Source organism: Halomonas sp. ISL-56 (assembly GCF_018612805.1).
Classification (GTDB): domain Bacteria; phylum Pseudomonadota; class Gammaproteobacteria; order Pseudomonadales; family Halomonadaceae; genus Vreelandella.
Genome location: NZ_JAGGRO010000010.1, coordinates 1 through 57,671 on the forward strand (window position 1 = coordinate 1; position 57,671 = coordinate 57,671).

At 55.6% G+C, this 57,671-nt stretch carries 47 protein-coding genes; 21 read left to right on the forward strand and 26 right to left on the reverse strand.

Translation table 11 applies throughout. The annotated features are described in order from the left end of the window. From J7J49_RS22655 to J7J49_RS07560, 9 genes are all read left to right on the forward strand, one after another. Positions 1 to 867: RHS repeat-associated core domain-containing protein (locus J7J49_RS22655; RefSeq protein WP_285222414.1), on the forward strand; the 867-nt coding region annotated here is incomplete at its 5' end. A gap of 417 nt (positions 868 to 1,284) precedes the next feature. Next, on the forward strand, positions 1,285 to 4,182 hold the full coding sequence (locus tag J7J49_RS07525) for an RHS repeat-associated core domain-containing protein (protein ID WP_215091487.1): 2,898 nt from the start codon (positions 1,285 to 1,287) through the stop codon (positions 4,180 to 4,182). Continuing rightward, positions 4,179 to 4,583 carry an SEL1-like repeat protein gene (locus J7J49_RS07530; protein WP_215091490.1) on the forward strand — a complete coding sequence of 135 codons (405 nt, stop codon included), beginning with the start codon at positions 4,179 to 4,181 and terminating at the stop codon, positions 4,581 to 4,583. Before J7J49_RS07525 ends, J7J49_RS07530 begins: the two co-directional genes overlap by 4 nt. Before the next feature lie 106 nt (positions 4,584 to 4,689). After that, positions 4,690 to 5,670: an RHS repeat-associated core domain-containing protein gene (locus tag J7J49_RS07535; protein ID WP_215091492.1), complete on the forward strand. Its 981-nt coding sequence runs from the start codon at positions 4,690 to 4,692 to the stop codon at positions 5,668 to 5,670. Continuing rightward, a complete protein-coding gene (locus tag J7J49_RS07540) occupies positions 5,667 to 6,332 on the forward strand; it encodes a hypothetical protein (RefSeq protein WP_215091494.1) in 666 nt (221 codons plus the stop codon). The genes J7J49_RS07535 and J7J49_RS07540 overlap by 4 nt, the downstream gene beginning before the upstream one ends. 201 nt (positions 6,333 to 6,533) lie before the next feature. Next, positions 6,534 to 8,939: an RHS repeat-associated core domain-containing protein gene (locus J7J49_RS07545; protein WP_215091496.1), complete on the forward strand. Its 2,406-nt coding sequence runs from the start codon at positions 6,534 to 6,536 to the stop codon at positions 8,937 to 8,939. After that, a complete protein-coding gene (locus J7J49_RS07550; RefSeq protein ID WP_215091498.1) occupies positions 8,932 to 9,159 on the forward strand; it encodes a hypothetical protein in 228 nt (75 codons plus the stop codon). The genes J7J49_RS07545 and J7J49_RS07550 overlap by 8 nt, the downstream gene beginning before the upstream one ends. Before the next feature lie 4 nt (positions 9,160 to 9,163). Next, the gene (locus J7J49_RS07555) at positions 9,164 to 9,349 is read left to right on the forward strand and encodes a hypothetical protein (RefSeq protein ID WP_215091500.1); all 186 of its coding nucleotides are present in this window, start codon (positions 9,164 to 9,166) and stop codon (positions 9,347 to 9,349) included. 394 nt (positions 9,350 to 9,743) lie between these two features. Then, the gene (locus J7J49_RS07560) at positions 9,744 to 10,505 is read left to right on the forward strand and encodes a hypothetical protein (RefSeq protein WP_215091501.1); all 762 of its coding nucleotides are present in this window, start codon (positions 9,744 to 9,746) and stop codon (positions 10,503 to 10,505) included. A gap of 93 nt (positions 10,506 to 10,598) precedes the next feature. Here the strand turns inward: J7J49_RS07560 and J7J49_RS07565 are convergent, their stop codons facing one another. The 9 genes from J7J49_RS07565 to J7J49_RS07605 all read right to left on the reverse strand — a co-directional run bounded on the left by J7J49_RS07565 (position 10,599) and on the right by J7J49_RS07605 (position 21,729). Beyond that, on the reverse strand, positions 10,599 to 11,492 hold the full coding sequence (locus J7J49_RS07565; RefSeq protein WP_064235453.1) for an EamA family transporter: 894 nt from the start codon (positions 11,490 to 11,492) through the stop codon (positions 10,599 to 10,601). Next, positions 11,489 to 12,307, reverse strand: a complete 819-nt coding sequence (gene phnX, locus J7J49_RS07570; RefSeq protein ID WP_064235454.1) for a phosphonoacetaldehyde hydrolase — start codon at positions 12,305 to 12,307, stop codon at positions 11,489 to 11,491. Before phnX ends, J7J49_RS07565 begins: the two co-directional genes overlap by 4 nt. Beyond that, positions 12,307 to 13,455 carry a 2-aminoethylphosphonate--pyruvate transaminase gene (locus tag J7J49_RS07575; RefSeq protein WP_215091503.1) on the reverse strand — a complete coding sequence of 383 codons (1,149 nt, stop codon included), beginning with the start codon at positions 13,453 to 13,455 and terminating at the stop codon, positions 12,307 to 12,309. The genes phnX and J7J49_RS07575 overlap by 1 nt, the downstream gene beginning before the upstream one ends. 51 nt (positions 13,456 to 13,506) lie before the next feature. Continuing rightward, on the reverse strand, positions 13,507 to 15,201 hold the full coding sequence (locus J7J49_RS07580; protein WP_215091504.1) for a putative 2-aminoethylphosphonate ABC transporter permease subunit: 1,695 nt from the start codon (positions 15,199 to 15,201) through the stop codon (positions 13,507 to 13,509). Then, on the reverse strand, positions 15,198 to 16,322 hold the full coding sequence (locus J7J49_RS07585) for a putative 2-aminoethylphosphonate ABC transporter ATP-binding protein (RefSeq protein WP_215091505.1): 1,125 nt from the start codon (positions 16,320 to 16,322) through the stop codon (positions 15,198 to 15,200). Before J7J49_RS07585 ends, J7J49_RS07580 begins: the two co-directional genes overlap by 4 nt. A gap of 54 nt (positions 16,323 to 16,376) precedes the next feature. Next, entirely contained in the window at positions 16,377 to 17,426 is a 1,050-nt protein-coding gene (locus J7J49_RS07590) for a putative 2-aminoethylphosphonate ABC transporter substrate-binding protein (RefSeq protein WP_215091506.1), read from the reverse strand. A gap of 119 nt (positions 17,427 to 17,545) precedes the next feature. Beyond that, on the reverse strand, positions 17,546 to 18,256 hold the full coding sequence (locus tag J7J49_RS07595; RefSeq protein WP_215091507.1) for a UTRA domain-containing protein: 711 nt from the start codon (positions 18,254 to 18,256) through the stop codon (positions 17,546 to 17,548). Further along, entirely contained in the window at positions 18,249 to 18,974 is a 726-nt protein-coding gene (locus J7J49_RS07600) for an HAD family hydrolase (protein WP_215091508.1), read from the reverse strand. Before J7J49_RS07600 ends, J7J49_RS07595 begins: the two co-directional genes overlap by 8 nt. A 79-nt stretch (positions 18,975 to 19,053) precedes the next feature. Next, on the reverse strand, positions 19,054 to 21,729 hold the full coding sequence (locus J7J49_RS07605; protein ID WP_215091509.1) for a bifunctional diguanylate cyclase/phosphodiesterase: 2,676 nt from the start codon (positions 21,727 to 21,729) through the stop codon (positions 19,054 to 19,056). Positions 21,730 to 21,926: 197 nt separating this feature from the next. Here J7J49_RS07605 and J7J49_RS07610 point away from each other — a divergent pair, with 197 nt between their 5' ends. Next, the gene (locus J7J49_RS07610) at positions 21,927 to 23,021 is read left to right on the forward strand and encodes an HDOD domain-containing protein (RefSeq protein WP_353048354.1); all 1,095 of its coding nucleotides are present in this window, start codon (positions 21,927 to 21,929) and stop codon (positions 23,019 to 23,021) included. Between the two features lie 89 nt (positions 23,022 to 23,110). Here J7J49_RS07610 and J7J49_RS07615 read toward each other — a convergent pair whose 3' ends face one another. The 4 genes from J7J49_RS07615 to J7J49_RS07630 all read right to left on the reverse strand — a co-directional run bounded on the left by J7J49_RS07615 (position 23,111) and on the right by J7J49_RS07630 (position 27,285). Next, entirely contained in the window at positions 23,111 to 24,415 is a 1,305-nt protein-coding gene (locus J7J49_RS07615) for a TRAP transporter large permease (protein ID WP_064235462.1), read from the reverse strand. A gap of 74 nt (positions 24,416 to 24,489) precedes the next feature. Next, positions 24,490 to 25,053 carry a TRAP transporter small permease gene (locus J7J49_RS07620; RefSeq protein WP_064235463.1) on the reverse strand — a complete coding sequence of 188 codons (564 nt, stop codon included), beginning with the start codon at positions 25,051 to 25,053 and terminating at the stop codon, positions 24,490 to 24,492. Between the two features lie 183 nt (positions 25,054 to 25,236). After that, a complete protein-coding gene (locus tag J7J49_RS07625) occupies positions 25,237 to 26,220 on the reverse strand; it encodes a TRAP transporter substrate-binding protein (RefSeq protein WP_064235464.1) in 984 nt (327 codons plus the stop codon). A gap of 84 nt (positions 26,221 to 26,304) precedes the next feature. Next, positions 26,305 to 27,285 (reverse strand): LysR family transcriptional regulator, encoded by a 981-nt coding sequence (locus J7J49_RS07630; protein ID WP_215091511.1) that lies wholly within the window; start codon positions 27,283 to 27,285, stop codon positions 26,305 to 26,307. A gap of 346 nt (positions 27,286 to 27,631) precedes the next feature. Between J7J49_RS07630 and J7J49_RS07635 the strand changes: the two genes are divergently transcribed. Genes J7J49_RS07635 through J7J49_RS07645 form a run of 3 tightly spaced genes read left to right on the forward strand, consistent with a single transcriptional unit; the run spans position 27,632 to position 30,032 of the window. Beyond that, positions 27,632 to 28,384, forward strand: coding sequence for a 5-oxoprolinase subunit PxpA (locus J7J49_RS07635; RefSeq protein ID WP_215091512.1), 753 nt, complete (start codon positions 27,632 to 27,634; stop codon positions 28,382 to 28,384). Further along, a complete protein-coding gene (gene pxpB, locus J7J49_RS07640) occupies positions 28,381 to 29,085 on the forward strand; it encodes a 5-oxoprolinase subunit PxpB (RefSeq protein WP_215091513.1) in 705 nt (234 codons plus the stop codon). Before J7J49_RS07635 ends, pxpB begins: the two co-directional genes overlap by 4 nt. Next, positions 29,082 to 30,032 (forward strand): 5-oxoprolinase subunit C family protein, encoded by a 951-nt coding sequence (locus J7J49_RS07645; RefSeq protein WP_215091514.1) that lies wholly within the window; start codon positions 29,082 to 29,084, stop codon positions 30,030 to 30,032. The genes pxpB and J7J49_RS07645 overlap by 4 nt, the downstream gene beginning before the upstream one ends. A 46-nt stretch (positions 30,033 to 30,078) precedes the next feature. Here the strand turns inward: J7J49_RS07645 and J7J49_RS07650 are convergent, their stop codons facing one another. The 5 genes from J7J49_RS07650 to J7J49_RS07670 form a co-directional block, all read right to left on the reverse strand. Continuing rightward, positions 30,079 to 31,110: a 2,5-dihydroxypyridine 5,6-dioxygenase NicX family protein gene (locus J7J49_RS07650; RefSeq protein WP_215091515.1), complete on the reverse strand. Its 1,032-nt coding sequence runs from the start codon at positions 31,108 to 31,110 to the stop codon at positions 30,079 to 30,081. Between the two features lie 120 nt (positions 31,111 to 31,230). Beyond that, positions 31,231 to 32,739 carry a sodium:solute symporter family protein gene (locus J7J49_RS07655; RefSeq protein ID WP_215091516.1) on the reverse strand — a complete coding sequence of 503 codons (1,509 nt, stop codon included), beginning with the start codon at positions 32,737 to 32,739 and terminating at the stop codon, positions 31,231 to 31,233. Continuing rightward, positions 32,732 to 32,920, reverse strand: a complete 189-nt coding sequence (locus J7J49_RS07660) for a hypothetical protein (protein WP_064235471.1) — start codon at positions 32,918 to 32,920, stop codon at positions 32,732 to 32,734. The genes J7J49_RS07655 and J7J49_RS07660 overlap by 8 nt, the downstream gene beginning before the upstream one ends. Before the next feature lie 21 nt (positions 32,921 to 32,941). Then, entirely contained in the window at positions 32,942 to 35,935 is a 2,994-nt protein-coding gene (locus tag J7J49_RS07665) for a c-type cytochrome (protein ID WP_251048199.1), read from the reverse strand. Then, complete coding sequence (locus J7J49_RS07670) at positions 35,928 to 36,416, reverse strand: (2Fe-2S)-binding protein (protein WP_215091518.1); 489 nt, start codon at positions 36,414 to 36,416, stop codon at positions 35,928 to 35,930. Before J7J49_RS07670 ends, J7J49_RS07665 begins: the two co-directional genes overlap by 8 nt. Positions 36,417 to 36,925: 509 nt before the next feature. On the opposite strand from J7J49_RS07670, the gene J7J49_RS07675 reads away from it, so the two are divergent. Genes J7J49_RS07675 through J7J49_RS07690 form a run of 4 tightly spaced genes read left to right on the forward strand, consistent with a single transcriptional unit; the run spans position 36,926 to position 40,365 of the window. Continuing rightward, positions 36,926 to 38,086, forward strand: a complete 1,161-nt coding sequence (locus J7J49_RS07675; protein WP_215091520.1) for an FAD-dependent monooxygenase — start codon at positions 36,926 to 36,928, stop codon at positions 38,084 to 38,086. Then, positions 38,083 to 38,901 carry an alpha/beta fold hydrolase gene (locus J7J49_RS07680; RefSeq protein ID WP_215091522.1) on the forward strand — a complete coding sequence of 273 codons (819 nt, stop codon included), beginning with the start codon at positions 38,083 to 38,085 and terminating at the stop codon, positions 38,899 to 38,901. The genes J7J49_RS07675 and J7J49_RS07680 overlap by 4 nt, the downstream gene beginning before the upstream one ends. 30 nt (positions 38,902 to 38,931) lie before the next feature. Next, entirely contained in the window at positions 38,932 to 39,684 is a 753-nt protein-coding gene (locus tag J7J49_RS07685; protein ID WP_502793507.1) for a maleate cis-trans isomerase family protein, read from the forward strand. 30 nt (positions 39,685 to 39,714) lie between these two features. Continuing rightward, positions 39,715 to 40,365, forward strand: coding sequence for an N-carbamoylsarcosine amidohydrolase (locus J7J49_RS07690; protein WP_215091524.1), 651 nt, complete (start codon positions 39,715 to 39,717; stop codon positions 40,363 to 40,365). A 42-nt stretch (positions 40,366 to 40,407) separates the two neighbouring features. On the opposite strand, the gene J7J49_RS07695 is transcribed toward J7J49_RS07690, so the two are convergent. Next, positions 40,408 to 40,890 carry a MarR family winged helix-turn-helix transcriptional regulator gene (locus tag J7J49_RS07695; protein ID WP_215091526.1) on the reverse strand — a complete coding sequence of 161 codons (483 nt, stop codon included), beginning with the start codon at positions 40,888 to 40,890 and terminating at the stop codon, positions 40,408 to 40,410. 208 nt (positions 40,891 to 41,098) lie between these two features. Between J7J49_RS07695 and J7J49_RS07700 the strand changes: the two genes are divergently transcribed. The 4 genes from J7J49_RS07700 to J7J49_RS07715 all read left to right on the forward strand — a co-directional run bounded on the left by J7J49_RS07700 (position 41,099) and on the right by J7J49_RS07715 (position 47,200). Then, the gene (locus J7J49_RS07700) at positions 41,099 to 43,387 is read left to right on the forward strand and encodes a xanthine dehydrogenase family protein molybdopterin-binding subunit (protein WP_215091528.1); all 2,289 of its coding nucleotides are present in this window, start codon (positions 41,099 to 41,101) and stop codon (positions 43,385 to 43,387) included. After that, positions 43,387 to 44,355: an XdhC family protein gene (locus J7J49_RS07705; RefSeq protein WP_215091530.1), complete on the forward strand. Its 969-nt coding sequence runs from the start codon at positions 43,387 to 43,389 to the stop codon at positions 44,353 to 44,355. Before J7J49_RS07700 ends, J7J49_RS07705 begins: the two co-directional genes overlap by 1 nt. After that, positions 44,345 to 44,971, forward strand: coding sequence for a nucleotidyltransferase family protein (locus tag J7J49_RS07710; RefSeq protein WP_215091532.1), 627 nt, complete (start codon positions 44,345 to 44,347; stop codon positions 44,969 to 44,971). Before J7J49_RS07705 ends, J7J49_RS07710 begins: the two co-directional genes overlap by 11 nt. 246 nt (positions 44,972 to 45,217) lie before the next feature. Continuing rightward, positions 45,218 to 47,200 (forward strand): methyl-accepting chemotaxis protein, encoded by a 1,983-nt coding sequence (locus tag J7J49_RS07715; RefSeq protein WP_064235480.1) that lies wholly within the window; start codon positions 45,218 to 45,220, stop codon positions 47,198 to 47,200. Between the two features lie 72 nt (positions 47,201 to 47,272). Here J7J49_RS07715 and J7J49_RS07720 read toward each other — a convergent pair whose 3' ends face one another. From J7J49_RS07720 to J7J49_RS07750, 7 genes are all read right to left on the reverse strand, one after another. Beyond that, on the reverse strand, positions 47,273 to 48,394 hold the full coding sequence (locus J7J49_RS07720; protein WP_215091534.1) for a DUF3137 domain-containing protein: 1,122 nt from the start codon (positions 48,392 to 48,394) through the stop codon (positions 47,273 to 47,275). 8 nt (positions 48,395 to 48,402) lie between these two features. Beyond that, positions 48,403 to 48,981, reverse strand: a complete 579-nt coding sequence (locus J7J49_RS07725) for a LemA family protein (RefSeq protein WP_215091536.1) — start codon at positions 48,979 to 48,981, stop codon at positions 48,403 to 48,405. Positions 48,982 to 49,170: 189 nt separating this feature from the next. Further along, a complete protein-coding gene (katG, locus tag J7J49_RS07730) occupies positions 49,171 to 51,324 on the reverse strand; it encodes a catalase/peroxidase HPI (RefSeq protein ID WP_215091538.1) in 2,154 nt (717 codons plus the stop codon). 244 nt (positions 51,325 to 51,568) lie between these two features. Next, positions 51,569 to 52,567, reverse strand: a complete 999-nt coding sequence (locus J7J49_RS07735; protein ID WP_215091540.1) for an aldo/keto reductase — start codon at positions 52,565 to 52,567, stop codon at positions 51,569 to 51,571. Positions 52,568 to 52,595: 28 nt separating this feature from the next. After that, positions 52,596 to 54,362, reverse strand: coding sequence for an ABC transporter transmembrane domain-containing protein (locus tag J7J49_RS07740; RefSeq protein WP_215091542.1), 1,767 nt, complete (start codon positions 54,360 to 54,362; stop codon positions 52,596 to 52,598). A gap of 177 nt (positions 54,363 to 54,539) precedes the next feature. Continuing rightward, complete coding sequence (locus tag J7J49_RS07745) at positions 54,540 to 55,982, reverse strand: NAD(P)(+) transhydrogenase (Re/Si-specific) subunit beta (RefSeq protein WP_215091544.1); 1,443 nt, start codon at positions 55,980 to 55,982, stop codon at positions 54,540 to 54,542. A gap of 16 nt (positions 55,983 to 55,998) precedes the next feature. Next, positions 55,999 to 57,570: a Re/Si-specific NAD(P)(+) transhydrogenase subunit alpha gene (locus J7J49_RS07750; protein ID WP_215091546.1), complete on the reverse strand. Its 1,572-nt coding sequence runs from the start codon at positions 57,568 to 57,570 to the stop codon at positions 55,999 to 56,001. Positions 57,571 to 57,671: the final 101 nt, after the last annotated feature.

A 57,671-nucleotide genomic window follows, 5' to 3' on the forward strand; every position in this document is an offset into this window, starting at 1 on the left:
ATCGATGATACCCAGCAAGGCCAAGTGCTCAGCGCCTATATCACCGACGCCCTGGGCACGCCCATGCAGCTGGTCACCCCCAACGGCCAACCCCGCTGGCTCGCCGAACCCGACGACTGGGCAGCGGTTAAAAATCAACGCGCCGTGCGCAACGTCGCCCAACCGATCCGGTTCCAGGGCCAATGGCACGATGAAGAGAGCGGGCTTTACTACAACCGCCACCGCTATTATGACCCGCAGCAAGGGCGGTATATTAGTCAGGATCCGATTGGGTTGCGGGGTGGGACGAATTTGTATGGCTATGTGGCCAATCCGACGGGGATGGTAGACCCGTTGGGATTGAGTGGATATTTAGGCACTGATTTAAGCAGCTTTACTTCTGGCAGTGTTTGTGAAGAAGGGAGAGTGGGGAACGGCATCACTGGTTATGATGAACATGGTGTTCCTACTTTTGATGAGTCCCATCCGAGCTTTCATCATTACTATGGATCGAACTCTTGTACCAAAGGAGTGGCAGGCTGTTCGTATGAGAATGCAATGTCTGGCCTTTTAAGGTATCCAGCACCCGGTGGAACCGGCGAAGAACCTATAACAAATGGACAAACCAGCTTTGCTATGCCCGTTGGCAGTGTGCGCCATGCGGTTATTGATGGTGATTCTCAGGTAGTGAATATTACCCTTCCGTGCAGACATTCTCTCCATCCGGGAATAGTTCGAAGATGGGTAACGCAAGACGCAAACAGCGTTACAATTCACACTTACGGGGAAGGAACCGGCCCTTTTGCTCGAACAAACGAAGTGCTCTCCGATTCATTGTGGCGTGGTGTTGATGAAAATATTTTTGATTATATGAGCCAACAGCAATGATTAAGCTAATCCTAATAGCATTAACGGACATTATATTTTTCGCGGTCTTAATTTTAACAGCGGTCTTCTTGTTAAGCGATATGGCAGGATGGATTCATTTAAGCCGAGAAATAGGACAATTAGTTGTGCGCTTATTCATTGCAGGTGCTCCTTTATCTTTAGTTTTTTCCTTGATTGCATTTTTTAACTTTAAGAAAGCTCGACATAAACGATATTGCTTGATATCAGTAATTGAGGTTTTAATCCTAGTCATGGTGTACTGGATTATCTATGCGAGCCAAATTTAGTTATTATTTTTCCTGAATTCAACTAAATGGTTGTGCAAAAATAAACCAGCACCGATGACTTATAACCCATTGAATTTTAATGGATTAAATGCACGGAAACTTATATGGAGCCACTTAATAAGTGCAGCACATGGAGGTTCTAGCACGCAAGTTTGAGTGGCAAGCGCATATGCTCACCGCCCACCGGGTACCCGGGGGCATGGAAGCCCATTATACCTGGGATCGTCACGCCCCGGATGGCCGCGTGGTCGGCCAGCAGGAAGCCGGTGGGTTGGCGCGCTCTTACAGTTACCAGGTGGATCACACCCTGGTCACCGACAGCCTGGGCCGGGAGGAGCGCTACCACTTTGTGGGCAGCGGCCCCGGCCGCCGCTGGACGGCCCACACCCGCGCCGACGGCTCGCGCATTGAGTTCCGCTATGACCGTGCGGGTCATAAGATCGCCACCGTGGATCCGCTGGGTCACGAGACGCTGATCGAGCGCGATGACCACGGCCAAGTGATCGCCCAGACCGGCCCAGACGGCACGCGCTGGGCGATGGAGCGCGATGCCCTGGGGCAACCGGTGAGTATTGAAGGCCCCGAGAATCAGCGCTGGCAGATCACACGTAACGACCTCGGCCATCCACTGGACGTCACCGGGCCGGAAGGCACCACCGCCTTCGCTTATGAGAATGAACAGTTACCCGACCGCCCTACCACTGTCACCGATGCGGTGGGTGCTACCTACCAGCGGGAGTGGAACGCCCTGGGTCAAGCCACCGCCCAGATCGACTGCTCCCAGCAGCGCACCGAGTACGCTTACGACCGCCACGGCTACCTGGCCAGCGTCACCAACGCCTTAGGGGAAACCACCCGCACCCAGCACGACAAGATGGGCCGACGCGTCGCCACCCAGCTCCCCGACGGGCTCTACTGGCACCACCATATGGACTCTCTTGGACGCTTGGTGGAGCTGGAAGGCCCGCAAGGGTTTAGGCAACAGTTCTTCTTTGATGACCACGGCCGCCCGGTGCAGCGCATTGAGGCCGATGGCAGTCAGCAGTTTACCGCTTACGATGACATTGGCCGCTTGAACGAGCTGACCCTGGGCAACGGCGCCGTCTACCGTTTTGCCTATGACGACATGGATCGCCTCGCCAGCGAGACCGGCCCCGATGGCCGCGAGCAGCAGTACCGCTACGATGATGCCGGGCGGCTGATCGAACGCGTCGAAGCCAACCGCACAGGCCCCGACGGCCAGCCGCTGGTCACCCGGTACGACTATGACGAAGCCGGTCGCCTCACCGCTCGACACTTGCCCGCTACGGAACACGCCCGGGCCAGCACGGAGCAGTACCAGTGGGGGACGAATGGGCAACTCATTAGTGTCACCAACGATCATGGCGAAGTGACCTTCCGCTACAACGAAGCCCAGCGTTTAATCGGCGAACAGCAGCAACATGCGGGCCTAGCAGGCGAGAGTGGCTGGCAGTGGCAACACCAGCATAGACTCACCGCCACCGGCGCGCCTCAGGCCAGTCAGTTCGGCGACCTACCGGCGCTCAACTGGCACACCTACGGCAGCGGCCATCTGCACGGCATGAGCGCCCCCGGCCTGGATCTGGAAATCGCCCTGGAACCCGATGCCCTGCACCGGGAGACCCAGCGTCGTCTTAGCACCAGCGCTAATGCGCACAACCAGCCGCTGGTGCTGGAGCGGGGTTACACCAATCTCGGCCAGCTGGATCACCTCACCCTGCGCAGCCCGGACACCACCAGCCAGCAGAGCTACCAATACGACGCCCTGGGCCGGATGAGCTTCCGCAGCCTGGAAGGTGACCCCGCTTCCAAAGTCATCGCCTACAGTTACGACGCCGCCGGACGTTTGATCGGCAGCCAGCATGGCGACCATGCCCACCGCTATAGCGTGGATGCGGCGGGTAATCGATTGGAGGGTCAACAGGCCCTGTCTGATAACCGCCTTGGTCAATTAAACGGCACCCGCTACCGCTACGACGGCGCAGGCAACCTGATCGAACGCCAACAGCCCAACGGCGAACGCTTAACCCTAGGCTACGACGGCGCCAATCGCCTAGTACATCTCACTCACGCCAGTGAGCTGGGCTACACCCGCGACGCCACCTACCGCTACGATGGCCTGGGAAGACGCATCAGCAAAACCGTGCGCCACACCAACGGCACCACCGCCACCACCCACTACGGCTGGGACGGTGATCGCATCGTGCGGGAAGAAACGGATAGCCAGCGCACTACTGTGGTGTATGAGCCTGGGAGTTTTGTACCCATGCTGCGGATCGATGATACCCAGCAAGGACAAGTGCTCAGCGCCTATATCACCGACGCCCTGGGCACGCCCATGCAGCTGGTCACCCCCAACGGCCAACCCCGCTGGCTCGCCGAACCCGACGACTGGGCAGCGGTTAAAAATCAACGCGCCGTGCGCAACGTCGCCCAACCGATCCGGTTCCAGGGCCAATGGCACGATGAAGAGAGCGGGCTTTACTACAACCGCCACCGCTATTATGAACCGCAGCAAGGGCGGTATATTAGTCAGGATCCGATTGGGTTGCGGGGTGGGACGAATTTGTATGGCTATGTGGCCAATCCGACGGGGATGGTGGACCCGTTGGGATTGGCTACGCTCGACTTTTTTAAACCTGGTAGCCTCGGACAGAGGGCATTCCAGAATGCGCAAGCACCGGATGGCGAGACTTATGTAAAGGGTCACGGCGACCGCTATGGTGTCCAAAATGATCGGACAGGAGACAGAGTTCCCATGACCGTACAGGAACTTGCGGATAAGCTTCGCGAAGAAGGTTGGAAGGAGGGCGAACCTGTCACCCTGGTTTCGTGCAATACGGGAGATGGAGACTTCCCACAGCAACTTGCAAACGAGTTAGGAGTACCGGTGACGGCTCCTGATGGATATGTAAGTGCGAAGTACAGTGGTGATTTTTGGTCCCACCACCCTCGCTTTCCCCCTGTGCCTTGGGGGTCTGACTTCCATACATGGAGTCCACAGTGAAGACCATTAAAACACTCTTAACTTTACTAGTTTTTGGTGTACTCCTAAACATTTTTTGGGGCAAAGCCCTTTTGTCGATGGGCATGCCTGCAGCCGAATATTATCTTTCCTTGCCAGAGTTGATGCTCTCAACAGCGGAAGCCAAAAGAGGAGATAAGAATTCCATTTCCCGCCTCATAAATTATTATGGCATTTATCTAAATGAAAAAGACAAGGAGTTGTTTTGGATGAGGAAAGGAGCTGAAACGGGAGACCCCAAGTTTAAGTATTTACTCGGAAAAAGAATTCTTGTTTCTAATCCTGACAAGGCCGAGGCAATCAAGCTCATTGAAAGCTCTGCATCATCAGGCTTCGAACCAGCTCAGGAGTATCTGGCTAGATACCATCGGCATAATAATTAGGGGCTTTCACTGAAGGGATAGGTAGTGCGCCGAGATAAATCGGTGGAAGATTGGAGGTGAAATCTCTCTATCCAATAAGAACTTGGGCCGCCGGATCAGCAAAACCGTGCTCCACACCAATGGCACCACCGCCACCACCCACTACGGCTGGGACGGCGATCGCATCGTGCGGGAAGAAACGGATAGCCAGCGCACTACTGTGGTGTATGAGCCTGGGAGTTTTGTGCCCATGCTGAGGATTGATGATACTGAACAAGGCCAGATCCTCAGCGCCTATATCACCGATGCCCTGGGTACGCCCATGCCGTTAGTCACCCCCAACGGCCAACCCCGCTGGCTCGCCGAACCCGACGACTGGGCAGCCGTCAAAAACCAACGCGCCGTGCGTAACGTCACCCAGCCGATACGCTTCCAGGGCCAATGGCACGACGAAGAGAGCGGGCTTTACTACAACCGTCACCGCTATTATAACCCGCAGCAAGGTAGGTATATTAGCCAGGATCCGATTGGATTGAGGGGTGGTACGAATTTGTATGGGTATGTGACCAACCCGACAGGGATGGTGGATCCGATGGGGTTGAAGGGAGTGGGGCAATGCGGGCAAGGTGGGCTTTCTCTTGAAGGTTACATGCAAGAGAGGTATGGCAAACTTGCTATCACCGATGACGAGCGTCTCTTTGCAGCGGCTGGTGACAGACAAGCTTTTTGGGATTCGCGCATGGAGCGAGGTGATCCGATTGCACCAGTTGCAATTGGAATTCTTAATAATGAAACTTATGTTGGGTATAAGTTCGTTGGTGGTCGGCTCGCTAATCGGTTTACTGGCCTGAAGGGCGAGGCGCTAAACGATCTAGGGGTTGACTTAATGAGGGCCCATGCTGACGCTGTTGATTTTGACTTTAATGAACAAATTGGTATTCCTGGACTGTTAAGTCCAGAACAGGCCGCTGCCTACCACCATGAAGTATTTAGCGATCATGGTTTGGGGTCATGGCAGTTTGGTGGGACGCTGGCGAATACTTCTCCGAATTTAATGAGGTCAATATGGTGTACAGGCTGTGATCATGAGGGAGAAGCTATTCGATGAAAATATCAAGCTTACTTTTATCATGGGTACTTGCTGTGAACTTGACAGCTTGCACTGACGCTAAAAAAGCATTTTCTCTAGGGGGTTCAGCTTATCAAGTGCCAGCCGATTATTTGGTTATCTCACCTTCTTCTTTTGAAAGTACAGACTTTGACGATAATATAAGCATGGTTGCTCTAACGTTTAATAATGATAAAGATTTTTCTGACTATATGGAGCCTAATAGCTGGCTGCCAGGAAGCTCTATTACTGCCATATTGTATGCCCGTGAAGGAACGTCATTAACGGGTTTTTCACCGTCTCTTTCAAGTCTTGTGGAATTCTCGGTTGATGGGGAAAATATTATTGAGTTTGAGAATAGCTATCGAATATTCCAGGGTGATACTCGCATTAGCTGGCAGGCTCTTCCCAAATCTCAAGCTAGCTTTGATGGCGACAAAGTCACGGCAAAGTGGGTGGCTGACTGCATTCCTTTAGGCGGAATGCGGGGATCAGAACAAAGCCATGAATCTATAGACATACCTACATCGTGTAAAATCAATATTGAATACCGAAATTCAATATTAAGGCTGAGCACTTCCGAGAAAAACTTATTAGATAATGCTGAAAAAATTACAGCATTAATGCTTCAGAAATTAGATTCATGGAGAGTACATCCTTAGCGCCCTGAGTCCAACCCGTAATCACAACTTAGAGACCGTCCCCTCTCAGCACCAACATGGGAGGTAGTATCTACATTCCTTGGCGGTGCTGGTGCAGAAAATACTTAACCAAAATTTATTCGCCATATAGTTGAGTTCAGTAAATGAATGCAACATGGACGTTATTCCATTGAGCCTGAATTCAACTAATAAGTGCAGCACATGGATGGCTTAGCACGCGAGTTTGGGTGGCAAGACCATATGCTTCCATGCCACCGGGTACCCGGTGACATGGAAGCCACTACACCTGGAACCAGCAGCCGTACCGAGTATGCCTATGACCGCCACGGCTACCTGGCCAGCATCACCAACGCCCTGAACGAGACCACCCGCACCCAGCACGACAAGATGGGCCGCCGTATCGCCTCCCAGCTCCCCGACGGACTCTACTGGCACCACCATGTGGACTCTCTTGGACGACTGGTGGAGCTGGAAGGCCCGCAAGGGTTTAGGCAGCAGTTCTTCTTTGATGACCACGGCCGCCCGGTACAGCGTATCGAGGCCGACGGAAGCCAGCAGTTTACCGCCTACGATGACGTTGGCCGCTTGAGCGAGCTGACCCTGGGCAACGGCGCGGTCTACCGTTTTACTTATGACGAGATGGATCGTCTCGCCAGCGAGACCGGCCCCGATGGCCGCGAGCAGCAGTACCGCTACGATGACGTCGGACGACTGATCGAGCGCATTGAGACCAACCGCCCAGGCCCCGACGGCCAGCCGCTGGTCACCCGTTACGACTATGACGAAGCCGGTCGTCTCACCGCCCGGCACTTGCCCGCTACAGAACACGCCCCGGCCAGCACAGAGCAGTACCCGTGGGGGACGAATGGGCAACTCATTAGCGTCACCAACGATCATGGCGAAGTGACCTTCAGCTACGACGCAGCCCAACGCTTAATCGGCGAACAGCAGCAACATGCGGGCCTAGCAGGTGAGAGCGGCTGGCAGTGGCAACACCAGCACAGCCTCACCGCCACCGGCGCGCCCCAGGCCAGTCAGTTCGGCGACCTACCGGCGCTCAACTGGCACACCTACGGCAGCGGCCACCTGCACGGCATGAGTGCCCCCGGCCTGGATCTTGAAATTGCCCTGGAACCCGACGCCCTGCACCGGGAGACCCAGCGCCGTCTTAGTACCAGCGCCAATGACCATAACCAGCCATTAATGCTGGAACGGGGCTACACCAACCTCGGCCAGCTGGATCACCTCACCCTGCGCAGCCCGGATACCACCAGCCAGCAGAGCTATCAATACGACGCCCTGGGCCGGTTGAGCTTCCGCAGCCTGGAAGGTGATCAGGCCTCTAAGGTAATCGCCTACAGCTACTCGGTGGATGCGGCAGGGAATCGGTTAGAGCAACGTTCTGACAACCAGCAGGCACTGCCAGATAACCGCCTCACCCAACTCAACGGGGCGCGTTATCGCTACGACGGCGCAGGCAACCTGATCGAACGCCAACAGCCTAATGGCGAACGTTTAACCCTGGGCTACGACGGCGCGAATCGCCTAGTACACCTGATTCACGCCAGCGAGCTAGGTTACACCCGCGACGCCACCTACCGTTACGATGGCCTAGGCCGCCGGATCAGCAAAACCGTGCGCCAAACCAACGGAACCACCGCCACCACCCACTACGGCTGGGATGGCGACCGCATCGTGCGGGAAGAAACCGAGAACCAGCGCACCACGGTGGTCTACGAGCCGGGCAGTTTTGTGCCCATGCTCAGAATCGACGACACCCAACAGGGCCAGTTAGTCAGCACCTATATCACCGACGCCCTGGGCACACCGATGCAACTGGTCACCCCCAACGGCCAGCTTCGTTGGCTCGCCGAACCTGACGATTGGGCAGCGGTAAAAAATCAACGCGCCGTACGCAACGTCACCCAACCGATCCGGTTCCAGGGCCAATGGCACGATGAAGAGAGTGGACTTTACTATAACCGTCACCGGTACTATGACCCGCAGCAGGGGCGGTATATTAGTCAGGATCCGATAGGGCTCAAGGGTGGCACCAACCTGTACGGCTACGTGACCAACCCGACGGGGATGGTGGATCCACTGGGGTTGTTTGGTACAAACATGCACCAGTTAGACCCGATTTCGGTCGCTATTCAGAATGGACATACGCGCCCGCGAACGGAACCAGAGAGAGTAACAGATATTTTTAATCCGGCCGAAAGGGCTAGAGAGGGAGGAACTGCGACTGTTGAGGCAGGTGGGCAACTTATGATTGGGTTGGGAGGTAGCACATCAACAGGGGTTATTTACGATCCAATAAGAGGACGGGCATGCACTGTGCACACAGCATGCGCTATGGCAGAACCTAGAATTGGAGCAGGAACGACGGCGGGTGTTTCTGCGGCAACAGGTACTTTTGAGCCTGGAGATGTTAGTTATAGTATTGGTGTTGAGGGTACTTTAGTTTTCACAAAAGCTGATTTAAACTTTTCTAATAGTGGTTCTATTTCCACTGGTATAAGCGGCATCTTTGGTGCTGATATTGGAGGAGCAATCAAGATGTGTCGCTCAGAAGCCTCTGATGCTTGTTGGGAAATAGGTGAATAATAATGAAAAATCAAACTTTGAGAACTTTTTTGTCATTTTTCTTTTCCCGCTTGTTCCTTTTTCAGCCTGGTTGTTTGGAGTGGGTTCACTTCCCTCTAAAGTTATATGGTATGGATGGGTATTTATTTTCTTATGTATATGGTTGTTGAACTTTAGCTATATAATAAGAAAAAACATCGCCTTGGCGAAGAAAATAAAATCAAAAAAAGAGAGGGATTGACAAAATGCCTGAGCTGATAATTTTTTCACCAGCCATTTTATGGTTTCTATCATTAGGTCTATTTTTGATTATTTTCAAGAAAGAAAATCCTGAAGCTTATGATGAGCTGGGCTTGTTAGACTTTTTTAAAAGCAAGGAAAGTGATGATGCGGCTAGAGTGATAATTTTTTTTGGCACCAGAAGCACTTAAAACTAGGAGGAAAAACAGCACTCGCAGGAATGGCTCTAAACGTTGTTTTTTGCTTGTGTATTATCTATATGTTTGTGATCTTATGGCTGGGGTGGACAGGACAGATTAATTGATAACTTTAGCTTTCTCTAATTTATTAAGCAATAGCAGGAGTATCAATGCTAGCTTTTTGAAATACTGTAAGACAAAGCACTCATGCTTTCTTGGCGAAAGGTGTCCCTTATCATAGGCTGCCCAACCATAACAATACGGCTTTTTAGCCTAAATAACTCTCGCACTCTGTGAGGCAGTGATGTTCGAGTGACAGGATCACTCTTGACCATCTTTATCATTAGTGTAGTCTTAATTCTTTGGCTTATCTTATGGACATAACTTTAAACACTAAGGAAGTTGTATGTTTGAAAAATTCACTCTCGGTTCGCTGTACATTATGAACCAATATCGTAGCGCTATATTAAAAGGCATTGTTTTTCCTTTCATTCTATATGTCTTACTTCAACTAGCACGCTATGAATCCGCCTATACTGAGTTTACACATGGCAGTGCCTTCTCTCTCTTACATATAGTTTTATTTGTTATTGACATGGCTATTCTGTCAATTATCTCAATAAACACAACGCGGATCATATTGCTCAACGAACGGCCAGAAGCTTTTAAGCTTAGATTTAACAGGCGTGAAACAAAGTACCTTTTGTATTGCATTGGTTTTTTAGCGTTATGGATAGTCCCTGGCATGTTTACTGGAGCCTCTTTAACCCTTATTACGTATAGTGTTTTTATGGGCCTTATCCCTCTAACCTTTTTCTTGGCCACTTTATTTTTCACACTAAGATTATCGCTTGTATTTGTAGGCGTGGCGCTTGATAAAAAAATATCGATGAGAGAATCATTCAGCATGACTAAACGCTGCCAATGGTCACTTTTCTTTTCACTTTCCTTGCTAATCGGCTTGCTATTTATGTTTGAATATTGCTTTGAACTCGTTTCAAGCACGATTGGGGGTCAAACCTTTAGCCTGATAACATTTATTTTGATAACCCCATTAGTAGACACATTTATATACGTATTTTCGGCTATTATCTTAACCATTTTATATTCCAATGCCTATCAGCCAACTAGCAGCCCCCAAGCGGGATCGATGGAGGATGCCCAATAGTATTGAAGGGCCTGTCGCAAAGCTGGCAGATTTAACTGCCAGCTAGATTGCCTTACGCTGAGTGGTGCCAACAAGCACCGCCAGCGCCATGGCCTAAAGCGCCACCAACACCAGCCCCGCCAACATCACCAGGGTGCCAATGGCCTTTGCCCTGGAGGCTGGCTCCTTGAGCCATAGCACGCCCATCAATACCCCCACAGGAATTGACAGCTGGCGCAGCGCCACCACATAACTCACCTCGTCGGTGAGCGCCATGGCGATTAATACCAGACCGTAGGTGCAAGTCATCATCAGCCCGGTAACAACCAGCATGGTAAGCCCCTGTTGGCGAAGCGCGGGCAGGCGACGGCGCTCTGCGGGTAGCAGCGCCAGCAGGGGTATCGCCCAGGTGAGTGTCATCAGCGCTTGCAGCACCATAAACACCGCCCCGGCGGTTAACCCGCTATGCCCTGCCCTCTGCATCAGTCCCAGCGCCTGCTTATCGATCAGCGAGTAACCGACCGTACCGACAGCGGCCAGCAGCGCAAATCCCATGGCAGGCGTTAGATAGGTAGAAAACCTACGCGCCTGAGGGTGGCTAAGCGGTAGGCAAAGCGCACCTGCCACCACCAGCACCATGCCGAGGCCATCCCAGCGATCCAGCACCCGGCTGCCCAAGAGCGCAATGGATACCAGTGGCACCAGCACCACTGGCAGCGCACGGGCAATGGGGTAAAGCACGCTGACGTCACCGCGAGAATAGGCCCAGGCCAAGCCGCCCATATAGAGCATTTGGCATAATCCCGAAAGCGCCAACCAGCCCCAGAAGGCCGTTGGCAACGCACTCAGCGATGGCCCCAGCCATAGCAAGGGCATAAGCACTGCCCCACCGGCGCCGTAGGCCAGGGAAAATGCCCCCAGCGAAGGCGCATTGCGTTTACCCAGTACATTCCATCCGGCGTGCATGCATACCGACACCAGCACTAATGTAAGCGCGGCTGGACTCAAGGGTGCTCTCCCTGTTGAAGGCGGGTATTAATGGCATCGACCACGCCGGGCAGCTCGGCGATGGTCTCAATACAGTAGTGTGGTTGTGAGGCGGCAAACTGAGCGGCTACCCGCGAATGGGCAGCTTGGCGCTCTAAATCACTCAGCGCTTGATACTGATCAAACGTTAGCCCTAGCGCATTGCCTGAACAGGTAAGTGCGACTGTCCACATACCGGCGCTGCGCCCTTCAAGAATGCCCGGCGTGGTGTCGTCGACTTTTACACATGACGCCACATCGCTGACACCTAACGCAATCACATTGGCCAGCGCCTGGGCAGGGTGCGGTCGACCATTGGGTACTTCATCGGTGGCCACCACATGATCGACGTGCAGGCCATTATCCGCCGCCAGAGCGACGACTTTTTCCATCACCACCGCTGGATAGCCGGAACAAGAGCCGATCTTCAGTTCCTGAGCGCGCAACGTGGCTAAGGTATCAAGCGCACCGGGAATAACCGCCGAATGGTCGGCAATTTTGGCAATTTGCAGCGGCATAAAACGCTCATAAAGCGCCGTTACATCGGCATCCGAAGGTGCATGGCCCACCGCCTGGGCAAAACGCTCTGCGATGGCCGGTTGGTTACACAGGGTGCGAATATGATCCCACTTACCCATTCCCATGGGGCCGCGGGCTTCTTCCAAGCTAATCGCCACGCCCAGTTCAGCAAACGCTTCGACAAAGATCTGGGTGGGCGCAAAGGAGCCAAAGTCGACCAACGTACCGGCCCAATCACAGATAACCGCTTGTAAGCATTGAGGAGAGTGATACTGCATTAGGCGCTCCCTGATGGTGAAGATAGGTCAGCAAAGAGGTAGACGCCCATTTCGTTAAGCGCGTCTTGAATGGCGTTTAGCAACTGGGCAATCACCGTGATACCTAACTGACCCATGCAGCCGATGCGAAAACTCTCCACTTCGGTCAACTTGCCGGGGTAGATCAAAAACCCGCGCGCCTTTAGCGCCGCGTAGAAGCTGTGAAACTCAAACGCTGGGTCGGTCGGGCTTAAGAAAGTGGTGATGATCGGCGATAGCCATTCGTCTTCCAGCAGGGTGCTGAAGCCCAGCGCCCGCATGCCTTTTACCAACGCATCACGATTGCGGGTATAGCGCGCGCAGCGCCCCGGCACACCGCCTTCCTCCCGATGCTGGGCAAGCGCCGCCTGAAAGGCCACCACGGTGTGCGTGGGCGGGGTAAAGCGCCACTGGCCGGTGCGCTCCATATATTCCCATTGGGCGTGCAGATCCAGACTCAACGAGTGAGCGCGCCCCCTACCTGCTTCAAGCAGCGCCTGGCGAATAATCACAAAGCCAAAACCCGGCACACCTTCGATGCACTTATTGGCAGAAGAAACCAGCACGTCAATGGGTGTTTTCGCGAGGCTGATGGGGATGCCGCCAAAAGAGCTCATGGCATCCACAATGAGCGTTTTACCATGGACGTGCACCACGTCAGCAATGGCGTCTAACGGGTTCAAAATACCCGAGCTGGTTTCGCAGTGCACCAGAAACACCGAGGTAATCTCTGGGTCTTGCTCCAGCAGTGCTGCGACTTCATCGACCTGTGGCGGCAGATAGTCGCCTTTATCCAGCGTCGCATAACGGCGGCCCATCATGTGGAGCAACTGCGCCGCGCGCTTACCGTAGGCACCGTTCATCAGCACCAGCACTTTGCCGCTGGGATCCGTAGCGCAGGCCAGCGCACTCTCAACGGCAAAGGTGCCACTGCCCTGCATGGGCACACAGGCGTACTCGTCGCTTGGCGCCTCGGCCATGGCAAGTAACTGGGTGCGAATGTCGGCAGTCACCTGATTAAAGTCGTCATCCCAGGAACCCCAGTCGCACAGCATGGCGGCTTTAGTGGCACGGGACGTCGTCAGCGGCCCAGGGGTTAATAGATAGGGCTCTTCAATATGATCGTTCATTTTGGTCTATACCAGATTTTTAAACACTTTAACCGCAAGCACGGCGGCGGTCTAGCCCGCCATGCGCCAGCGCTGGGCGTTGTTTAACAACACATGGGTAAGCGCGGTATGCAGCAGCTTCACCACTAGCGAGGTCAGGAAAATCAGCACCGCCATGGCCGCCGCGCTGGCGAAGTAACCGGCTTCATCCAGATGGAGAACCGCCACCGAGGCCAGCCGCGTGTCGCTGTTGTAGAGAAACACCACCGCGGACACCGTGGTCATCGCATTGACGAACAGATACACCGATATATCCAGTACCGCGGGCAGCGACACGGGCAGCGTCACCCGACTGAACGTGATCCAGAAAGGTACCTTAAGTGAGGCCCCCACCGCTTCAAACTCGGGGTCGAGCTGTTTTAGCGCGGTGGCCGAGGTGAGATGGCACACGGTGTAGAAGTGAATCAAGGTGTTGAGCACCAGAATCATCAGCGTGCCGTATAGCCAGTTGAACGGGTTGCCCGCCTGATTGAAGAAGAAGATATAGGCAAGCCCCAGCACCATGCCGGGCACCGCCATGGGCAGCATGGCCATAAAGTGCAGCCCTTGGCGCAGCGGGCGAAAGCCTTCGCTCTTTTCGATCAGCCAAGCGTTGAAGAAGATCACTAAGGTACCCACCACGGCCACGCTGAAGGCGAGCTTGAGCGAGTTAAACCACGCTCCCCAGCCACCATCGGCCATGCCTTGGAAGGTGTAGTGCTTAAAGGTGATCGACAAGTTGTAGGGCCAAAACTGAACCAGCGAGGCATACACCGCAGTGCCGATCACCAGCACAATCGCCCCCGCCACCGCGTAGCAAAGTAGCGTAAAGACCCAATCCCGCAGCGGGCTGGGGGTAGGCTGCCATGGCACCGCCCGGGCCGAAAGCTGGGCCACCTGGCGGCGCTGTATCCAGCGGTCAACGATAAACGAGAGCACTGCGGGTAACAGCAGAATCACGCTGACCACCGCGCCCATCTGAAAGTTCTGCTGGCCGACGACCTGGCGGTAGACGTCGGTGGCCAGCACGCTGAACTGACCACCGATGATTTTTGGCACGCCAAAGTCGGTGATCGCCAGGGTAAATACCACAAACAGGCAGGAAATCAGCCCGTAGCGCACACCGGGCAATGTAATAGTCAAAAACGTACGCCATTTGGGGGTGCCCAGCGCTTCGGCCGCTTCGTAGAGCCGCGCATCGCTGTTGGTTAGCGCGGTGGTCAGCAACATCAGCGCGTGGGGAAATATCCAGAAGCTCATGCCCATTACGATGCCAATCGGCCCATAAATCGAGTGGTCTGCCAGCACGTCGCGCAGAAACCCCTGGTTGCCGAACAGGTAAACCAAGCTGATCGCGGGCAGCAGCGACGGCGCCAGGATGGGCAGAATCGCAAGCATACGAAACAGCCGCTTGCCCGGCATGCAGGTGCGGGTAATCCCGTAGGCGCATACAAACGCCAAGCCGACCACCACTACGGTGGTCATCAGCGCCACCCGCAACGAGTTAACAATCGAATTGACCAGCGCGGGGGTTTGAAAATACTCAACAAAGTTGGCCAGGCCTATAAAGTCGCCGGCGCGGTCTTGCAGGCTTTTAACCAGCATGGCCACCAGCGGAAACAGCAGGCCCACCACCAGCAGGGCGACGCCAGCGAGTAACGCTAACAAACGGATCAGCGACTCTAGCGACGGCTTGGTCGCCGACATTGTAAAGGTCTTAGCCATCATTGCTGGCTACTCCCTGCGGGGTACAGGCGGGCGGCCTCCGCGGGTAGGTGAATCGATAGCATCTGCCCCACAAACAGGTCGAGGTCACGACTATCCCGGCTGGGCACATCGGCGATAAGCGTTTGACCGGCTTTCGTTAGGCGCAGGGTAACCCGCTGAAAGGGGCCCAAAAACTCAATGCCGACCACCTCACCGTTCAGCGCTCCCGCTGCACAGCTAAGCGCTACGGCCTCCGGGCGAATGGCCAACTGGGCGGCTTGGCCCACGTCTAAGGTGTGCGGCAGGCAGGCGCAAGGCGTGGTACCCAGCCACGCCTGGTCGCTGCTCTGCACGCTGACCTCAAGGAAATTCATGCTGCCAATAAACGAGGCCACAAAGGCGCTGGCAGGCTGGTGGTAGATCTCGGCCGGGGTGCCCACCTGCTCAATCACGCCGTGGTTCATCACCACAATGCGGTCGGCCATGGTCAGCGCCTCTTCCTGGTCGTGGGTGACCATAATGGTGGTCACCCCCAGGCGTGCCTGAAGGGCTTTAATCTGGCTGCGCAGATGGCCACGCACCCGGGCATCCAGCGCCGAGAGGGGTTCATCCAGTAGTAACAAGCCTGGCTCGGTGGCCAGCGCCCGCGCCAGCGCAACACGTTGCTGCTGACCACCAGACAGCGCCGCCGGATACTTGTCTTCGCTGCCGGTTAAGTTCACCAGGGCGAGCAGCTCGGCGACCCGCTTGTCGATACGCGCTCGGTCATCTCGACGGTTGCGCAGCCCATAGGCGATATTGTTAAACACCGTCAGATTGGGAAACAGCGCGTAAGACTGGAACACAATGCCGAAATCCCGCGCTTGGGTGGGCAGCCGGGAAATATCCTTGTCACGCTGAATCAGCGTGCCCGACGTTTGCTGGGTTAGCCCTGCAATGGTACGCAGCAGGGTGGTTTTGCCGCAGCCGGAGGGGCCCAAAAAGCAGACAAACTCACCTTCGTTAATGGCCAGAGAAATGTTGTCCAGCGCGGTAAAAGTACCAAAACACTTGGTCACCGCTTCAATGCGCAAATGGGGCGCTGTGGGGGTCATCACCGCTGGCGAGTCGGCCGCCAGCAGCGACGTCATGGTGGTGTGCATAACATCTCCAAGCCCCGGCGCATGGGCCGGGGCATCTGATCGCGAATCCGCCGTTTATTGTTCGGTTTTACCGTCGTAGCGACGCTGCCACTCGGCCAGTACGCGCTCGCGGTTTACGGCCGCCCACTTGAAGTCGGCATCGATCATGCGCTCGGTGATGTCTACAGGGTAGTTGTCGATGGGCTGGGCCACGCCGGGGTAGGCCACCACCGCATAGCCTTCGTTATACAGCTCGTTGGCTTCCCGTGAGATCGACCAATCCAGCAGCGTTTGCGCTGCTTCTTGCTTGTCGGTACCGGCTACCATCGCGGAAGCTTCCATATCCCAACCCAGGCCTTCTTCAGGGAACACGACCTCAATAGGCGCTCCCTGTGACTTCAAGCGGGCACCACGGAACGCAAATGACACGCCCACCACAGTTTCACCGGTAGCCGCCAGGCTGCAGGGCGCGGAACCCGAATGGGTATAGCGGGCGATATTGTTATGCAGGCGATCCATATAGTCCCAGCCCTGCTCTTCGCCCCAAAGCTGCAGCCAACTGGCCACATCCAGGTAACCAGTGCCCGACGAGTTGGGGTTAGGCATAATCACATGGCCTTCAAATTCAGGCTTAGTCAGGTCTTCCCAGGAAGTCGGCATCGGTACGCCCTGGCGCTCGCCCTCAATGGTGTTGTAGCAGATTGCCGCGACCCAGGCGTCCATACCCACCCAAGCCGGGTCTTCACCATCACGATAGGCCGCATCGACAAATTTCGGATCAAGATTTTCAACACCTGCGGGGGCGTAGCGCTCCAGCATGCCCTCGTCTTCCAGCACCAGCAGGCTGGTGGCGGCCAGGCCCCAAATCACATCGGCCTGGGGGTTGCCTTTTTCGGCCAGCAAGCGGGCGGTAATCACCCCGGTGGAGTCGCGCACCCAGTTAATCTCGATATCCGGGTGAGCCGCGTTAAAGCGCTCGGCGTATTTTTGCAGGTCGTCCGACTCAACGGCGGTATACACGGTTAGTTCAGTGGCCTGGGCATTGGCAGCAAGCACAGTTGAGGCAAGCGCAACGGCAGCGGTGCCTGCTAATAAAGTAGAGGGGAATAAACGGCGCGTGATCATGATGGTGGTCTCCCGGCTGATTGGTATAGACCAGAAGTTTGCCGTGGTTAAATGACACCGCGATGACGCTTGTTTGACCGTTTTTTTAAGCGATGATGATCGCCTTGAAGCAATCGCTGCTAGCGCTGCCCCGAAAGCTCCACACTGATGCAAAGGGAATCGTGCAGCCAGTGCTCTTCGTCATACTCAATGGGGCGCTGCTGGTCGTCAAAAATGGCACGATTAATATTTAAACCGGCAGTGCCCGGCGCGACGGATAGCTCTTCGGCATCCAAAGGCGACAGCGCTTCCGACACCATGCGAATAGAGCGGTTAGCCAAATAGTGCCCCCAGCGCTCGCGCAACAGTCCCCACAGAGACTGCCCGGCGTAGATATCCAGCAACTCGGGCGCGCGCTCGGGCACCACCCACAGCGATTCCACCAGCACCGCGCGGTCATCCACGTAGCGGCGGCGGCGAATATGCTGAAACAGCTGGTCATCCGGCAGGCCCAGCGCACGAGCGGCAGGCGGGTGAACGCGGGCTTCCAGCTTCAAAACAGCGGTGCGAGGCTGTCGTCCCTGGGCGCGCACATAGTCGTTAAAGCCCGCGTCACGGGTGGGGTCGTAGACTAACCGGGCGGGAGAGATAAACCAGCCGCGCCGGTTGCTGCGGTGGATCAGGCCCTCCCCCTCCAACTGAGAAAGCGCTTGGCGCAGGGTGACGCGGGTGGTGGCAAAACGCTCGGCCAATACTCGCTCGGCGGGGAGCTTGCCTTCCCACAGGGCGGCATTTTGGTCGATCAAGGTGCGTAGCTGTTCGGTTAACTGCAAATAGTAGGCGTCAGACATGCACCGATTTTCCTGGCAAAGCATTAGGCGACGAAGCGCTTGAGGGCGTCCGCCAGTCTAAGCGCCGCCACCCTTCAACGCTAGCCACCTCGGCCAGTACCGGGTCTGGGTTAACTGCCACGGGGCAATCGACATATTGCAGTAACGGTAAATCATTGCGGGAGTCTGAGTAGAAGGTGGTGTGGCTGGGGGTGATCTGCTGCTCGGCCAGCCACTGTTTCAGACGCAGCACCTTGCCGCCGCGATAGGAAAAAATACCCTCGCTGCCACCGGTATAGCGCGGGTCTTCATTAATGCCATGCTCCACGCTGAGCTCCACCGCCAGCACGTGCTCAATGCCCAGAGTGATCGCAATTGGCTCGACCAGGTGACGCGACGAAGCAGAAATCAGCACCAGCGTATCGCCTGCCTGGCGATGCGCTTCCAGGCAGGCCCAGGCCTGATCAAAAATACGCGGCTGCAGATGGGTGGCGACAAAGCGCTCGACCTCTTTCTGTACATCTTTTACCCGGCGCCCACGCAGCGGCGCCAGGGTCATGGCTAAGTACTCTTCCAGCTTTAACTTACCCGCGTGATAGGCCTGGTGCATTTGCGCCGCCCGCGCCATAAAGGCGTCGGCATCGCTGATCCAACCTTGCTCTATCATCCATAAATTCCAGCGGTCGCTGCAGTCTCCATCCAGAAGGGTATCGTCAAGATCAAACAGGGCCAGGCGCATGGGACACTCCTTTCATCGCGGGTTGGCGGCGCGTAGGGTATGCCAAAGGTGATGACAGGACGATGACGATGATAAGGACTTAAGGTGCTAGCCACCGCGCCGCAAACTCATCCGCCGGTAATGGGCGGCCGAACCAGTAGCCTTGCGCTTCATTGCAGCCCATTTCGGCAAGCAAACGAGCTTGCTCCTGGGTTTCGACCCCTTCTGCCACGGTCTTCATTTCTAACGCCTGCGCCATGGCGATGATGGTCTCCACGATGGTGCGGTCATTTTTGTTTTCGAGCATTTCGCGGACAAAAGAGATATCAATTTTCAGCGCGTCGGCAGCGAAGCGCCGCAAGTAGGAGAGTGAGGAGTAGCCCGTACCAAAATCATCAATGGAGAGCGAGTATCCTGCTTTGCGCATGGTGTGGGTAATCTCGACGGCTTGGTCGGGGTCGCGCATAAAATCGCTTTCGGTGAGTTCCAGAGCGATCGCGCTCGGAAAAACACCGGCGGTGAGGTGCGCAATGTGGCAGGTGAGCTCTGGGTCAGCAAACTGTTGGGCGGAAATATTGATCGATAACCTGCCTGGCAACCCTCCCCCAGGTTGGTTACGCCAAGTGATTAACTGCTTGGCGGACTCTTCCAACACCCAGTCCCCCAGGGCACGGATCAAGCCGCGCTCTTCGGCCAAGGGAATAAACTCGCCGGGGCTTACCCACCCCCACTCGTCGTCGTACCAGCGGCATAAGACTTCTGCGCCGGTCAACCGACCATTGATAAGGTTCACCTGGGGCTGAAAGTTGAGTGCTAACTTATGCTCAGCGATAGCGGCGCTGAGCCGTTCGCTCATGCGTTGGCGTCGGTGCAACGCCTGGCGCATAAGTTGAGTGTAAGGAGAGGTACAGTTTTCACGCCGTTTGGCATGATGAAGGGCGATACTAGCGGCATTAAATAGTTCGCCAGCCTCCGCGACATCCTGTGGGTAATGGGCAAAACCGATGCTGACATCGAGATGAAAGACGCGGCGCTGTAAATGCAGCGGCTGCTTCACTGCTGAACGTAGCTGCTCGACAAGCACGCCGATATCAACGGGATCAGCGACGGCGACTAGCAAGGCAAACTCATCCCCAGATAAGCGCGCCAATGCGCCATGCATGTGGCTGATCTGCTGTAAACGCTCGGCCACCGTCACCAGCAGTTGATCCCCCACCTGATGACCATGCAGGTCATTAACCTCCTTAAAACGGCGGATATCCAATAACAGTAACGCAAGACCACGCTCGCTCCGGTGGGCCTCTTTCCACATCTGCGCTAACAACTCCATAAAACGCCCGCGGTTAGGCAAGCCAGTGGTGCTATCGGTGTAGGCCAACTGATGCATATGGCGGTGGTCACGGCGGCGCTCAAGCTCTGCCGCAGCGCCGGTGGAGAGAATTTTCAGCACTGAGGTAGCAAAGGCATTAGTGGTCAGCGGCTGGCGATAAAACACCATCATCACACCAATCGCTTCGCCGTTGGCGTTATCCAGGCGTCGGCCAATCCATGCCTTTGTTGAGAGCAAGGTGCCTGGCAACAGCAGTGGCGGGCCGTCATGCATGACGGCTTCGCGCTCTAGCACCACCTGCTCGCTGGGGGAGCCTCGCAGCGCAAAGGCGTGTTGTTCGTGTTGAGCACCTTCTACCACCATGCTGACAGTGGTCGCCTGTCCAACGACTTTTGTGTCGCTTTGAGGGGACGTATGCAGCAGCGCAATAAAACCTGCGTCGGCTTCCAACACCTTAACCAAGGTCGCAATCAACTGTTGAAAATAGCCGTCACCCACCTGTGTGGTGACCGTAGAAGCCACTTGAACCACGGCGTTTTGTACCCGCTGCGACTCTTGCTGGTCAGTCACATCAGAGATAAAGCCTTCTAAGCATACGATGTCGCCCGCTTCATCCCTCACGGCCTGGCCCTGCTCCCACATCCAGCGGTAGCCGCCGTCGCGATGGCGCAGTTGGTAGGTCACACGGTAAGGCCGATTATTGGCAATGGCCGACTGCACCTCGCGACAGATCTTGTCCTGATCATTAGGATGAATCAGGGCAGCGAAGCTGGTCAGTCGATTATCTTGCAATTCATCAGGCCAATACCCGGTTAATGCTTTGGCCCCCTGACTCACCACCTGCATTGTCCAATTACGGTCATTCAAACAGCGGTAGGCCATGCCCGGCAGGTGGTTGAGCAGCGTATCCAGGCGCCGCTCGCTTTCCCTCGCCACCGCTTCGCTTTTTCTTAATGCCTGTTCCGCCTTTTGACGATCCAGCTCTGCCCCCGCCTGGGCGGCGGCAATTTGCAGAACCTCACTGGCTAAGTCATTCAACTGCATAGGGGAATTTTTAAGCACCGCTAACAGGCCAATCAGCGCACCATCCGCCGCATAGAGCGCTCGCCCTAAGTAGCTCTCGGCGCCCAGTTCACAAAGCAGTTTATCGTCAGGAAAGCGTGACTGAACATCACGGAAGTAAAGGCAAGGCTCCTTCCCCAACGCGGTTTCGCAAGGCGTACCGGTTAGCGGGTAAGTGATATTGCAAAGCAACCGGCCATTAGACCAGACCGCCAGCGTCTCAGCCTGATGGCGTTGCGTAACATCGGCCACTAGCACATGGTCAACGCCAAGTATGGTCGCTAAGCGCTCCACCAGCGTTGTATAAAAACGGGGGCTCCCACTGTGCCCTACGCCTTCTGCCAACTGGCGGAATATATCGGCCGTGTCGTTCTTTGTGTGCATTGTTGCACTCACTTTTTTTAATTCTGGAGCAGTTGGCGCGCTTGCCACTAACCTCATAAAGTATATATAGCGACCTACATAGCATAAACCGTTCTTTTCCAACTATAACAACGTCAACACTAGCTGGGTATATGGTAAAATTAGGACATCACCTCATGATGGCTAGCAGCTACGCTACAAAGGGCGCAGGAGATAACGTGACTAGAGCATCGAAAAAAGATGAAGCGCTATACCTAATGCTAACTGAAGCGCTGCCTGGTTTTCTGATCAGCGATTTCCTAAAGTGCCAACGCTTACCTTCGCTCCCCTCGATCGCACTGCGCATCCTCAGGTTAACGCAATCTTCAAAAGCGACAATCAACGATGTTGCCGACACCATTGAGCATGACCCAGCATTAACCGCTCGGCTAATATCTCTTGCAAATAGTGTCCACCATACTCGCTCGGCCAATTCGACACAGACGTGCCTTGAGGCCGTCCAGCGTTTAGGACTCGATGCAACGTTAACGGTGGTGTTGAGCTTCAACCTTTTTCAGCACACCAGTAAGGGGCCGCAGCATACCCATATTTGGCAGCGGTCAATTATGTCTGCGTTAATAGCGCGTCAGCTTGCCGAGCAAACGTGCCCTAAACAGGCAGGTCATGCTTTTACGGCAGCACTGTTGCAGGATATTGGCATATTGGCGCTGAGCGCGACGTACCCTGAACAAGTAGACGAACTATACTTTGATAGCGCTATTCCCCATGCTCACCTTATTGAAGAAGAGCAGCGTTTCTTTGGTTGCAACCACACTCTTATTGGCGCTTGGCTAGCCGCTAAATGGGGGCTCCCGGCCACGCTGATCAACACCATTCGCTTCAGCCATGCCCCCTATAAAAGCGATATTAAAAGCGACAGCTTGATGGAAATGTGTGTTCGCATCTCCGGCCCCACTGCGGATGCCTGCCTATCCAGCGCACCAGAAGAGCAGCTTGCCGCCCTCCTATACGATTTAAGCGCAACAGCCGGCGTGCCCTCTTTCTCACTTGAAAGCGTGCTACGAGAAGTGCAGCCCAAAATGGAGTTGATCGCCAAAACACTGATGATAGATACCCCCGCGGCTATCGACCCCAAAGAGCTGCTTGAAAATGCTCAGCAACTCTTGCTAAACCACACGCTGGTACTCAATAGCCGTAGAGAAGCGCAATCCAAAGCACTCGCTAGGCTACGCAAAGGCTATAGCGCCCCGGGCGAGTTCAACAAAGACATTGCGTTCAAAAAACTCAGCACCCAATCCCGCTCTAAATCCTAAATCTCTGGCCAGAACTTGCATGTCATCAAGCGCTCCGGCCAGAGCGTTGCTTCTTGTTTATCGTTAATACGCTTTCTTTTACCAGCGCCTTAACGCGTCATTGCCTCCGGCAGGTAGAGCGCAATGCCAGGGAAGATATGCATTAAGGCAATCGCCAATAGCATCAGCAGGAAAAACGGCAGCGTGGCCTTGGTAATGGTCAGAATGTCTTTACCGGTTAGCCCCTGAATCACGAACAGGTTGAAGCCCACCGGCGGTGTGATTTGCGACATTTCGACCACCACGACCAGATAAATACCAAACCAGATCAGATCAAATCCCGCAGCACTCACTAGCGGCATAATAATCGCGGTCACCAGCAGTATCAGCGAGATACCATCCAGGAAGCACCCCATGACTAACAGCAGCAGCGTTAGTGCAATCAGCAGCATGGTGGGCGACAACCCCATCTCACCAATCGCCGTTGCCAGCTTCATGGGCACCTGGGTAAACCCCATGGCCGAGGTCAGAAACGAGGCGCCGGCAATAATGAACGCAATCATGCAGGCGGTGCGCACGGCGGCAAACAACGAGCTTTTAAAAATGTCGCGATTAAAATGACCGTTAAAGCGCGCAATCACGATCGACAATACCACGCCCACCGCTGCGGCTTCGGTGGGCGATGCCAACCCGCCATAGATCGAAAAGATAATTCCACCGATCAACAGCAGAATAGGCACCAGCGACCAAGTATTGCGCAGCTTTTCAGCAAAGCTCATGCCGGATTCATCTTCACCGGTAAGCCCTTCGCGGTTGCCTTTAAGTAGCGCCCACAGAATGAGATAGCTCATAAACATCGCCAAGATCATCAAACCTGGGCCAATACCGGCCATAAACAGCCTGGAAATCGACTGTTCGGTGACCACGCCGTAAACGATCAGCACGATAGAGGGCGGAATCAATAGCCCCAAGGTGGAAGCGCTGGCCAGAGTGCCAATCGCCATATTGCTATCGTATCCCCGCCGTTCGAGTTCCGGCAGGGTCATTTTACCCACCGTGGCACAGGTGGCGGCCGAAGAGCCGCACACTGCCGCAAACATGCCGCTGCCAATGATATTGGTGTGCAGCAAACGGCCCGGCAGGCGGTTTAACCAGGGCGACAGACCACGGAACATATTGTCGGCAAGCCCGGAGCGAAACAGAATCTCGCCCATCCAGATAAACATCGGCAGTGCAGTAAGATCCCAGCCGTAGCTGGCGCCCCAAAAGTCTGAGGCCAGGATAGACCCTGGGGAGAATGAGCTGAAGAACTCAAGCGCTATCCAGGCGGTGCCGATCAGCGCAAAGGCGATCCATACCCCGCTTCCCAGGAGTACCGCAAGGGTGAATATAGTGGCGAGACTTAGTAGCAGCACGAGGATCTCTCCAATTCAGGCAGCAGCGTGGTTAACAGAGATGTCGCTTCAACAGGCTGGGTGAAAATCGCCATTTAGTAGCCCTCGCTTTCATCTGGAGCCGTCGCTTCGCGAAAGCTCGCTGGGTCACGAATGGCAATGCGAACCGCCATAAACAGGGCTTCAGCCAGCGCCAGGCACAGCAGCCCGACACTGGTCGCGAGTACAAGCTGAGGAATCCACAGCGGAATCGACACAAACCCTGAAGACACATCATTGTATTGTATGCTCTCTCTCGCCAGGCCAATGAGGCCGTAACTGAGCATCAGACTGATCGCCAGGGCGACGATGAGGCCAAACACTTCAAACCACACACGAATTGCTGGTGGCAGCCGGGTAATTAGCAGCGTTACGCGAATATGGGCGTGATGCACAAAGGTGTAAGCCAGCCCCAGGAAGGTCGCCCCCACCAATAGGTAAGAGGCAATTTCCGAAACGCCGGTAATACTCAGGCCCAGCCGGCTGAGACCAACCAATACCAGCAGAGCATCCACCAAGCGGAAGGTCACTTGAAGCGCTATTAGCGCACAGATAGCCACCATGCACGCCGCCGCACCCCAAGCCCCCAGGCGATAGAGCTTATCGAATTTAAACGTCATGTTCGCAGCCTCACGATGCACTTAGGGAAAGCACTTAGGATAAGCGCTGGGAAAAAGCACTTAAGAAAAAGCACTTAGGAAAAAGCGCGTATGAAAAGCAAGGGCAGCGCCAAAACCACCGCCCCTACAAACAGGATCACGTCCGCACTTAGCTAGACAACACTTAGCTAAACAGCACTTAAATTAGCTGCCTTGCTGCTCGCGGTAAGTTTCCAGCGCCTGTTTGGCTTCATCGTCGGCACGAGACTGCCAATCTTCAAAAAGCGTATTACCGGCCGCCTGAAGCGCTTCAGAAATAGCGTCGTTAGGCTCAGACACTGAAATACCGTTCTCTTGCAAAACGGCAAGGCTGGCATCGTTATCTTCGCGGCTCATTTCCCAACCACGTTTTTCGGCTTCAGCGGCGGCTTCCATCAGTGCTGCCTGGGTCGCTTCATCCAGGCCATCAAAACTGCGCTGGCTGATAAAGACGATATTCTTGGGCAGCCACAAATTAGCGTCGGTGTAATCACTCACGTAGTCCCAAGCGGCCATTGAGTTACCCGTGGAACTTGAGGTGATCATGGCATCTACACGCCCGGTGCTAAACGCGGTGGGGATATCAGACTCTTCAGTTTCAGTCGGGCTGCCGCCCAGGTTATCGACAAAACGCTGGGTATTAATATTGGGTGCACGAACGCGCAGGCCTTCAAACTGCGCAGGGTCGGTGAGAGGCTCAGCGGTGTAGATACCTTGTGCTGGCCAGGCGACCGCGTAGAGCGGAATCAACCCTTCATAGGCGAACAGCTCGGTGATCATCGGCTTGGTAGCTTCCCACAGCGCATAGGCATCATCATAGCTACCCGCTACACCTGGCAGCGTATCAACTTCAAAGATCGGGTCGTCATTGGAAAGGACCGAGAGGAATACTTCACCTGCATCAATAGTGCCACGTCGCACCGACGGCTTGATTTCACCATGTGACACCAGCGAGCCGCCGCTATGCACGGTAATGGTCAGCGCGCCGTCGGTTGCTTCCGCTACATCTTCAGCGAACTGTTTGTTGTTTTGGGTATGAAAGCTGGCATCGCCGTAAGGCGTCGCCATCGTCCATTCTGCGGCGTGAGCCGACACCGTTAACCCGCAGGCGGTCGCCAGTAGTAGTGACGTTGTGATTGTCTTGCGCATCGTAAGAACCCTCTTATTTCTATTAATAGTGTGGTGCTTCTAATAGTTCGTTGCTTCTAGTGCGTCGCTTCTAGTGCATTGCTTCTAGTGCATTGCTTCGGTGGTACCAGAGGAGGCGTAGGTAGCAACCCAGCGCCCGGAGAAAAGTGTTGTTGTCATATCGGCACGCCGCGCCTGGGCGTAGCGGCAGGCACACTGCTGGGCTAAGCGGGCAACGCCTCGGCAAAAGCGCGGATGATTCGCATTGCGCCATATCGCATCATAGTGCATAGCCGGTAATGGCACCGGCAGCTCAAGGCGGTAGAGCTCCCCCCGCTGCCACTCATCCAGCACAGTGGCAACGGGCAGCGCGCCGATCCCTAGCCCTTCGGTGGTCATGCGTACAATCGTCATCAAGGTACTAACGCTATGAATACGCGGGCTGGCCACGCCCTGCTCTGCTAAGTAATTCAACAGCTCCGCATAAGGGCGCGCCTGCTTACCAAACGAAATAAACGGCAATTGTTTACCCCAGCTGTCAGCACTTTCACTCAGCAGCTTGGCGTGCCGGGGAGAGACAAACATGCCCATTTCGTAGGGGCTCAGTGACTCGGACTCGATCTGCTTCTGCGGCGAATAACCATTCATCGCCAGCACAATATCCAGCTCATTGCTCAGTAGCCGCTCATTCAGCACCGGCGAATAATCAACCGTCAATTCGATGGTGAGACGCGGGTACCGCTCGGTGAGCCTGCGCATAAAGTCGGGAAACCAGCTATGGGCAATGGTTTCAATCGTGCCGAGCCGAAGTGGTGCAGAAAAAGCCTCTTCGCTATCGAATAGCTTCATTGCCTCATCGCGTTGGTGCAGCATCCGCTCAGCGTGGACAAAGAACTCACGACCGCGCATGGTCGGCTGGATAGGCCGAGCAGACCTTTCCAGCAGCAATTCCCCTACCGTGGATTCAAGGCGTGAAATACGCTCAGATACAGAAGGCTGGGTAAGGTGCAGGCGGGTCGCCGCCTTACGGAAGGAGCCAAGCCTTACCGCCCATACAAACGCCTCAAGTTCTTTAAAATCGAGCATAGTGACTCGCCTACCCATAACCTTCTAAAGTGGAAAAACACCGTTGCGCTGTTACATCCTGACTGTCGAGGGTTACCACACACAGCGACCATCTCACTATGCAACTTTGAGACCACTCCCGACAGCAAAATGCGACCAACGTTATTATCACGCCACGCCTATACTGTGATAAGCGTATCGCCTCCCTCCGTCAACCATTTTTCAATAAATAACAATATGATAGGAGCACCCGATAGTTAGTATCGACAAAAACGATTGGCACTCAGCAAGCCGTGTTCATATATTGGTGGGGACTGACGATGCTACTTTTGCCAGGTCAACGCATTAACAACTAACAGGAGTCGCTATGGCTATCCCTCTGCTTAATTGCGATATGGGCGAAAGTTTCGGCAACTGGACGATTGGGCTGGATGCCGAAGCAATGCCGTATGTCGACTGCGCCAATATCGCCTGCGGCTTCCACGCCTCTGACCCCCACGTGATGCGCCGCACCGTCAAACTCGCGGTTCAAAATGGCGTACGTATTGGCGCGCACCCCGGTTACCCGGATTTGATGGGGTTTGGTCGCCGTTCCATGGCCTGCTCGCCAGAAGAAGCGGAAGATATGGTGCTCTACCAAGTCGGTGCGTTGGCGGGCATATGCCAAGCCGAAGGTACTCAGCTAAGCTATATCAAACCTCACGGCGCGCTGTATAACGACATGGCCGCCAACCCGGCGCTGCTCGAAGGCGTGATGCGCGCGGTGCGTGCTTACGATTCCAGCCTACCGCTGATGATTATGTCCACCGCCAACCCCGAGCCGCACCGCGAGTTAGCCGCCAAAATGGGCATTACCCTGTGGTTCGAGACCTTTGCTGATCGCGCCTACGACGCCAACGGCCACCTGGCCTCACGGCGTTTACCCAATGCCGTTCACCACAACCAGAACACCATCGTCAATCAAGCCGTTATGCTGGCCAAAGGCGAGCCGCTGACCGCACTTGACGGTACCCAGCTGCAGTTAGCCTGCGACACCCTCTGTGTTCACGGCGATAATCCTGAGTCCGTGGCTGCCGTTCGCGCTATCCGCGAGGCCTTTCAGGCGTTGGAGCAGGCGTGAAGGTGCGCATTGAAACCGCCGCCATGGATGCCCTGATGGTGCGCCTGTTCGACGCCATCGACGAAGCCAATATGGCCTGGGTCATCGCCGCCGACCAAGCGCTGCGTAACGCCTTTGGGAACGTGTTAATTGACCTAGTGCCCTCTTACACCACGCTGTTGCTGCATTACGACTGCCAGCAGTTAGCCCATAGCGAGGCTATGCAGCTTATCCACAAGGCGCTTTCAGGCCTTACCCCTGTGGATACTCAAGCCGGTGAGCTGCACGATATCCCGGTGTGGTACGACGAAAGAGTGGGCCCTGAGTTACCCCTGGTCGCCAAGCGTGCTGGCATCAGCGTGAATGAGCTGATTAAGCAGCACTGCAACCACGACTACTGTGTATTCGCACTCGGCTTCGCCCCTGGCTATGGCTTTATGGGCTTGGTAGACGAATCCCTCGCTACGCCGCGCCTGAAAACGCCGCGCCGCAAGGTGGCAGCAGGTAGCGTGGGTATTGCCGATCGTCAAACCGCCATTTACCCACTGCTCTCGCCGGGCGGCTGGAACATTTTGGGCCGCACCAACGTGCCGCTGTTCGAGCATGCCAAGCGCGGCGATCCACTTTTCCGCCCCGGCGACAAGGTGCGTTTTAGAGCCATCTCCCGGGCGGAGTTTGAAGCGGACGGTGGCGATACCACGCCCATGGAGGAGCGCCCATGAGCCAGGTCACGACGAACAATGCGCAAACAGGCATAGTGGTTAAACAAGCAGGCCCACTGGCATTGATTCAAGATGCAGGACGCTTTGGCGTCGGCCATTTAGGCGTTACCCAGGGCGGCGCCGCCGACTGGATCTCTTTTCGTTGGGCCAACTGGCTGCTGGGCAACGCATTAAACAGCGCCGCGCTGGAAATCGTTATGGGCGGCGGCCTGAGCTTTGAAACCGAACGCGAGGTGCGCCTAGCGCTGACCGGTGCGGATCTGGACGCCCAACTGGATGGCAAGCCGCTCGCTCCCAACGCCAGCTTTAAGCTACTGCCCGGCCAGCGCCTGGAGTTCCGCCAACCGCGCCACGGCCTGCGCGCCTACCTCGCCTTTCCCGGCGGGCTAAACGCGCCGGAGGTGCTGGGCAGCCGTGCCTGCACCGCCCGGGAACAGCTGGGCGGCCTGCATGAAGACGGCAAGCCCTTAAAAGTGGGCGACCGTTTAACCTGGAAAGGCACCGCTCCTGCACTACGCCGAATTCCAGAAGGCCAAGGCCCACTTATGCCCACCTCGGGCTGCCGCTTGCCTATCGTACTAGGTTCGCAAATCGCCTCGTTTAGCGGTCGCGCACTCTTCCAGGCGTTCAACCACCCCTGGACAGTGGATAACCGCGCCGACCGAATGGGCGTGCGGCTCACCGGCCCTGCGCTTCATGGCTCGCTGACGGGGATTATTTCTGAAGGCATTCCGCAGGGGGCGGTACAGGTACCGCCGGATGGTCAACCCATCGTACTGATGAACGACCGCCAAACCATTGGCGGCTACCCGCGCCTAGGCGCCCTCACCCCCATCGCCTGCGCCACGCTTTCCCAGTGCCTGCCCGGCACCGAGGTGTGGCTAACGCCGGTCAGCGCCAGCCAGGCGCAGGATGATTATCTTAAGCAGTTAAACGCATGGACTTGAAGTAAAAAAGCCCCAACCGGGGCTTTTTTAGCATACTGCTGACGCGCTAACTTCTACCCATCTGTAACTCTTTAACGACGATATCACCATCAATCACAACCGGTTCATCATCGAGAAACAGCGAGCAGTTGCGCATGGGAATATCGAGGTGGCAGGCGGTATCGTTGGGGCCACCTAGTTCACTGTTTGGCCCTGTAGAGAACATCACGTTGCCATAGAAGCTGCGCGGCTCCATGCCCATACCACCGGGGAACTCACCCGGCACCATACGGTGCCATTTGGCGTTTGGATTCATGCCCCAGCCCACATGGCTCATCCCCAGGCCGCGCGGGTCGTTAAAGCTATCCATATAGGATTTCACCAACTCGGCATCCAGCCCGCCCCGTATATCGCTAATCCAGCCCTTTTCGATGGTGTACGTAATGGGCTCTCGGACGTACATATTCTGCGGCAGCAAGATGTCGCCTGGCGCCACCACAATGGTGCCATCAACGCCATCGTCATCGCCGCCGGTAAATACAAAGCCAGAGGGCCAGTGATCCCAGCGACCAGGCTCATCGGTGCAGGCATACTCGGCGACGGTAGCGTACGTATTCAGTTGGTAGGTGACATCGGTACCGTGGAGTGAGGTGATGCGCATCACCTTGGCTTTTTCCAGTAGCGCGGCGGCCAGCTCGACCTTTTCCCTTAACTCCTTGGTGGGCAGCATTCTGGCCAGCAGCTCTGGGGGCTCAACTGCCGTTAATATCCGAGTGCCCGCGGCTTGAATTGCCATTTGCTCCGGCGAGAACAGCAGAAAAATGCAGTCGATCAGCATATCGCAATTTTTTAGCGCTTCCACTGCATCGGGCATGCTGGCAAGCCCCGTTGCTCCCACGGCCCAACCACCTGTGGGTAGTGGTGCGGGTAACCGCATATGGTACATATTGGCGCCTAAGCGCTGCCCCGCCGCCATAAAGGCGTCGGCATAATCAAGGCGTTCGCTACCCTGGGTCAGAACAACGAGTTTTTCGCCTTCATGTACGCCAGACATTTTTAGCTGGTGGAGGCAAATTTCCGTAAAGCTTGCATGATCCATAACGTCTCCTAACTTCCCGGGCGCAAGCTCTGCTATAGCGTACCGGGAAGTGTTTGCTGAGAGCGCTTAAGCTCGCCAATGGGCATACCCAGCGCTCTATTGTTTGGCCGTAATAAGCAGCTAGGCAGCCGCCTCTTTAGACACCTGATCGTTAGAAGAACGGCGCTTTTTACCCAGCTCTTCCGCGATGGCGGTAAGGAATGCATCCGTGGTGGCTTGATGGGGTTTGGTCACGAGACTGACGCCAACAAACAGCACACTGGCAACCACAATGCCCCATACGCCGGCAGGCAGGCCCAGCAGCGAGTTACCGGTGGCATACATCAACAGTACAAAGGCGCTAGTGCCCACCACGCTCACCAATGCACCGGCGGCCGTGCCGCGTTTCCAATAGAAGGCGCCAATTAGTGCAGGCACCATGGCGACTAGGCCCGACGATGCAGCCACTGACAGCACCGCAATCAGGTCAAGCTGCAGCTCGGCGAAGGCTAACGCCATTAGTGCAATTACCGGCACCACAAACTTACCCACCAGCAGTTGGCGCTTTTCACTAACGTTAGGTTTGACGTTGGCATACACATCACGGGAGACCATGGAGGCCAGGGTCAGCATGATCGAGTCAATGGTGGAGACGGCCGCCGCCATAATGCCGATCATCACGATGACACCTAGCACGGGTGGGACAAACTCTGATGCCAGCAGTGTCGGTGTGGCCAAGTCTGCCCGCTCCAGACCAGGGAAGGCGGCTAAGGCAGAGAAGCCCCACAGCACCGACACCATGGTGTAGATAAAACCAAATACCAGGAAGCCAATCAGCATGTGGCGCATCGAGCGCAGCGAAGAGGGCATAAACAGGCGCTGGCTGACTTGAGGATTCGAGAGGCTAAAGAAGAACCAGGGAATCGTCAGTCCCAAGAAAGTAACAAAGCTGAATAGCCCTGAACCAGGCACCGTTAGTGACTGGGGGTGCTCCGTTGCCAGCGTATCGAATAACGCGCCAAAGCCACCCAGGCCCTGAACAACCAGAAAGGCCACCAGCGTTGAGGCGACAATCATCATGATCGCCTGAAGAGAGTCGGTCCACATCACCGAACGGATCCCAGCGATATAAGAGAAAAAGATCGCGATCACCGTGGCCAGCACGACGCCGGTGGTAAAGGTGATCGCCCCATCGGTAATGCCTTGCAGCAGGTAACCCACGCCAGCAAGCTGAACGGCCGAGTAAGGAATCAGGAAGATACAGCTGGCGATGGAGACGGCCATCGCCACATGCTTGCTGTTGTAGCGATGTCCTAACATCTCGCTTGGGGTCACAAAGCCGAACTTTTTGCCCACTGCCCAGAACTTGGGCCCAAAGATAGCCACCAGCGAAACACCGGCAAAATAGATAATTTCAAAGCCGAGCGCGCCCACACCGCCGGCATAGGTAAGGCCTGCCAAGCCCACCATCATAAAGGCGCTGTAAGTCGTGGCGCTGTAACTTAGCGCAGAGACAAAGCCGTTCATTTGTCGGTTGCCCAGGAAGTATCCCGACATACTTTCAGAAGGGCCTTGTCGGGACATAACCGCAATGCCGATCGCGATCACTAAGTAGATGGCAATGGACCACCAGATGAGTGATTCAGTCATTGCTGTGCTCCTCAAAATCTTTAGTGATAAACACGTTCAGTGCAATAACCGCTAACCCTGCACACGCCCAAAACAGGAAGCTGCCGTACCAGAGCGCGACACCGCTCAATAGGGTGTAAGGCACTAAATAGCTCAGCAAGACGACGGCCCAAACTAGCCATATCCATTTACTACGTTTCATAGTCCACCTCGTTTTATTACGTCAGGGAGTAGAGTGAGTGTTGTTGTGGTGAGGCTGGCGTAAATCAGCAATGCGTTGTTCTACTTGTTGCCAAGGCGCTTTCTCTGGGGCAAAACGCGCTCGGAGATAGGTCGCCAAATCAGCGACCTGGGTATTACTAAAACTGTCGGCAAAGCCAGGCATGCTACCCACACCGGGCACGTGCTCCGCGTGAACACCGCCCAAAATTGACTGAATAACGTTATCAGGGTGATCACTATGCAAATTGGTATTCAGCGCCAGGTTGGTGCTCGCGCTTGAAAAGGTCGGTACACCAGATGCCACATGGCAGGCCGCACAGGCACCCTCGAATAGCCGCTCGCCTGCCTCTAGTTCGGGGGCGCTAAGCGCTGCGCTTGCCACGCGCTGTTCTGCCCCCGCCACATCGGCATCGCTATTGCCTGTGGGCGCCTGCATTTGGGCGGCCACGTAATGGGCAATGGCGCGCACGTCGTATTCAGGCAGTTCGGCCAAGCCCGCTACCACCGGGGCCATCGGGCCGGAAGCAACGCCATGCAGTGCCGATTCGCCCTGGCGTAGATAGTCGTAAAGCGATGCTTCACTCCACGGTACAGGGGCACGCGACAAGGCATTAAGCGGTGGCGCTTCCCAGCCATCTACAAAGGCACCGGCCAAATACGCTTCGCCGCTTTTCTCGGCACCCATGGCATTACGTGGGCTGTGGCAAGCGCTACAGTGGCCTAACCCTTCGGCCAGATAGGCACCCCGGTTATACAGCTCGCTTTGCATGGGGTCTGGCTGGAAGGGAGCTGGGTCGTGGTAAAGCGCGTTCCAGCCCGCCATTAAAGTGCGCACGCTGAAGGGAAAAGAGAGTTCATTGATGGTTTTTGCAGCCGCTACTGGTGGCTGAGCCATTAAGTAGGCATAAAGCGCCTGCAAGTCGGCATCACTGGTTTTGGCAAAGGCCGTATAGGGAAAAGCAGGATAAAGGTGGCTGCCATTACGGCTGATGCCATGGCGCATGGCCCGCTCAAACGCCGCGTAGGACCACTGGCCAATCCCCGTTGATTCATCCGGGGTAATATTAGTGCTGTAAAGCGTCCCGAAGGGCGTTTCAAAAGCACGTCCGCCCACATTGGTCACGCCACCTTCGGAGGTATGGCACGCCGCACAATCACCCGCTGCAGCGACCAGCCGCCCGCGCTCGATAGTCTCGGCGGAATAGAGGTTGGCAGCGGGCCGGGAAACGGGCGCGATTGCTCCTTTCCACGGCCAGGCCATGGCCGCAGTGCCTGCAATGGTGGTGAACGCAGCGGCGGCCAACCAGCGCCGTTTCGTGGAGCGCGACTGTTTAACTGGCTTAGATGGCCGCCCTGAGCCCTCGATCGCCGATTCTTCAAGTGCTTGGCGTACGCGGTTGGCGGTAAACGGCGGTTGGCGAAAACGCAGGCCGGTGGCATCGAACAGCGCATTGGCTATAACCGCAACCCCCGGCGACAGCTCCGCACCGGTTAGTACGTCTTCCCCAACAGCGGCCACCGAAGCACTAGGCGAATACAGGGTTGGCGAAGACGCGGTTGGCGCTAACGCTGAAGATTCATGTTTAGTCAGCGCACCACTACCATCACCCCACTCGTCAAAACGGGGTTCATGCCCCAAAAAGGGGCGCGCTTCGCCCAACACGCGAGCCTGTAACGTCTGCTGCAGACGCGCCGTATCAATATCAGGGCCAGCATCCTGACCCACTACCAAGCGGGTAAGCTGGACATCGCCGGTAATACGATTGACCTCCACATCGGCAATCCAGGCAGAGCGCACCCCCGATTCCACGCGTTGTTCGCGGTCAGGTAGCTGGGAGTAGGCAAAGCCTCGCCCGCGTAGTAGATCCTGGGATAGTGATTCCGATGATGGAGTGGACGAACGTTGCCACTCGGCCCGTTTAGCCACGGACTCAATCAACTCAATGCCCCGCGCATCCTCTAAATGTCGCAGCCGCAGCGCGATGGGATCTTGCTCGCTCTCGCGGGCAACCTCATCTAAAAAGGATTCCCGTGCAAACGCCTGCTGTATACCGATCAAGGTGGGATTGGTGGCAAGCGAGGCTGGCTGGGAGCGTGCGGCAAGGTATTGATCGCGAAAGACATAAGGCGAGAACGGCGGTGTGCCGTTATCTCCAGCAGGGAACTCCGTCAGCTCGGCGATTGCGGCGGCGCCGCTTAGCCACAGCCCGACGGCGGCCACCTCACCGGTGAGATTGGCCTGCTGATAGCGATAACGGGCTATCTCACCGTCACTGGCGAGATCCGCATTTAGGGTAATCCGCTGCGCTTGCCCTAGCGCTTCAACGTCCTTGGCGTAGCGGGCATCAAGCCAAACGGCGACGGGGCTGCCCACTGCCCGCGACATCAACGCGGCATCTACGGCGGCATCATCGCCGCAGTGGCGGCCCAATCCCGACGCCTGCTGCGTTGAGTGCTTATTCTCTGCGCTGTAGAGCTCAATCTGGCTGACATCCAGCGCGGTTAACCGGCTTAGATCCTGCTTCAGTGCAACTGGGGTGGCGGTCTGCCCCCATACACTCAATTGCTGGTCGCTATAATCGGCGATTACCCAGCTGGGATGATTGCCCCAGCGCATTCGACTGGGCCAACCATACGCATGGCTCGCCGATGCGTATGGCGGATGACTCTCTTCAACGGGCATTTTAGCGGGCGATTTATCAGCAGCTTGACGAACAGTTCGCCACTCCACTTTCAACTTTTTAGCCGCATCGGTTGCCAAAGCCAAACTATCGGCCACCACCCCCACAAAGTCCCCTTCCACCACCACGTCGATAGGGCCGGAGAGTGAGGCGAGGCTATTTTTGTCGACGCCAACCAAGCGGTCACTTGCAAAGCGCCCGTCGCTCCAACGGTAGAAAGGGGGTCGCACCACCACACCGTAGCGTGCCTTCGCCAGCAGTGCGGAGGTACCGGCCGGTGCCTGCTGGCCATTGAGCATCGACCCATCACTCATAAGGTGTCTTCTCCAGCGCGACCGCATTAATCACTACGGCACGTTCAGCTGCCTGGAGAATTTCAACGTGGGTACCGCAACGGCAAAGGTTATGCTCTAACGCCGCGCGAATCTGCTCTGCAGTGGGCTGGGCATTATGATTTAACAGCCCGCGAACAGTGATGATCATGCCGTTCAAACAGTAGCCACACTGCGCCGCCTGGGCGTCGATAAAGGCCTGCTGCACAGGATCAAGCTGGCCATCCTGGGCAAGTCCATCAAGGGTCGTCACGTTATGCCCAACGGCGGCGGATACAGGCAGCACGCAGGAACGTGCCGCCATACCGTCGATCAGTACGCTACATGCACCACACTCGCCTAAGCCACAGCCATATTTCGGGCCATTGAGCGCCAGGTCATTACGCAGCACATTGAGCAGCGGTGTCTGCGGCGGCACCGCTAGCTCACGTTCTTGCCCATTGATAGTTAGCTTTAGCGTCATAGGGGATCATCATCGTTATTGTTAAAGCAGCCATCTCGCTTACATAAAGCATTGGGACTGGCTTAGATACTACTAATAAATACTGCCTTCCAAACACGCTTCGAAGCACTTGATAGCTAGCCTATTGTCACCTTTGCCATCTACTTTGCACCAGCAGTGTGCAGCGCTCTCCATAATCGTGCATTTAAGCGCACACACCATAAAAAATAGACTATTAAACGTATAGCACTCAATTGAGTCGTATTTCAAGTTTTTAAAAAAACCCGAAAAACACTATTTAATTATTTAAATTCAATAATTTAAAAACAAATAACCTTATTTAACGTACAAAAAATATTTTACAACTTAATTCTTGACCAAGAATTAAATGGTGTATACGTTGTTTTAAAGCGTTAACGACTGACCCTAAAAAGGGCCTTGTAGCACAGGCAATCAAGCGAACACCCTCCCCTTCAGTGATGTCCGCAAAAACCAGTACGCAGTAAATAAAACAGCGAGGAAACAAACCGATGAACAATAAACCCACCATTGCCGTCATTGGCGCAGGTCTTGGCGGTGCGGCTGCAGGCGCGCTGCTGCAGCAAGCGGGTTATCCTACCAAGGTGTACGAACAGGCCCCGGCATTTTCTCGTTTAGGGGCAGGCATTCACCTTGGCCCTAACGTGATGAAAGTCATGCGCCGCATTGGTATCGAAGAAAAACTCAATGCCATGGGCTCACACCCCGACTACTGGTTTAGCCGTAATGGCATGACGGGGGAGTATCAATCACGCATCCCGCTGGGTGAGTTTGCTCGTGACAACTACGGCGCGGCCTATATCACCGTGCATCGTGGCGACCTACACGAACTAATGGTCAGCACGCTTGATCAGGACAATCTCTATTTCGATAAACGCCTGGTCGATGTGGATGACAGCGGCGACAAAGTGGTCATGACCTTCGCCGATGGCTCAATCGAAGAGGCCGATTTGGTGATCGGCGCTGACGGCGTTAACTCGCGCCTGCGCGAGAAGCTGCTCGGCCCTGAAGCGCCTATTTACAGCGGTTGGGTCGCCCACCGGGCGATTATCTCGGCGGAAAAGCTCAAAGCATACGACCTGGACTTTGAAGCCTGCGTAAAGTGGTGGTCAGAAGATCGCCATATGATGGTCTACTTCGTCACCGGCGACGAGAAAGAGTACTACTACGTCACGGGCGTGCCTGAACCCGACTGGAATCACGGCACCTCCTTCGTCGATAGCTCGCGGGAAGAGATGCGCCAGGCATTCGAGGGTTACCACCCCACCGTGCAGGCGCTGATCGACTGCACCGAAAGCGTTACCAAGTGGCCGTTACTGGAGCGCAACCCGCTACCGCTATGGCATGAAAACCGTCTAGTGCTGTTGGGTGACGCCTGTCACCCGATGAAGCCGCATATGGCCCAGGGTGCCGCCATGGCCATTGAAGATGCCGCCATGCTGGTGCGCTGCCTGGAGGAAGTGGGCGCAGCCGATTATCAGAACGCCTTCGAGCTGTACCGCACCAACCGATTTGAGCGCGCCTCCCGGGTACAGCAGGTTTCCCACGACAATACATGGCTTCGTCAAGACGAAGACCCGGCCTGGGTGTTTGCCTACGACCCCTTTGAGGTGCCGCTAAAACAGCCGATCAACGAAGGGAGCCCGGTATGAGCAGCAATTATCTTTATGGTGGCAACCTGCACGCCAACGGTATTCGTCAGCACTACCTGCGCTTCGGCGACAGCACCGATTCCTCGTGCCAGCCGTTGGTACTGATACCGGGCATTACCAGCCCGGCAGTCACCTGGGGCTTTGTGGCTGAGCGCCTGGGGCAGCACTTTGATACTTATGTACTCGACGTTCGTGGCCGTGGCTTATCCTCTACCGGCCCAGATCTCGCCTACGACACCGACACCTGCGCCGACGACGTGATCGCCTCTATCGAAGCACTGGGGCTCAACAATGTCATCCTGGCGGGCCACTCCATGGGCGCACGTTTTGCCCTGCGCGCCATGAGCCGTGGCGCCAAAGGCGTCGACAAGCTGGTACTGATCGACCCGCCGGTTTCAGGGCCAGGTCGTCGGGAGTACCCCAGTAAGCTGCCCTGGTATGTGGACTCGATTCGCGACTGCACACGTGGTGCCGATATCGAGACCATGCGCCACTACTGCCCCACCTGGAGCGATGACCAGCTGCGGCTGCGCGCCGAATGGCTGCACACCTGCTATGAACCCGCCATTGTTCAGGCGTTTGAAGAGTTTCATAGCGTCGATATCCACCAGGATTTCCCAAGCATCAAGGTGCCTACGCTGCTGATGTGCGCGGGTAAGGGCGGGGTTATCCAAGATGAAGATCGCGCCGAAATACGCTCCCTGCTGCCGACGATTCGCATTACCACCGCGGAACAAGCGGGCCATATGATTCCCTGGGATGACTTCGATGGCTTTTTTGCCGCGTTTGAAGACTTCCTGGGTACACAACTCTAATAAAGGCCAATGATCATGACTCACAGCTCCATGACCAAGACATACCGTATCGGCCAGATCGTCCCCAGCTCCAATATCACCATGGAGACCGAAATCCCGGCGATGCTGGCGGCGCGGCAGTTGATCCGCCCTGAACGCTTCACCTTCCACTCCAGCCGTATGCGTATGAAAACCGTCAGCAAGGACGAGCTGGCTGCCATGGACGCAGAGTCTGACCGCTGCGCCCTGGAGCTGTCTGACGCGGCGGTAGACGTAATGGGCTACGCCTGCCTAGTGGCCATTATGGCGATGGGGCCTGGCTACCACCGCGAATCCCAGCAGCGGCTGCGCAGCCGCACTAAAGAGAATGGCTGCGATACACCCGTGGTGACCAGCGCAGGCGCCCTCGTGGATGCCCTGGGTGTGATGAAAGCCAAGCGCGTCGTGGTAGTGGCACCCTACATGAAGCCGCTCACCGAGATGGTGGTCGACTATATCCGTCAGGAAGGTATTGAAGTGCTCGACTACCGGGCGCTTGAGATCCCCAATAATCTGGATGTCGCCCGCCACGACCCGGCTAATCTACCGGAGATCGTTGCTAGCCTGGATTTAAGCAATGTGGATGCGATTGTACTGTCAGCCTGTGTGCAAATGCCGTCTTTACCAGCGGTCGCCAAGGTCGAAGCACTGACCGGCAAACCGGTAGTCACTGCCGCGATTGCGACCACTTACGCCATGCTCAAGGCACTTGACCTAGAACCCATCGTACCGGGTGCGGGCGCGCTCCTGTCAGGGGCTTACTAACGATATCCGGTGCTGATTTAGGAGATGGCCATGTCGCCAAACAAGACTGATGACAGCGATGATGTTAGTAACAACTACAAGGGCGTGTGGGATGGGCGCATCGGCTTTGGTAAAAGCCCAGCGCTGCTAGTGGTCGACTTTATGCAGGGCTACACCACCCCCGGCTCACCGCTATTTGCCCAGGGCGTGGTAGACGCCGTGGCCAATATGCCGCCGCTATTAAATACCGCTCGGCGTACGGGCACGCCCGTTATCCATACCAATATTCTGTATCACGCCCCGGATCAGATCGATGGCGGCATTTGGGTTAAAAAGGCACCGGTAATGCGGGCCATGGTGGCGGGAAATCCCTACGCAGAATTCTGCCCTGAGGTGACACCTCGTGAAGACGAACTGGTGATGACCAAGCAGTATGCCAGCGCCTTTTTTGGTACTTCACTGGCGTCCACGCTGGTCGCCATGGGCGTCGATACGCTGATCATTACCGGCTGCTCCACCAGCGGCTGCATTCGAGCCACCGCGGTGGATGGGCTGCAGCATGGCTTTCGCGTGATGGTTGTTCGCGACTGTGTCGGCGACCGCCACCCAGCCCCCCATGAAGCCAACTTATTTGATATCGACAGTAAGTATGGCGATGTGATTGGGCTGGATGAGACGCTGGGTTACTTAATGAAGCGTTAGCAGCACTCAAAGAGCGCGGGTGAGAGGCGCACCTTTGCCGTGTTACCCATCCGCGTTCATTTTCTCCAGCAGGTGCATCAACGCGATTCGCTCTGCGGGGTTTAGATTTTTCATGGTCTGATCGCTGATCTGCTTGGCACTGGGCACCATGTTCTCGACTAACTCGGCACCGGGCTCGGTGATCACGACCATGACCTTACGTTGATCGTTAGGGTCGGTGGTGAGCGAGATCCATTCACGTGCTTTAAGGCGTTTGATGACGCCGCGGATCGTGGCTGGGTCAATCGCCGTGGCGTTGACGATATCGGTCAACGAGCTGGGACCACGCTCCATCACCGTGCACAGCGTGACAAACTGAATGGCCGTGAGTTGTTTATCGCTGCTGAAGCGCTGAAAGATAGCGGTATGCCGCTGGTAGGCTTTACGGAGCAGATGCCCTACCTGTTCGGAAAAATCATAGCCCTGCTCACTGGGCGTAGGGTGCTCGCCGGAAGACGAGTGGTGAAGCGCACGATCCGTTGTCATTCCCTCTCCTTTAAGTAATGGCGGCGTTGTAAAACGATTATGGCACTGGTCAGCATGGCGTTACATCAACGCACAAAATACTGCTTGCGCTGACACAATTCATCATGCTTTTATGGTGTACACGCTATAATTTTACCTTAATTAACGCCATATCATCACCCCAAATATCAACCCACACATCCATTTAAGCATAGCGCGGGAGGCAGACATGGCGGGTAAGCTGGACTATACAAGAGAGTCGCTGCTTAATGACCCCGACCTTCTGGTAGTCTACCGAGACCCGGTAACGCCTCCCAAGCCCGCCCCAGGACAGCCAGGTACACACTCAAACTTCACTCCGCTTGAGCCCGAGATATTCATTGCCGTATTGAGTGACAGTCATATCGTGGCTTTCAACGGCCACGTAGACCTGGGCACCGGTATACGCACCGCACTGGCACAAATCGTTGCGGAAGAGCTCAACGTTGGTTTCGATAGCGTCACCATGGTACTGGGCAACTCCTGTGAAGCACCCAACCAAGGCCCCACCATCGCCAGTGCGACGATCCAGATCACCGCTGAGCCACTGCGCCGGGCCGCAGCCCAGGCGCGGGAATACCTGTTAACGCTGGCGGCCAAGCACTGTGAGGTAGAGCCCGCGCTACTTAGCTGCCAAGACGGCGCTATTTATCTCAACGATACTGTTCATTCCAACGATAAGCACCGTCTGTCCGTCAGCTATGGGGCGTTACTGCAGGGCGCCCGCCATGCGCTAAAGCTTGCCGATCACGCGCCGCTTAAGCCAACCAGTGATTACACCCTAGTGGGGCACTCTACCTCGCGTGTGGATATTCCCGATAAAGTCACCGGCAAATTGACCTTTGTCCACGACCTGCGCCTGCCCGGCATGCTGCATGGACGGGTTATTCGGCCGCCTTACGCAGGTTACGACAGTGGCGACTTTATCGGCACCAGCTTAGTGGCTGTGGATGAAAGCTCCGTAGCGCATTTGCCAGGGGTGGTCAGCGTCGTGGTGATCGGTGACTTTGTCGGCGTGGTGGCCGAGCGTGAAGAGCAGGCCGCCGCCGCCGCCAAACAGCTAAAGGTAGAGTGGCGGCCAATCAAAGGCCTGCCTCAACTGGACGATATCGAGAAAGCGCTGCTCGACCTGCCCAGCAAGCAGCGCGTGCTGCTCGAAGAGGGTGATCTCGACAGCGCCCTGGCCGCCGCCGACCAACCGCTCAATCGCCACTATGTGTGGCCTTTCCAATTGCATGGCTCCATTGGCCCCTCGTGCTCCGTCGCCGATGCCAGAGAAGGAGCCCTTCACGTCTGGTCGGGCACCCAGAATCCACACAGCCTGCGAGCCGATCTCGCCCGCCTTACCGGCCTGGATGAGAGTGTTATTACGATTACCCGCATGGAGACTTCGGGCTGCTATGGGCGCAACTGCGCCGATGACGTTGGCGCCGATGCAGCGCTGCTCTCACGGGCGGTGGGCCGACCTGTCCGGGTACAGTTGACCCGTGAGCAGGAGCACAGTTGGGAGCCTAAAGGGGCAGCCCAGTATATGGCCATCCAAGGCGGCTTAAACGCAGATGGCTGCCCGGCAGGCTACCGTTTTAGCACACGCTACCCCTCGAACAGTGCGCCCACGCTGGCACTACTGCTGACTGGGGCAACGCCGCCTATCGATATCCCCTTTGAGATGGGCGACCGAACGTCGGTGCCGCCCTACCGCTACCCTTATCGGCAGATAATCTGTGACGACGTGCCGACCCTGGTGCGCGCCTCCTGGCTTCGCGGCGTCTCAGCGCTGCCCAACACCTTCGCCCACGAAAGCTATATCGATGAGCTCGCCTATTGGGCGGGGGAAGATCCTGTCGCCTATCGGTTGCGTTACCTGGCTGACGACCGCGCCGGTGAGCTTGTCGAAGCGCTAGTCAAACGCGCGAACTGGGAACCCGGCAGCGCCAATGCCAACCCAAGAAGCGATGGTGATTGGCGCTATGGCCGCGGCTTCGCTTACGCTCAATACGTACATAGTAAATACCCGGGCTTTGGCGCCGCACTCGCTGCCTGGGTGATTGAATTAAGAGTCAATGTGAAGAGTGGCCGTATTGTGATCGAGCGCCTATACGTAGGACAGGATGCGGGACTCATGGTGAACCCTGCCGGTGTGCGCCACCAAGTGCATGGCAACGTGATCCAGATGCTCAGCCGCACCCTAAAAGAGCGGGTAACCTTTGAAGATGGCCTACCCACCAGCAAAGAGTGGGGCGGATACCCTATTCTGCGTTTCTCCGAGCTGCCCCCTATCGATGTGCTGCTGCTTGACCGACCTGAACTGCCGCCACTTGGCGTTGGAGAGTCCGCCTCCCTGCCCGGTGCCCCCGCGATAGCTAACGCCCTCTTCGACGCCACAGGGGTACGCTTTACCCATCCCCCTTTTACGCCTGCCGCCGTTCGCGAAGCACTACATGCGGCTCTTAGGCTCCCCATGGAGGCGGTCAGTTAATGCACCACCTAGACCTACAGGTGATTGAGCGGGCGCTGCAATGGGCCAATCAGGGGCTGACCGTTTGGCTGTGTACGGTGCTAAAAACCTTTGGTTCGTCGCCCCGGGAGCCGGGCGCCATGCTGGTAGCGTGTGACACCGGGGAGTACCTAGGCTCGCTTTCGGGCGGCTGTGTTGAGGAAGATTTTATTGCACGGCTACATAGCGGTGAATTTGCCCAGCCGGTGCAACGGGTAAGCTACGGTGGCGACAATGGCCCAGCGAGCACCTACCTACCCTGCGGAGGCAGCCTTGAGGTGTTGGTTGAGCGGCTAGCACCAACTACTGAAAATCTCACCCATCTTGAAGTGATGCACGCCACCCTGCTTGGCCGCCAACCGCTAACCCGCTGTATCAAATTGGATGGCAGCGGCAAGCGCTTTAACCCTGCGAATAACTCCACGCCCGCCGTGACTGTCGATGCGGCTAGCGTCAATATCCGCATTGGGCCCGCGTTACGGCTGATTATCGCGGGGATCTCCTCTATCTCTTCGCCCTGTGCGCTGTTTGCCCAATCACTGGGGTTTGAAGTGATTGTCTGCGATCCCCGAGACGCAGCCCGCAAAAATTTCGCCGTAACCGGCGTGGAAGTCCAAGCAGTGCTGCCTTCCGTGTTTATCGCCTCGGGCGGTTGCCATGCCAATACCGCCGTTGTGGCTTTGACCCACGACCCGCGTATTGACGATTTAGCCATGATCGAAGCCGTTCGTACGGAGGCATTTTACATTGGCGTCATGGGCTCCCAGCAAACCTCGCAACAGCGTGCCGAACGGCTACTGCGTTCTGGCGGCCTAACGGAACGCCAAGTAGCCAGAATCGCCATGCCCATCGGGCTCAATCTGGGCAGCAAAACACCCGCGGAGATTGCGCTGGCCGTAATGGCCGATATTGTTCGCCTCTATCGTGGAAAACAGCGTCATGCGTTGTAACGATATTATCGTCATCGTGATGGCAGCAGGCCAATCAAGCCGTTTTGGCAGCGATAAACGAGCTGCCAAACTGAGTAGTGGCGAAACACTCTTAGACGCCACTTTATTGTCTATTCAAAAACACTTTTCTAATATCTGCGTCGTCATTAAACCCGAAGATAATATCGAATCATTCGGGCTCTCTATACAACCTTCTACAATAATTAGCCCGCGCAGTCATTTAGGCCTTGGCTACAGCATTAGCGATGCTTTCTTACAGTTAATGCAAGACAAAAGAACACATGACGAAAACATACAACACTACCGTGCTGCAGCGATATGGTTAGCCGATCTTCCCTGGGTAAGCCAAAACACATGTGAGGTAGTAACTAACATTACAACCGCAGAAAATATTGTACAACCCTTACATTTTAAAAAACCAGGGCATCCCGTTGTTTTTGGGAATAAATTTTGGCACGAGTTAGCACATTTAGAAAACGCCAAGGGGGCTAGCACTCTCGTCAAAAAGCATAGCAGCCATGTCATTAATGTCTCTCTCAACGATCCAGGCGTGTGTGCTGATGTCGATTATCCCGATGATTTAATCGAACCACTAAAAAGCACAAGAGATACATAAAAGCCACATAACACCCCAACAAAAATTACATTAAAAATAAAACAACGAACGAATTTAACGCTACTATATTAGATTAAATAAATATTAAAAAAGCAACTTAGAAAACAACTGTAAAAAGCAAGGGCATCAACGGTCGCCAATGAATAGCGGCCGTAAGAAAACTTTCAGGGAACTATTAAACAGCCAGGGCATAATACTCGCCACTCCCGCAGTCTTCTGCTTCTGGCCTACACATCGAGGCAACAAATGAAAAAAATTTCTCGTCTTTCTCTGACGCAGAAACTGCTGGTCGCTGTCGCTATCCCCCTCTTAGTGGTGGCCGTCATTTTAGGTTTTGTCGTCAATCAACAGCTTAACCAGGCCATTCCTGCGCTAATCGATAATGCCGGTAAGCGGCAGGTAGAAGCACGGGCAGATGAAATCAGCCGCTGGATTACCGGGTACCGTAATTGGATAGCCGTGCTTGCTCAGGATGAGCGTTTGGTGGAAGACGTACCGCTTGCGTCTCACCGGGAATGGCTCGAAAAGCGCTACCCACCGGGAGGCACCATTGAGTCACTGTTCTTTACTGACGCATCTGGCGCGACCCTAACCCACGCGGGGGTTAATTTACAGATAGCTGAACGTCCGTATTTTAAAGCCCTAGTGACTGACGGTACTCAGGATAGCCTGCTAAGTGATCCTGTTATCTCCATGGTTAGCGGCCTGCCTACCGCAATTGTTGCCGATACGGTCTTCGATGAGCGCGGCAATCGAGCGGGGTTGCTAGGTATGACTGTCTCCATGGCCGCCGTGTCTGATATCACCTCTGATATCAATGTAGGCGAAGGCAGCTATGGCTGGTTAATCGACAGCCAGGGGCAAGTCATTGCTCATCCGGTTGAAGAGTACCGCATGTCGCTTAACTACACCGATGCCGACCAGCAGGGCTACCAAGGTCTGGATGCACTGAGTCAGCAAATACTCAGCGGCACGGCGGGCTCTGGCGAAATCACCATGCCCAGCGGGGAGCACACTATTCTCATGTGGAGCCCGGTGGAAGGTACCTCCTGGGTGGTGGGGGTGACGGTGCCCATTGCCGCCTTTACGACAGTGACCAACAAGCTGCTACAGTCACTGCTGCTGGCCGGTGGGCTGCTGCTGATCGTATTGTTGGTTGTGGTTGCCTATGCAGCGCGGCGCTCGCTTGCCCCCATCAAACATACCGCCAGCGCCATGGCGGATATTGCCCAAGGTAGAGGCGATTTAACGCGCCGATTGGAAGCCAAAACCCAGGATGAAATCGGTGATCTTGCCCATGGCTTTAATGCCTTCGTCGAGCGCATGCAGTCCACCCTTCAGGAAGTACGCCAAAATGCCCGCACGGTACTCTCAGATGCCAGCGATATGGCGGATGGTACCCATGAGCTTTCATCGCGTACCGAGCAAGCGGCGGCCAATCTCCAGGAAACCTCCGCTTCAATGGAGCAAATTCACTCCACGGTAGCGCATACCTCCCAGGCTTCCGAGCAGGCAAATAGTCTTGCACTGGAAGCCGCCAGTGCTTCAGAGCGCGGCACAGAGTCCATGACTCAAATGGAAGCCAAGATGGCCGCGATCAACGAGTCAGCCAATAAAATCAGCAACATTATCGGCTTGATTGACTCGATTGCATTTCAAACCAACATTTTAGCGCTTAATGCGTCAGTAGAAGCTGCCCGTGCCGGTGAGCAAGGTCGTGGTTTCGCGGTGGTCGCTAGCGAAGTACGCACGCTAGCCAGTCGCTCGGCATCGGCAGCGCATGATATTCGTGCGTTAATTGATATGTCGGTCAGTCACTCTAAAGAAGGCAGCGACATCGTTAAGGCGGCGGCTGAACGTATGAATGAGATTCGCCACAGCGTGACCCAGGTATCGGATGTCATCGCCGAGATTGCCGCCGGTGCGCGGGAACAAACCGCAGGCATTCAACAGGTCAACACGGCGGTTGCCGAGATGGATATGATGACCCAGAAGAATGCCGCCATGGTCAGTCAAAGCGCCAACCTTGCCACCAATATGCGCGACAATGCTCAGAGGCTTGATCAGCTGATGAGTGAGTTTGTGCTCAGTGAAAACAGCGCTACAGCGCTGCCCTATACGGCAATACACAAAACGCGTTCAGCACCAAACACTGAATTAACTCAAACGGCGCGTCATACCCAGGCAGTCAAGCAAAAACATGAAGTGGTGGAGTGGGAAGCGTTCTAACTCCTCTCCTCATCATTAGTAAGACTAAAAAGCACTCCATTGGGTGCTTTTTAGTTTCATACAGCACCTAGGCTAGGATCGGCTGTTTTGAAACAACTCAAGCACAGTGAAGATATTTTGCAGTTCACTGTGCAACTGCCCGCAAAAGGGTAGGTCAGCTACGGCTATTTCTGAATCAGGTGTCGTCAGCGCTTGTTGATCAGTGTTGAGCAGTAATAATACTTGCTGATTAAACATGCTCACCGCTATACCTGCATCGGCATATTGATCAGATAAACTAAGCAAGCGCTGCATTAATGCAGGTGTTAGCCAAGCTCTGGCAGCAATTTGGTCGGTGCTATAAACAGTAAAGCGCTGATTAAAATCCGCATCTTCCAGGAATACTTGCTCTGTGTTGGCAACATCAGTTGTTAGCTTAAAACGTGACGTCAAGGTTCTTTGCTGCACAAGAGTGGTGACACCCTCAAAGCCAGTTGGCGCAGCTAAATACAGCATCAAGCCATGAAATTTTTTGCGAGCCCGTTGATGGCCGCGCTGCCGACCGTAAAACTCGGTGTGGCTGACCTGAAAATGGCACTGTCGATAATACCCAACGATATAGTCTTCTTGAAATACGTCTCCATTATGTGGCGGCAAAATACCTGATGCCGCCAATGGTTGTATTGGTATAGCGCCATAGCGCTGGTAGTCCAACTTTCCAAACTCAGTTAGTAATAGTGGTATCAGTCGCTGTTTACAGTTATCGATGTAGTTCAGATAGGAACCAGCAAAACTAAGGTAACTAATCCCAACGGCTAGCATAATGGCCCAGAAAAAGGGTGACAGCACAGACATAAAAAAGGACAAATTAAAATCGCCGCCATTTATTAACATCCAAAGCTGCGACAAGACCGTCCAGCCAGCAAAAGCCGCAGCCGCCAGCAAAAAGGCGGGGAGCAGCTTGTTACCCAATAAGTCTGCTTGGCTTTGCAAACGTTGGCGCTCAACTTCCAGCTGATGAATATCATCACGGTGTTGTTGCAGTACATCCTTTACTGCTGCCGATGCTAAGCTGGGTGGCTGGCGATTTCTGCCAAACCGTAGCGCTAATCTGGCACTAATTTTATTGAGAATAAAATCTACGGCCACCAGCCAACGTTGTGACGCAATATTGCGCCGATAGGGCTGCAGCTCACCTTGCTGTTCGGTAGACATCATAGCCTTTAATTAAGTAGCGATTTTGCATCAACGGGTTGATGCGCATCACTGTCTGCTTGAAAAAAAGGATATTTATCAATCGACATAGCCGATGCAAGCACAGACCCTGGAAATATCTCCGTGATATTTCGCAGCCGCCTGACAGAGGTGTTGTAGAAGCGCCGAGCAGCGGCGATGTTGGTCTCTACTTCTACGTAAGTTTGTTGGGCATTAACCATAGGGCCAGCAGAAGTCAGCTCTGGATAGGCCTCGGCTTGCACCATCAAGCGACTCATTGCACCCTGTAATTGCTGCTCCAGTGCAAAGTGGGAGGCTACATCAGAAGCGTTGTGGCTTTGCGCCGTCTGCTGCAGTGCAGAGAAGGCTTCGGTTCTAAGCCGGGTAATGTCGTCTAGCAACTGCTGCTCATGCTGCATAAAGCGTTTCGCAATCGTCAGTACATTAGGAATCAAATCGTGGCGTTTTTTCAATTGCACATCAACGCCCGCTAGCGCATCTAACGTGGCGTTACGCCTAGCAATAATCAGCATGTACCAAGCATAAAGCAGAGCAAATACTGCAAAGGCAGCGACCCAAAACAGCATAAAACTCTCCACACTCAGCACTTAGACAGAAAACAAAGTTAACATAGCCTCACGATTGGCGCTAGCGTCATACTTCACTCCAAACATTAATGTAAATGTTGTGCCAGACAATATAAAAAAGCCCGCATCCAAAAATGCGGGCTAGGCTTATCTACTGAGGCTAAAGCACCCAGTAGTTAGTAGGAGTACTTACGCGACGTCGAAGCGATCCGCGTTCATCACTTTCGTCCAGGCAGCGACGAAGTCTTTGACGAACTTCTCGTCGTTGTCGTCCTGGGCGTAGACTTCTGCGTAGGAGCGCAGCAGCGAGTTGGAACCGAACACTAGGTCAACGCGGGTAGCCGTCCATTTCACGGCGTCGGTTTGACGGTCGCGAATCTCGTAGGCATTTTTGCCCACCGGCTTCCAGCTGTTGCCCATATCGGTCAAGTTGACGAAGAAGTCGTTGGTCAACTGGCCTTCACGGTCGGTGAATACGCCGTGCTTGGTGCCACCATAGTTGGTGCCGAGCACACGCATACCACCCAGTAACACGACCATTTCCGGCCCTGTCAGCCCCATCAGTTGAGCGCGATCCAACAGCAGCTCTTCCGGCTTGACCACGTAGTCTTTCTTCTGCCAGTTGCGGAAACCGTCAGCCAGCGGCTCTAGCGGCTCGAAAGATTCGCCATCGGTCATTTCGGCAGAAGCATCGCCACGCCCTTTCAGGAAAGGTACGCGAACGTCATAGCCTGCCGCTTTGGCGGCTTTCTCAATGGCGAAACTACCGGCCAGAACGATCACGTCGGCAAGGCTTGCGCCGGTGTCGGCAGAGATCTTCTCGTAGACCGCTAATACGCTGGAAAGGCGAGCGGGCTCGTTGCCTTCCCAATCTTTCTGAGGCGCCAAGCGAATGCGGGCACCGTTGGCACCGCCACGCATATCAGAGCCGCGGTATGTACGCGCGCTGTCCCAAGCAGTACTGACCATGTCGCTGATGCTCAGGCCGGCTTCGGCGATTTTCTGCTTCACCACTTCTTCGCTGTAATCAGTGCTGCCAGCTGGGATGGGATCCTGCCAGATCAGGTCTTCAGCGGGCACTTCCGGGCCGATGTAACGCGCTTTCGGGCCTAGGTCACGGTGGGTCAGTTTGAACCAGGCCTTGGCGAACGTCTGCTTGAAGTACTCCGGATCCGCCATGAATTTTTCACAAATGGCACGGTAGGCCGGATCCATCTTCATGGCCATATCCGCATCCGTCATGATCGGATTGTGGCGGATAGAAGGGTCGCTGGCGTCAACCGGCTTGTCTTCTTCCTTGATGTTCACCGGCTCCCACTGGTGAGCGCCCGCAGGGCTCTTGCGCAGTTCCCACTCATAGCCGAACAGCAGGTCAAAATAGCCCATATCGAACTGGGTCGGATTGGTAGTCCAGGCGCCTTCAATGCCAGAGGTCACGGCATTGCTCGCCTTGCCACCCATAGTTGGGTTGCCCCAGCCAAAGCCCTGATTTTCAACGCCTGAGGCTTCAGGTTCAGCAGCAAGAGCGGCTGCGTCGCCGTTACCGTGACACTTACCTACCGTGTGGCCACCGGCGGTGAGCGCGGCGGTCTCTTCGTCGTTCATTGCCATACGGGCGAAAGTTTCACGCACCTGCTGAGCGGTTTTCAGCGGGTCGGGCACACCGTTAACACCTTCAGGGTTAACGTAGATAAGCCCCATCTGTACCGCGGCTAGCGGGTTTTCCATGGTTTCCGGCTTTTCAACATCGCCATAGCGCTCGTCAGAAGGCGCCAACCACTCTTTTTCATCACCCCAGTAGATGTCTTTTTCCGGGGCCCAGATATCTTCGCGGCCAAATGAGAAACCATAAGCCGGTAGCCCCATGGATTCATAGGCAACGGTGCCCGCCAGGATCATCAGGTCAGCCCAGCTAATTTTGTTGCCATACTTTTTCTTGATCGGCCACAGCAAGCGCCGCGCTTTATCCAGGCTGACGTTATCCGGCCAAGAGTTGAGGGGAGCGAAACGCTGGCTGCCAGTACCGCCGCCACCCCGGCCGTCGGCCAGGCGATAAGTACCCGCGGAGTGCCACGCCATACGGATCATTAGACCGCCGTAGTGGCCCCAGTCGGCCGGCCACCAGGCTTGGCTGTCGGTCATCAGCGCGTGAACGTCTTGCTTGAGCGCGTCAAAATCGAGCTTTCTGACCTCTTCCCGATAGTCAAAATCTGCATCCATCGGGTTTGTTTTGCGGTCATGCTGGTGCAAGATATCCAGGTTAATCCCTTCCGGCCACCAGTCTTTGTTTGACGTGCCTGTGGAGGTATTACCACCGTGCATTACTGGACATTTACCACTCATAGCTCTCTCCCTCTAACTCTATTTTGCGTTAGCTGTTTTTGTCTTGGTTGCATTTATCTTAGCAGCTACCAAGTCAATTAACGGTGAGCGCCCTTACGATATGTATCGGTTCACCTGCTGTGCAGGAAAAGGGCGCTTCACTCACTTGGTACTGTTTTAAAGCAGAAACATCATAGGCACAATTTGCTTTTAGCGACCGATCTAATAGTTTTTATACATCGACCGATTGCTAGCGCTACAGTGGTTAAAATTCTTCCGTGTCGATATCCGCCTGCTGAGCTTCGCTGTAGCGTGCGCCTGCCACTTGGTCTGGCGTCATCATGGCATTCAACTGAGACAAAGTGGTGACATCAAGGCGCAGCGTTTCCGCGGCTAGGTTTTCGCGCATATGATCAGGCGATCGGGTGCCAGGAATAGGAATAATATCGTCACCTTGGGCTTTCAGCCATGCCAGCACCAGTTGCCCCGGCGTGACGCTTAAAGCCTGCGCCAGCGCCGCTAAGTGTTCAAACAGCTTTAAATTATGCGGGTAGTTGTCGGCGCTGAAGCGCGGCATATTGCGACGCATATCGCCCTCTACTAAACGCGCCGGATCCTGAATGGCACCGGTTAAGAAGCCTCGACCCAGAGGGCTAAACGCGACCAGGGCAGCTCCCACTTCACGGCACTCCTCGATCAGGGCGATTTCCGGGTTGCGCGTCCATAGCGAGTATTCCGACTGCACTGCGGCGATAGGGTACTCTGCCACCGCGCGGCGCAGCGTGATCGCTGATATTTCGGATAGCCCCACACCACCTATCTTGCCCTCTTCCACTAAACGCCCCAGTGCCCCCACGCTTTCCTCAATGGGCACCTGACGATCCAGGCGGTGCAGGTAGTAGAGATCCAAATGGTCGGTACGCAGGCGCGAAAGGCTCGCTTCGCACTGTTTGCGCAGGGTTTCCGGGCGGCCGTCAATCACCCGCTTGCCCGATTCAGGATCCATCGCCATACCGCATTTACTGGCCAGAAAGAGCTGGTGCCGCTTGCCCTCCAGGGCGCGCCCGACCACTTTCTCATTGGCTGTGGCGCCATACAGCGTAGCGGTGTCGAAATGGCGATAGCCCATATCGAAGGCCTCATCCAGCGCCCGTAGAGCCGCGCTTTCCGGCACGATGCTGCCGTAACCGTGGGAGAGGTTCATACAGCCCAGACCAATCGAAGGGGCGTTGATGGCGTTAAGGCGCTGAAAAAAGGTCGACATCGGTATTCCCATCTTTAAAAGAATAGTTTTATAACGTTTCGCCGCCAAACTGCAACGCGGCTAAATGACGATAGAGTTCGCTGGTGTTGATCAATTCGGCGTGGGTGCCCGCCGCAACCAGCTTCCCACCATCAAGCACCAGCAGTCGATCAGCGGCAATGACTGTCGCCAGCCGATGGGCGATCACGATGCTTGTACGCCCGACCATTAGCCTGTCCAGCGCCTGCTGCACTAGGCGCTCGCTCTCGGCATCCAGGGCGCTGGTGGCTTCATCGAGCAATAGCACCGCGGGATTTTTGAGCAATGCCCTGGCAATGGCCAGCCGTTGACGCTGGCCACCAGAAAGCTGCACGCCACCGGGGCCGAGGGGCGTATCAAAGCCTTGGGGCAGCGCATCAATAAAGTCGAGAGCGCTGGCATCCTGGGCGGCTATACGCAATCTATCGATATCCGCGTCAGCATCTCCGTAACGCAGATTTTCGGCCACCGAGCCGCTAAACAGCACAGGCTCTTGGGCCACCAACCCCATGGCTCCGCGCAAGGCAGCAAGATCTAAGCTGCGGATATCGCTACCATCAAGCGTGATACGCCCCTGAATAGGATCATAAAAGCGTAGCAACAGTGCGAGCAGCGTGCTCTTACCCGCCCCCGAAGGCCCCACCACGGCCACCCGTTCCCCTGGCTGGATATGCAGATCAAACCCTTCAAGCGCTGCGGTTTCCCGGCCAGGGTAGGTAAAGCTGACGCTCTCCAGGGTAATCTCACCCCGTAAAGGTTTCGGTAGGCTATACGGCTCCATGGGCGAGTGAATAACAGGCGGGGTATCGAGCAATTCCAATAAGCGCTCCGCTGCACCCGCCGCGCGCTGCACATCCCCCGCCACTTCAGCGAGTGTCGCTATAGCGCCTGCCGCTAATACGGCGTAGAAAATAAACGCCGACAGCTCACCGGCACTAATGGTGCCCGCGAGTACCGCCTGGCCGCCCTGCCAAAGCATTAAGCCAACGGCAGTGAACACCACCAGCATGGCAATACCGGTTAGCCAGGCGCGCTGCTGGGTGCGCTCGATGGCGCTACCGAACGCCTGCTCTACGCGCTGGCCGTAGTGGGTTTTATCCACCGCCTCATGGGTAAACGCTTGAATCGTTTTAATACCGCTTAGCGCCTCTTCGGCATAGCGGCCAAGCTCCGCTACGCGATCCTGGCTGGTGCGGGAGAGCCGCCGCACCCGTCGGCCATACCATACGATGGGCAGAAGGGTCGCGGGGATACCAATCAGCACCATCGCCGAGAGCCATGGCTGAGTCACCAGCATTAGCACCACCGCCCCCACCAGCATGACCAGGTTGCGCAGCGCCAGCGACACCGAAGAGCCAAACAGGCTCTGCAAGACACTGGTGTCCGCGGTTAACCGCGATGCAATCTCGCCTGCGGCACGGCCGTCGCTGGCACTCTCAAAAAAGCTGGGCTCCAAGGTGAGTAAATGATCGAACACCCGCTGGCGCAGGTCGGCGGCCAAGCGCTCGCCAATCCAGGTGACCTGGTAGTAACGCAGCGCGGAGGCCAGCGCCAGCACCGAGACCACTACCAGCATCAAACCCAGCATTTGCGCCAACGCTTGCTCATCCGCTGCCAAAAAGCCGCGGTCGATGACCAAGCGCAGTCCGTTACCCAGCAGCAACACGCTTCCCGAGGCCAATAGTAGTGCCAAGCCAGCAAGCGCTAAACGACTGCGGTAGGGACGCAGTAGACCCAGCAGGCGCAGCAGCACCCGGGGATTGGGGCGTTGATTCATAGCAGAAGGTGCTCAACAAAAGAGGCGGTAGCTGACCATAGCAGGAGTACTCAAAGCATGCAGCCAGGGAAGCACTAGAGTCGACAAAAAAGCCCGCGAATAATCGCGGGCTCAGTACCTAATCACTCTTGATATTTAGCTTCTTGCTAGGTTGCATAGGTCGCTAGTTGCCTAGGCCTAATCAATTAACGGCAGCAGCGTATTTAAGCTATCCCGGGCATCACCGTAGAACATGCGCGTGTTGTCTTTGAAGAACAGCGGGTTCTCGATTCCGGAGTAGCCGGTGCCCTGGCCGCGCTTACTGACAAACACCTGCTTGGCCTCCCATACCTTCAACACCGGCATACCGGCGATGGGGCTATTGGGATCCTCTTCGGCAGCGGGGTTAACGATATCGTTAGAGCCAATCACGATCACCACATCGGTGGTAGGGAAATCGTCGTTGATTTCGTCCATTTCCAACACAATGTCGTAAGGCACTTTGGCTTCCGCCAGCAGCACGTTCATATGCCCAGGTAAGCGCCCGGCTACCGGGTGAATCGCAAAACGCACGGTTTTACCCGAAGCACGCAGCTTGCGTACCAAATCGCTCACTGCGGTTTGCGCCTGGGCCACCGCCATACCGTAACCCGGCACGATAATCACGCTATCAGCATCGTTCAGCGCGCTTGCCACACCGCCAGCATCAATCGCGACCTGCTCGCCCTCAATTTCCGCTGCGGGCCCAGAGCTTCCGCCAAAGCCACCCAGAATCACGTTAACAAAGTTGCGGTTCATCGCCTTACACATGATGTAAGAGAGAATCGCACCGGATGAGCCCACCAGTGCACCGGTCACAATCAGCAGGTCGTTGGAAAGCGTGAAGCCGATGGCCGCCGCCGCCCAGCCGGAGTAGCTGTTAAGCATGGAAACTACCACCGGCATATCCGCACCACCAATGCCCATGATCAGGTGGTAACCGATAAACAACGACAGCGCTGTGAGCACAATCAACGTCCAGAAGCCTGCACCGTTCAGGTAGAGAATCGCCAACACTAGCGAAAGCACCGCCGCTCCGGCGTTAAGCATATGCCCACCGAGCAGTTGACGCGGCTTGCCATCCACTTTACCGGCCAGCTTACCGAACGCCACCACCGAACCAGTGAAGGTCACTGCACCGATAAAGATAGCGAACACGACTTCAATCTGCAGAAAAGTAAGCTCGTCAGGCGCCTTGGTGGCGACCAGCGCGGCAAACGCCGAAAACTCCTGCATAGCGCCATCGACCGCTTGTGCCGCCAGTACCCGGCGGCGCTCTAAATCTGCGCTCCAGGCCACAAACACCGCGGCCAAGCCGACAAAACTGTGCAGCGCTGCCACGAGTTGCGGCATTTCGGTCATCTCGACCTTGCCCGCCACATAGACGCCGATGCCAGCACCAATCACCATCATCGGAATTAACCACCAGTAGCCGCCAATACCCGGCCCTAAAGCGGTAAAACAAACAGCCAACGCCATACCCACAATGCCGTACCACACGGCCCGCTTGGCTTTTTCCTGGTTACTCAAGCCGCCCAGCGACAGAATAAACAGCACACTTGCCGCGATCGCCGCGGCAGATACGAATCCTTGACCTAACATATCGTCTCTCCGCCGCTTAGGATTTTTGGAACATGGCCAGCATCCGGCGTGTCACCAGGAAGCCACCCACGATATTGATTGACGCGATAAGCACCGAGATCGCCGCCAGCACGCCTACCACGGCGCTGCCGGAGCCAATCTGCAGAATCGCCCCCAAAATAATGATGCCCGAAATCGCGTTCGTCACCGCCATCAGCGGTGTATGCAGCGAGTGGCTGACGTTCCAAATCACCTGGAAGCCAATAAAGCAGGCCAGTACAAAGACGATAAAGTGCTGCATAAACGACACCGGGGCCACCTGGCCCAACAGCAGCATTAGTGCGCCACCGACAGCCAACAACCCCACTTGACGTTTGGTTTGCGCTTTAAAGGTGGCTAGCTCAGCGGCTTTTTTCTCCTCTGGCGTAGGCGCTTTCTCTTTCTTCTTCGGCTTAGCGGCCGCAATCGCTTTGACTTTGGGCGGAGGCGGCGGGAAGGTGATTTCGCCTTGGTGGGTTACCGTGGCGCCCCGAATCACATCGTCTTCCATATTGTGATTGATCACGCCCTCTTTCTCAGGCGTTAGGTCGGTCAGCATATGGCGGATATTGGTGGCGTAGAGCAGGGATGACTGGGTGGCCATACGCGAAGGGAAGTCAGTGTAGCCAACCACCACAACGCCGTTATCCGATACCACCCGCTCATCGGGCTTGGTAAGGTCACAGTTGCCGCCCTTCTCTGCCGCCAAATCGATAACCACCGAACCCGGTTTCATCGCCGCAACCATATCTTCCAGCCACAGTTTGGGCGCGGGCCGACCGGGAATCAGCGCCGTGGTAATCACGATATCCACATCGGGCGCCTGCTCGCGGAAGCACTCAAGCTGTTTCTCGCGAAACTCAGGGCTTGAAGGTGAGGCATAGCCGCCGCTTTCAGAACCGTCCTGGCTCTCGTCAAAATCGAGGAACAGGAACTCGGCGCCCATGGACTCGATCTGCTCAGAAACCTCAGGGCGTACGTCAAAGGCGCGCACCACGGCGCCCAGACTGGTGGCAGTACCGATCGCCGCCAAGCCCGCCACCCCTGCACCGATCACCAGCACCTTGGCGGGGGGCACTTTACCTGCCGCCGTTACCTGACCGGTAAAGAAGCGGCCAAAGTTATTGCCCGCTTCAATCACCGCCCGGTAGCCGGCGATATTGGCCATGGAGGAGAGCGCGTCCATCTTCTGCGCGCGGGAAATACGCGGCACCATATCCATCGCGATAACGGTGGCGCCCTGGGCCTTGCACTTCTCCAGCAGCGCTTCGTTTTGCGCTGGCCAGAAGAAGGCAATCAAGGTTTGGCCTTTGCGCAGCCGCTCGGCCTCTTGATCAGAGGGCTCGCGGACTTTAATCACCACCTCAGCGTCGTTCCAGAGCGCTTCCGCTCCTTCGACCACGGTAACGCCCGCCTCACGATAAGTGTCGTCATTAAAGCCCGCCGCCAAGCCTGCGCCGCTTTCTACCAAGCACTCGTGGCCCAGCTTCTGGATCTGTTTAGCGCTCTCGGGGGTTAGCGCGACACGCGCTTCCCCCCGGGCACTCTCTTTCGGTGCACCTATTTTCACTCGCGTTCTCCTTTGTTGTTTTCTGCGTTGTTTCCTGCTGCTGTTACCTTCCCACAGCGCCACCACACAGAGATTGGGCACTGCCCATTTCGACGTTAGTC

Coding starts and splice junctions, on each gene's coding strand:
- J7J49_RS07735 (WP_215091540.1), bottom strand. CDS start 52,567: ATGTCGACCTTTTTTCAGCGCCTTAACGCCATCAACGCCCCTTCGATT.
- J7J49_RS07705 (WP_215091530.1), top strand. CDS start 43,387: ATGCACCACCTAGACCTACAGGTGATTGAGCGGGCGCTGCAATGGGCC.
- J7J49_RS07580 (WP_215091504.1), bottom strand. CDS start 15,201: ATGATGGCTAAGACCTTTACAATGTCGGCGACCAAGCCGTCGCTAGAG.
- J7J49_RS07745 (WP_215091544.1), bottom strand. CDS start 55,982: ATGTTAGGTCAAGGATTCGTATCTGCCGCGGCGATCGCGGCAAGTGTG.
- J7J49_RS07660 (WP_064235471.1), bottom strand. CDS start 32,920: ATGAAACGTAGTAAATGGATATGGCTAGTTTGGGCCGTCGTCTTGCTG.
- J7J49_RS07700 (WP_215091528.1), top strand. CDS start 41,099: ATGGCGGGTAAGCTGGACTATACAAGAGAGTCGCTGCTTAATGACCCC.
- J7J49_RS07630 (WP_215091511.1), bottom strand. CDS start 27,285: ATGCTCGATTTTAAAGAACTTGAGGCGTTTGTATGGGCGGTAAGGCTT.
- J7J49_RS07665 (WP_251048199.1), bottom strand. CDS start 35,935: ATGAGTGATGGGTCGATGCTCAATGGCCAGCAGGCACCGGCCGGTACC.
- J7J49_RS07575 (WP_215091503.1), bottom strand. CDS start 13,455: ATGAACGATCATATTGAAGAGCCCTATCTATTAACCCCTGGGCCGCTG.
- J7J49_RS07695 (WP_215091526.1), bottom strand. CDS start 40,890: ATGACAACGGATCGTGCGCTTCACCACTCGTCTTCCGGCGAGCACCCT.
- J7J49_RS07605 (WP_215091509.1), bottom strand. CDS start 21,729: ATGCACACAAAGAACGACACGGCCGATATATTCCGCCAGTTGGCAGAA.
- J7J49_RS07545 (WP_215091496.1), top strand. CDS start 6,534: ATGGATGGCTTAGCACGCGAGTTTGGGTGGCAAGACCATATGCTTCCA.
- J7J49_RS07590 (WP_215091506.1), bottom strand. CDS start 17,426: ATGATCACGCGCCGTTTATTCCCCTCTACTTTATTAGCAGGCACCGCT.
- J7J49_RS07690 (WP_215091524.1), top strand. CDS start 39,715: ATGTCGCCAAACAAGACTGATGACAGCGATGATGTTAGTAACAACTAC.
- J7J49_RS07675 (WP_215091520.1), top strand. CDS start 36,926: ATGAACAATAAACCCACCATTGCCGTCATTGGCGCAGGTCTTGGCGGT.
- J7J49_RS07685 (WP_502793507.1), top strand. CDS start 38,932: ATGACCAAGACATACCGTATCGGCCAGATCGTCCCCAGCTCCAATATC.
- J7J49_RS07525 (WP_215091487.1), top strand. CDS start 1,285: ATGGAGGTTCTAGCACGCAAGTTTGAGTGGCAAGCGCATATGCTCACC.
- J7J49_RS07725 (WP_215091536.1), bottom strand. CDS start 48,981: ATGCTGTTTTGGGTCGCTGCCTTTGCAGTATTTGCTCTGCTTTATGCT.
- J7J49_RS07560 (WP_215091501.1), top strand. CDS start 9,744: ATGTTTGAAAAATTCACTCTCGGTTCGCTGTACATTATGAACCAATAT.
- J7J49_RS07650 (WP_215091515.1), bottom strand. CDS start 31,110: ATGGATCATGCAAGCTTTACGGAAATTTGCCTCCACCAGCTAAAAATG.
- J7J49_RS07620 (WP_064235463.1), bottom strand. CDS start 25,053: ATGACGTTTAAATTCGATAAGCTCTATCGCCTGGGGGCTTGGGGTGCG.
- J7J49_RS07645 (WP_215091514.1), top strand. CDS start 29,082: ATGAGCCAGGTCACGACGAACAATGCGCAAACAGGCATAGTGGTTAAA.
- J7J49_RS07585 (WP_215091505.1), bottom strand. CDS start 16,322: ATGCACACCACCATGACGTCGCTGCTGGCGGCCGACTCGCCAGCGGTG.
- katG (WP_215091538.1), bottom strand. CDS start 51,324: ATGAGTGGTAAATGTCCAGTAATGCACGGTGGTAATACCTCCACAGGC.
- J7J49_RS07540 (WP_215091494.1), top strand. CDS start 5,667: ATGAAAATATCAAGCTTACTTTTATCATGGGTACTTGCTGTGAACTTG.
- J7J49_RS07715 (WP_064235480.1), top strand. CDS start 45,218: ATGAAAAAAATTTCTCGTCTTTCTCTGACGCAGAAACTGCTGGTCGCT.
- J7J49_RS07600 (WP_215091508.1), bottom strand. CDS start 18,974: ATGCGCCTGGCCCTGTTTGATCTTGACGATACCCTTCTGGATGGAGAC.
- J7J49_RS07710 (WP_215091532.1), top strand. CDS start 44,345: ATGCGTTGTAACGATATTATCGTCATCGTGATGGCAGCAGGCCAATCA.
- J7J49_RS07680 (WP_215091522.1), top strand. CDS start 38,083: ATGAGCAGCAATTATCTTTATGGTGGCAACCTGCACGCCAACGGTATT.
- J7J49_RS07655 (WP_215091516.1), bottom strand. CDS start 32,739: ATGACTGAATCACTCATCTGGTGGTCCATTGCCATCTACTTAGTGATC.
- J7J49_RS07740 (WP_215091542.1), bottom strand. CDS start 54,362: ATGAATCAACGCCCCAATCCCCGGGTGCTGCTGCGCCTGCTGGGTCTA.
- J7J49_RS07625 (WP_064235464.1), bottom strand. CDS start 26,220: ATGCGCAAGACAATCACAACGTCACTACTACTGGCGACCGCCTGCGGG.
- J7J49_RS07670 (WP_215091518.1), bottom strand. CDS start 36,416: ATGACGCTAAAGCTAACTATCAATGGGCAAGAACGTGAGCTAGCGGTG.
- phnX (WP_064235454.1), bottom strand. CDS start 12,307: ATGCAGTATCACTCTCCTCAATGCTTACAAGCGGTTATCTGTGATTGG.
- J7J49_RS07595 (WP_215091507.1), bottom strand. CDS start 18,256: ATGTCTGACGCCTACTATTTGCAGTTAACCGAACAGCTACGCACCTTG.
- J7J49_RS07555 (WP_215091500.1), top strand. CDS start 9,164: ATGCCTGAGCTGATAATTTTTTCACCAGCCATTTTATGGTTTCTATCA.
- J7J49_RS07720 (WP_215091534.1), bottom strand. CDS start 48,394: ATGTCTACCGAACAGCAAGGTGAGCTGCAGCCCTATCGGCGCAATATT.
- J7J49_RS07635 (WP_215091512.1), top strand. CDS start 27,632: ATGGCTATCCCTCTGCTTAATTGCGATATGGGCGAAAGTTTCGGCAAC.